Here is a 42,312-nt window from a genome sequence, read left to right on the forward strand (position 1 = left end):
TCCTTTTCATAAGCAACTGTTCAAAGTTAAGGGTTTTTCTCTACTTCAGAACAGTTCTATTTTCGGGGGAGCTGACAGTAGCTGCGGCGGCAATACAGCGCCCAGAACTATTTAAGGCAGTGGTGCCAGTGGTAGCACCTCTAGACATGCTGCGCATGGAGAAATTCACTGTCGGCTCGTTCCACGTGGATGAGTATGGCACTGTTAGCGATAGCTTAAGCTTTACCAGGCTAAAGAGCTACTCGCCTTTGCACAACATTAAAGAGGACGTAAATTATCCGGCTATGCTGATTATGACGTCTACGAACGATGATCGTGTTCCTCCTCTGCACTCCTATAAATTTGCTGCCAGGCTACAGAACCGCAAAGCGCAAACCAATCCTGTTCTGCTGCGTGCAGAGGCAAAAGCAGGCCACTACGGAGCCTCGGGCATCTACTCAGGCGTTCGGGAAGAGGCGGATTTATATGCCTTTATCATGCAGCTTCTGGCAGAGGAAAAGTAGCAGCAAGTATAGTTTCCCACTCTTCAAAAACTAGAATCCCCGGCTCCAAAGTTTTAAACTTCAGGAGCCGGGGATTTATACTTTATACCTGCAGCGCTTACTGCTGTTTCACCACAATGGTAGAAGAAGCCTGCGCAGCCGGCAGCACCAGCACCTCTGCCAAGTTAACACGGGCCGGGCGCGTTACTATAAAGCTGATGAGTTCTGCGATATCCTGTGGCTGCAGGGGCTCGTAACCTTGGTAAACTGTAGCGGCGCGTTCTGAATCGCCTTTAAAACGCACTTCTGAAAAATCGGTCTCTACCAGCCCTGGGTTTACTTCCGACACCTTTATACCTTGCTGCACCAGGTCGATGCGCATGGCTTTAGAGAGCGCGTCTACCGCATGTTTAGAAGCACAGTATACGTTGCCGTTCGGGTATACCTCTTTGCCTGCTATAGAACCGATATTTACAATGTGGCCCTTGCCCTGCTCCTGCATCAGCGGCAGCACAGCTTTGGTTACATACAGTAAGCCTTTCACGTTTATGTCGATCATGGCATCCCAATCTTCCAGAGATCCATCTTGAATTGGAGCCAGCCCGTGCGCGTTACCGGCATTATTTACCAGCACCTCTACGTTACGCCACGCATCCGGCAGCGAGGCTACCGCTTTCAGCACTGCTTCCTTATCACGCACATCAAAAACCAGCGGGTATACTTTGTGTTCGCCTAGATCCTGCTGCAGTTCCTGCAAGCGCTCGCTGCGGCGGCCTGTGGCCACAATACGGTATCCTTTGCTGGCTAGCTCCAGGGCAGTGGCAAGCCCAATACCTGAGGTGGCTCCGGTAACAAATGCGATCTTAGTCATCTTTTATTCAAAGAAAAGTATGAGTGATACGTTATGATGGGTCAGTTTATCGATAGACCTACTGTAGGTACTATTTTCCAAAAGCTTGTGCTGGTTCAGTAGGCCGTGCGAGAAACGCAGCTCCGGCGCAAACTTAAAGTATGGGTAAAAAATATCAATACCGATACCATACTCCAGTGCCAAGTCAAACTTTTCTACCTCCAGCATATTCTCATCTTTTGCACCACTATTGCCCTTGCCTAAGTCTATACCTGGCTTCACGCCTGCTACTATGTAAGGCCTGTAGTTAGACCGCCGCTTGGATTTATACTTGAGCAGCACCGGGAGTTCGATCATCACATTAGGAACTGTTTCCAGCATTACTTCCTCTGTCTCCACAGTTGGCAATACAACGTTCTTGAACTCGATTGTGCGGCCGTAAAAGCCAACACCAGGCACAAAACGAGCGTCCAAATACTCCGCTAATCGCACGTTTAGCACAAGGCCGGTATAAAAACCTATGTCCGTTTTGGCGTTGATAGCTTCATTGCTTCCACTCCTTATGCGATCGGCATACTCCTGAGAATGCGTTACATTATACTTAGTGAGCGGCACGGCCAGGTAAAAGCCGTAGTGCACGGGCTTTTCATCGTAACCGGGTTTGTTTAATGATTTTACTTTTTGCTGGGCCTGCGCCGAAACTCCTGCTAGAAGTAAAAGGAGCAGCAGGCCAAAAAGGGTTATTTTTTGCCTGTGTAAATTGAGCTTATGCCAAATGTGAGTGAATGCCATTTTGTACTTCTGAATCCGACTTTTTGGTAAATTTTAATAAACTCCTGCCCATCCGGGAATGCCTGTACCGACTCCGGCAGGTACGTATAGGCAACGTTGTCCTTAGAAACGAGTTTACCTACCACTGGTAGTATATTCTTAAAATAAAATTGATAAAGCTGCTTCATCGGGAAACTGCGCGGCTTGGAGAACTCCAGCACCACAGCCATTCCGCCGGGCTTCAGCACACGGTGCATTTCTGAGAGGCCTTTCTCCAGGTTCTCAAAGTTACGCACCCCAAAAGCCACTGTTATGGCATCAAAGGTGTTGTCTTTAAACGGAAGGTTTTCGGAGTCTCCGTAGTGCAGCTCTATTTTGTTGGTAAGGCCACGTTTGGCCAGCTTCTCTCGTCCTACGGCTAACATACCCTCCGAGATGTCTACTCCCGTAATTTTATCCGGGTTGAGGCGCAGCGTTTCAATGGCAAAGTCGGCGGTGCCGGTGGCAATATCCAGCACTTGTTTTGGTTTTTCGGGAGCCAGCAGGCTTACAGCTTTCTTTCTCCAGATAATATCAATGCCAGCACTCAGGAAGTGATTCAGGAAGTCATACTTGCCGGCAATGTTGTTAAACATTGTGGCCACCTGCGACTTCTTGTCTCCGTTCTGGTCTTTGTAAGGTACTACCGCCATGGGTTAGAATAAAATATGTGACAGGGCAAAAATACTGTACCTAAAACTATAATCCGCAGAATATGTTCCGAAATATAAAAAAAGCAGGCCGGACATGTGCCCGGCCTGCTTCTGAAGTATAGTTCTTTTGGCACTCAGGCCATATTATCTGTTTTACTGCACTTCCTGCCCCTGCTGAATCTCATCGCGCTTAAGCACTCTGAAAATCGTTCTGCGGTTCAGCTGCATGTTGTCTGCAGATGTGTTCGGTACAGCTGGTCTGCTCTCGCCGTAACTTACAGTTACCATACGTTTAGCAGAAATGCCTTTACCGGTCAGGTAATCGAAGGCGGCGTCAGCACGGTTCTGGCCAAGCGTCATGTTGTAAGAGTCGCTGGCGCGCGAGTCGGTGTGGCCTTCAATGCTGATGTTCAGGGTAGGGTTCGCCTTCATGATATCAGCAATTCTGTCCAGCTCCTGCATAGACTCAGGGCGCAGGTCATACTTGTCTGTAGCGAAGTAGATGTTCTCCATCTCAAAGTCGCCGATGGCAGCATCAGGTGCAAGACGGGCAACACGGGCAGCTGTAGTATCGTCCAGCGTTACATAGAAGTCTTTTCTGATAGTAGTTGTATCATCCAGCACAACTGGCACCTCAAACTCCTGCGTCTCTATAACCTTTCCGTCAAGCGACAGCTGCACCTGATAGTTACGGCCAGACAGCATGTTTACGCTATAAGTAGCAGAATCTGGCTTGCTGATGTCGCGGTAAGAGATCGGACGGTTATCTGCCTGCTGGCCGTTGAAGATCAGCTCAACACCTGGCAAAGTCATGGTGCTGTCGCCTTGCACAAGCACACGGCCTGCAACACTCGCGTTTCTGATGTAGTTGATAGTATAAATATCTTTCTCTCCGTAACCACCGATACGGTAAGACGACAGGTAAGCGTAGCTTCCGTCCGGAGCTAAACGGTAGTAAGTGTCATCATCCGGCGTGTTGATCGGAGAACCCAGGTTTTCCGGACGAGCCCAACGGCGCGCTACCGAATCATACTTAGAGGCGAAGATGTCGTAACCGCCCATGCTGTTGTGGCCACGAGAGGCAAAGTATAGCGTACCGTCTGCTGACAAGTATGGGCTGTCTTCGTCGAAGCGGCTGTTGATGGTTTTGCCAAGGCTCTTAGGGTTGCCCCAACTACCGTTCTTGTTGCGCTGCACCATGTAAATATCCAGGTCACCGTTTTCAGAGAAGTGGCTGGTAGAGTAGAATAAAGTAGAACCGTCTGGCGTGATGTAAGCATCAGACTCAAAATCACGGGTGTTTACTTTGTCGCTGATGCTCTTTGGCGCACCCCAGCTTCCGTCAGCCTGGCGCTCAGATACCATAATGTCGCCATTGTTTACTGATTGGTACAGCAACAGCTTTGTATCGTTGTCGAATAGTTGGATAGATGCATCATGACCGGCGCTGTTCAGGGCACCAGGCACAATACGCGGGCTCTCCCAAGAATCTTCGCCAGTACGGCTAGTTTCGAAAATATCCTCGAAATACTCCCCGTCTTCAGCTGCCTTACCGCCTGTAGCTTCCTCAGAGCGGGAAGTGAAAAGTAGGTAGTTATAGTCAGAAGAGATAACCGGGCTGTGCTCCGAGAAGGCAGTGTTTACATCACCGCCAAGGTTTTTCACAAACACGTCTTTCGGGTTAGCTACTTCACGCTGCGCGTTTTTGGCATACTGAATCAGTTGAGCAACCTCATCTTTACGCTCTACGTTGCGCTTGCTAATATTCTTCTGATAGTTCTGAAAATGCTCTATAGCGCTATCGAAGCGGTAGTTAATATGATCAGCACGACCCAGCCAGTACTCCAATTCCTTATCAAGGTTTGGCTTTAGCTCCTGCGCACGGTACAGGTAGTCAGCCGACTTCTCCTTATCGAAGGTCAGGTAGCTGATACCAGCGTTGTAAAGAGCTTTGGCATTATTCGGATCTGCGGCCAATACCTGGTCATAATATGGCAGGGCGGCGCGATAGTTTTCCTTCTTAAAAAACTTGTTGGCTGTTCGCATCTGTTTTCTGGTGCTTTGCGCCGAGGCAGAGGCTGCCATAAGGCAAACCAAGGCAAGCAGCAGAGAAACCCGCGAGAACGATTTGGCTAAATTATTCATGTGATAAAGGGTTTGTTATACTTTCCTAAATGTTGTGGTGATTATTAAAACCTGGATTAAAATGCAGCCCAACCGGACTGGCAAAGTTAATCCAGCATCTATACGAGATATATTAATTTTAGTATATGTAAAATCTAAATCTCTGGTATAAAACTCTTAACCTGTGCACGTTATAAATAAACGAAAAGAGTAAGCGGACGTTTTAAGGTGCCTGCCAGCAAAGCAAACCTAGATATAAAGTTATTCACACAAAATTGAATCAACAGCAAATATATGCATTATATTATATTTGCAAACGATATTTTCCCACAAATCAGACTAAATAAAGCCTGCTGAATACCATCAGATCAGGCCTTAGCACCCAGCAGTGCACAGCAAGTATAGCATCTTGAAATGTTCTGCCAGTTTACGCGTTATATAAACATGCAGCACAGGCATACTACCCACGGTGGAGAATTAATTTGCTACCTTTGTGGTTTATACATATGGCCCACTCTTTAAATAATAGAGGGGCAACTCAACGGTTAACTTCTGCCTGTATACTTATTTAAGCGGAAATTGATCTTCAACAGAACCGCAAACAGCTATAGCATGATTATTAAGGAAGCTAAATTTTTGATGAGTAACACAAAAGTGGAGGCCTGCCCCACCCCCGATAAGCCGGAGTACGCCTTTATCGGTCGCTCCAATGTCGGTAAATCATCGCTTATAAACATGCTTACTGAGCAGAAGAAGCTAGCCAAGACATCTGCACAGCCTGGCAAAACGCAGCTTATCAACCACTTCCTAATTAATAACGAATGGTACCTGGTAGACTTACCGGGCTACGGCTACGCCAAAGTGAGCAAAAGCTCGCGAGACGAGTGGCGCCGCATGATCAATTATTACCTGCAGAAGCGAGAGAACCTGACCTGCGTTTTTGTGCTGGTGGATAGCCGCCACGACCCTATGGCCCAGGACATGGACTTTATTAACCACCTCGGAACCATGGGAGTACCTTTTGTGATTGTATTTACGAAGCTCGACAAGCAATCGTCTCTAAAGACAGACTCAACCATAGCCGCGTGGCAGCGTAAACTGCGTGAAACATGGGAAGAGCTGCCGCAAATGTTCCGCACATCTGCCGAAAAGCAGACCGGCCGCGACGAAATCCTCGGCTTTATAGAGGAGGTGAACGCGCAAGTGCAAAACCAGCAATAAGCAAACCGACTAAGGTTAACATTTAATACTGTGGCAGCTGTACCCGTGATGTAGAAAATTTTAAATGTTTACCCTTATGAGAACCAGAATTTCATTTTTGTTTATTTTATTTGCCTTTGTAGCGCTGACAGCAAACGCCCAAAGCGACAAGGCAACAACTGAGGCACCGAAAGAAGATGGCGTATGGATGCCTGATAAGGCCATACCTGTAGCCGAATTTTACACGGGAGGCCAGGAAGCCATGTACCAGGCTATTTATAAGGAACTGGAGTACCCCATGCTGGCAAAGCGCAACCGTGTGCAGGGCGAGTGCATTATCAGCTTCACCCTGAACCCCGACGGCTCTACGTCTAACTTCAAGGTGCTGCGCAATGCAGGAGCCGGAACAGGTGAGGAAGCGCTTCGTGTGGCTAAGCTTATTAAGTTTAAGGCACCCGGCTTTGGAGTGGATGCCAGCATCCCAATCGTATTTAAATTATAAACGAAACAGACATATTACCTATGCCTATTGATTTAAGACAAGTTGCGGCAGTATCTGGCCAGAGCGGCCTTTACCGTGTAGTAAAACCTACCCGCACCGGCGTTATTTTGGAGAGCCTGGAAGAAAACCCTAAGACAATGGTAGCGCAGGCGCGCCACCGCATGTCACTGCTCGACGAGATCTCCATCTATACCACTGATGGAGAAGGCACTGTGCCGCTAGCAGAAGTGTTTGACCGCGTAAACCAAAAGTTTGGCGATAACCTGCCACTTGGCGACAAGCCAGAAAACGAGGACTACAAAGAGTTCATGGCCAGTGTGCTGCCAACCTATGATGAGGAACGCGTTTACGTGTCTGACATGAAGAAGCTAGCTACCTGGTATGCCATCGTTAAAAAGCACGTCGGTTTTACCGAAGCAGCCAAGTCTAAATCAGAGGCAGCAGAAAAGCCGGAGGCCGACAAAAAGGCTCCCGCTGAAAAGAAAGCTTCCAAGAAAAAATCTGAGGAACAAGCCTAGCTTTACAAAGCCCTCCTATACGGAGGGCTTTTTGTTTGCAGCTGGTTTATACTTGCAAGTATAAAGTATAACCATTAGCCGGGTTTTGTGTAAACTAAATTTGAGAAACACTCTATCACCTTATGCCACTTTCTCCTGCCATACTTACAGGCACCACTAACCACCTGCAGCGCATATTTGAGGTAGACAACCTGCCCTCTGCCAACCTGGAGGCGTTAGAGTACAAAATTGTACACATCGTACAGCAGCTACTCCGCAACGACTTCAGCCGTCTGCTGCACATCCTTTACCGCATTGATGTGGACGAGCAAAAGGTAAAGCAAGCCATGGTAGATGCCGACGAAGAAATTATCGCCACGCGCATAGCACGCCTTATTCTTAAAAGAGAGCTCCAGAAAGCCGAGATACGATTGCGATACAGCGGCAGGTAAGATTTTTTAACAAAAAAGGCAGAAAGCTTTACGCCTCCTGCCTTTGAAATCTGTTCTTAATTTAACTCCAGATAAAAGTTGGGTTAGTTTACTTCAACTTCAGCTTTCAGAAACTCCTCTGCCTTATCTACCATCTCAGGGGAGCCGATAAACAGTGGGCAACGCTGGTGCAACGCTGTTGGCACCATGTCCATGATACGCTGAGAGCCGTTTGTAGCCTTGCCGCCGGCCTGCTCCACAATAAAGGCCAGCGCATTGCACTCATACATCAGGCGCAGCTTTCCGTTCGGTGCCTTTGCCGTAGATGGGTAAATGTAAATACCGCCCTTCATCAGGTTGCGGTGAAAATCGCCAACCAAGGAGCCAATGTAGCGGGCAGAGTATTCGTTATCCCTGCAATAGTTAACATACTGCTTCACTCCCTCCGGAAAAGAATTATAGCTACCCTCGTTTACAGAGTAGATTTTACCAGTTGCTGGCGTGAAGATGTTAGGGTGAGAAAGGAAGAACTCGCCGAGCGTCATATCATACGTAAAGCCGTTCACGCCATTGCCTGTGGTATACACCAGCATGGTAGAAGAGCCGTAGATAATATAACCTGCACCTACTTGTTTGGTACCGGTCTGCAGGCAATCATCCATTGTCCCGTCGCTGCCTTGCTCAGATACGCGGCGATAAATAGAGAAAATTGTACCGATAGATACGTTTACGTCGATGTTAGAAGAGCCATCCAGCGGATCAATAGCGACAATATACTTGCCCTTTGTGTTGCCTGTTTGAATTGCCTCGTCTTCCTCCTCCGAAATAATGGTGCAAACCTCGCCTCCGTTGCGCAAGGCACGTATAAAACGGATGTTCGCGATCACGTCCAGCTTCTGCTGATCTTCGCCCTGTACGTTTTGCTGACCATAGGCACCGGTTACATCCAGCAGACCTGCACGGTTAATTTCGCGGTTTACAATTTTAGCCGCCAAGGCAATGTCGCGAAGCAATTGAGACAACTCACCCGTGGCGTACGGGAAGTCTTCTTGCTTTCTCATGATAAACCTGTCTAGCGTAGTACCAACAGGCAGTCCGAGTTTGTCAGTCATAAAGATGATTTTAACCTATAGCTTATAATTTACAAAAATATCATTTTTAGGCAATATTCCGAATGATGCCTAATTTTACATTGTATGAGTACAGAAAGGATCAAAATATACAAGTTTGGGGGCGCCTCCGTAAAAAGCGCCGCATCTTTCCGAAACCTTGCCCGCATTGTTAAGTCGCAAGGTGGCAAGCGTCAGCTGCTGGTGGTGGTATCGGCGATGGGTAAAACCACCAATGCCCTGGAGGCACTGCACGGTATGGCTTACCAGGGGCAAAACTTTATCTCTGAGTTTGAACAACTGAAAGAGTACCACCTGCAGGTGCTGCAGGAGCTGTTTGCAGAGCAGGATCACCCTGCCTTTCAGCGGCTGGAGCATTTGTTTGAGCAACTGCACAATCAGCTTCAGGAAATCACACCAAACAGCAATTTTGATAAGGTATACGATCAAACGGTAAGTTTTGGCGAACTTTTTTCGTCTACAATACTGCATTATTTTCTGGAGGATCAGGATTTAGCTAATTCCCTGATAGATAGCAGAAAATATATACAGACAGATACCAACTGGCGCGAAGGCAAGGTAGATTGGGCCTGGACGGAGCGCCTGATCCGGCGGGATGTGCCGGCTTTGCTGGAGCAGGGGCTGGTGGTAACGCAGGGTTTTTTGGGTGGCACCAACAACGGCCTCACCACCACATTGGGCCGCGAGGGCTCTGATTTTAGTGCCGCCATTTTTGCTTACTGCCTGAATGCCGGGGGCATGTACATCTGGAAAGATGTGGAAGGCCTGCTCAATGCCGACCCGAAGCACTTTCCGGATACCGTGCGCTACCCTGAGATTTCTTACCAGGAAACAGTGGAGATGGCTTACTACGGTGCCTCCGTCATACACCCGAAAACTATAAAACCGCTTGCTAATAAGCGGATTCCGCTTTACGTAAAGTCGTTCCTGAACCCGGAGGGCGAGGGCACCAAAATCTGCGACTGCCGTTTTGAGGTAGTTGCGCCGGCTTATATTATTAAGGAGAAGCAGTGCCTGGTATCGTTCGGGGTAAAGGATTTCACGTTTATCTCGGAGAAAAACCTGGGCACTATATTTAATGCACTTTCAGAACTGCGGATAAAGATACACCTGATGCAGAACTCTGCCATCTCCTTCTCCATCTGCACCGACTATAACCCTGAGCGCCTGCACCGCCTCATCCAAACGCTGCAGGACCAGTTCGTGATCCACTACAACACGGAACTGAAGCTCTATACCGTCAAGAATTACAATGCCGCAAGTATAAACCGCATTATGGAGGGCAAGCAGGTGCTGCTGGAGCAGCGCACACGCACCACTTTCCAGGTTGTGAGCCGCTAATTTATACTTGGCGGCTTTTTTATACTTGCCCGAAAAGCTAACTTTAACCATACCCAACAGAAACCTATTCATACTATGGAATTTATACTTGTAACGCCTCAGGCGCAGCCGCATGTAGCTCTAATTCAACTAAACAGACCAAAAGAATTGAACGCCCTTAACCTGCAGCTGATGGGCGAGCTGCGTGATGCGCTGAAGGACCTGGACGAAGATGATGCCGTGCGTGCCATCGTGATTACGGGCAATGAGCGTGCTTTTGCCGCCGGAGCCGATATAAAGCAGATGGCCGGCAAAACCGCTATCGATATGCTGAACATAGATCAGTTCTCTACCTGGGACCAGATCCGCAAAACAAAAAAACCTATTATTGCCGCTGTTTCCGGCTTTGCCCTGGGCGGTGGCTGCGAACTGGCCATGACCTGCGATATGATTATAGCATCTGAAACGGCGCAGTTTGGGCAGCCAGAGATAAAAATCGGTGTAATGCCAGGCGCAGGCGGCACACAGCGCCTCACCAAAGCCATCGGTAAAGCGAAAGCCATGGAAATGGTGCTAACCGGCAAGTTTATGAGCGCCGACGAGGCGGAGAAGCACGGCCTGGTAAACCGCGTGGTACCGGTAGAGCTATACTTAGACGAAGCCCTAAAACTAGCCTCGGATGTGGCACGCATGTCTCCGGTAGCGGCTAAATTGGCTAAGGAAGCCGTAAACCGTTCTTTTGAGACTAACCTGGACGAAGGCTTATACTTTGAACGCAAGAATTTCTACCTCTGCTTCGCCTCCGAAGACCAAACCGAAGGCATGAACGCCTTTGTGGAAAAACGCAAGCCAGATTTTAAAGGCAGATAAATGAGTTCTGAGTCTCGAGTTCTGAATTATGATTCTTTTACACTCGAGACTCAGAACTTTAATAGTAACTCCCCAACTCTCCAAGTTCTAAACTTTTTAACTCTCCAACTTTCTCCTATCTTTGCAGGAACTTTTACTAGTTAAGAAACATTCTTACCTGAGTGATGCAAAACCTGACCCGAGAAGAATTACGACAGCGCCTTTTAGCGTGTGGCCTTAAAGCCACACAGCAGCGCATTGTTGTGTTTGAGGCGGCCATGGAACTGCATGGGCACCACCCTACAGCCGAGGATGTATACCAGCGCCTGAAGCCTGCAAACCCAAGTATATCATTGGGAACAGTCTACAAAACGCTTGATACATTTGTAGAAACCGGTCTGATAAAGCGCGCTCTTTCGGAGGAAGGCGGTAAGCGCTACGATGCCAACACGCACGTGCACAACCACATCTTCTGCAGCAAAACCAAAGAAATCGTGGATTTTGAGGACGCAGAGCTGGAGCAGCTCTTGACCGAGTTTTTCAGCAAAAGGAAGCTGGAGAACTTTGAGATAAAAGGGGTTTCGGTGCAGCTGACGGGAAATAAAGTGGAGCCCGACAAACAAATAAGTATTACACGAGTTTCAAAATAGATTTTTCAAAAACCAAAACAAATAACACATGGCAGTATTAGTAGGTAAAAAAGCACCTTCTTTCAAAGCAACAGCCGTAGAGAACGGCGAATTCGTAGAGAACTTCTCTTTAGAGCAGTACCTGGGCAAGAAGCATGTACTTTTCTACTTCTATCCAATGGACTTCACTTTTGTTTGTCCAACTGAGATCATCGCCTTCCAGGACAGAATGGAAGAGTTTGAGCGCAAAGGTGTAGCCGTAGTAGGTTGCTCTACTGACACGCACTTCTCTCACTTTGCCTGGTTAAACACGCCGCGTGAGCAGGGTGGCATTGAGGGTGTAAACTACCCGCTTGTAGCTGATGCAGCTAAGACTATCGCCCAGAACTACGACGTGTTGGCTGGTCATTACGACTACAACGAAGAAGGCGAGGTTACTTTTGTAGGTGAGCCGGTAGCTTACCGTGGCCTGTTCCTGATCGACAAAGAAGGTGTAGTTCGTCACCAGGTTGTAAACGATCTTCCGCTTGGCCGCTCTATCGACGAGGCGCTGCGTATGGTTGATGCCCTGCAGTATTTCGAGACGAAAGGCGAAGTTTGCCCAGCCAACTGGTCTGAAGGCAAAGAGGCAATGAGCGCTACAAAAGAAGGCGTTTCTAACTACCTTGCAAAACACTAAGCTTTAACAGCTTTTTAAATAGCAGAAAAGCCCCGGCCTAGGTCGGGGCTTTTTTATTTGCGAAAGTAGGAGAGCAAAATCTCTGGCTGAGAGCACGGTTACTTACTCCTTCACCTGCGTAACTTTACCATTTTTTAGTATAAACCTCTACCTCACCAGTCTCTACCCCGTAAAGTTCGAAAACAGAGGGAACCTCCATTGTAGGCTTGTTTACGCTTATTTCTCCATTGCCACAGCCATGTAGAGAAATAACAGTACATTAAAATAAGTTATCGCTTTGTCATTTTTTCTGAAAGTTGTACTTACACAAACCTTACCAGCCACATGCCTGCAAAGGTAGCCAGCAACCCAAGCAGCACACTTGCGGAAATGTAAAGTATAGCCTGCCCATACTGCTCCGTCTGCAGCATGTAAGCCGACTCCAGCGAAAAAGCCGAGAAGGTAGTAAAGCCGCCCAGTATGCCTGTAGCCAGGAAAGGCCGCCACTCGGCTGGCAAGGTGCCTTTAGCAATCAGCGCGAAAATCAGCCCCATTAAAAAGCAGCCTGCCACGTTTACCCCTAAAGTACCAAACGGAAATGCTACGGCGGATCGCGTCTGGATGAACAGCGCCAGCAGGTAACGTGCCACACCGCCAATAAAACTTCCTGCGCCTACAGCTAAAAGTATCTTCATGTATGTAACTGGTTTTTGAAAGTATAAAAGTAGGCTGGTAGCTATACCTTCTGTAAAAGTATGGTTAAGATGCGCGGCACGCTTGAGCGGTCGTTGTTGTCGAAAAGCTCGTTCAGGCCTAATAACCTCAAACCGTGCTGTTTGGCTGCCCGCACAAAATCCGACACGTGGTGCGTGTAGCACTCCACCTCCTGCGTGCCTTGTGCAGTGTTGAAGCGGGCTTTGGTGCCGGTGTACTGCTTAAAAGGGTGCAGCTCGCCTACGTAAGCATACCCGCCGCGTTTTAGCACCGCAGCCGTTTGCTTAAAAGTATAATCCAGGTTGGCGATATGCTCCAGCACCAGGCTAAAGCTCACCAGGTCGTAGGGTTGTGTTGCAAAGCTCCATCTCTTCGTGATATCGGCTTGTATAAAATCAACTTTATTGGAGCCCACCTTAATTCTTGCCCGCTCCAGCATTTCCTCCGACAGGTCTACGGCTGTGATGTGCAAGGCCTTGCGCACCAGCCACTCCGTATTTTTGCCGGTGCCGCAGCCAATCTCCAGGCAAGCATCAAAATCTATACTTGCCAGCGTGTTGCGTAAGGCTACGGCCTCCAGGTCGCGGGTGCGGTTTTTATTGGTGTCGTACTGCGGGGCCCAGCTGTTGTAGGCTTGTTGTATGCTCATAGTTGCTTTATCATCCAGATGTTGCAGGCGTAGTGGCCGGAGTTGCCGAGGGCGTGCGGTAGCGGCCTGAAACCTGCTTTTTCATACATGGACACCGCTTTTGCCAGCTCAGGAAACGACTCCAAGTATAGCTGCTTATAACCCAGCTCGCGGGCTGCTTCTATACTTTGCTGCATCAGTTTGTTGCCAATTCCTTTGCCTCGTGCATCGGCTGCCAGATAAAACTTAACCAGCTCTGCGCAGCCTTCCGGTAGCCCCTCTGTTGGGTAAACGCCGCAGCCGCCAACTATTACGCCATCTTCTTCGGCCACAAAGTAGGCGCTGGCAGGTTGCCGGAACAGTTGATACAAGGCATCGGTGGTAGGGTCAGTATACACGGTACCGGGCTTGTCTATTTTAAATTCCCGGAAAACAGTTCGGATCAGGATAGCCAACGGCTCGTTGTCGGAAAGCTGAATTGAGCGAATGGTGAGCGGCATAAATTGTATGTTTTGATATGGTAAGCTACTAAAAATGCAGGTACGCCGTACTCTTCTAACCCAAATTAAACTTGCGCGCATACTTACCATCGCTGAAATCAGCCTCTCAGCAAAGGCAGACTGCAGCACCTGAACGAACCGCCAGTGCTTGGGGCCGCATCAAACGTTATCTCCACCACTTCTATTCCGGCCTTCCTGATCTCATCGTTGATTGGCTGGCACAAAGGATGGTCGCGGCTAATCAGCTTGTCCTGCGACAGGGAAAGTATGTTGGTGGCCAGCTCCTGCTGCTGTTCTTTGGTTACTTTTATCAGGTTGTAGTTGTCCAAAATTTCGTGCGGAAGCTGTTTGAATCCTTCTTCATAAATGAGTGCCAAATTCTCTCCTACAGGGTTGAACATGCAATCCAGGTGCAGCACGTTTTCGCCTTCTGCCAGCGTTCGCGCCGCTATCGGCACCACGTTAAATTCATTACCAAATTGCTCCTCCAGAAAAGCCACGCCCTCCTGGTTGGTGCGCTGCGATACGGCCACAAAGATGTTTCCTTTGTCTACCAGTATGTCGCCGCCCTCAATAAAACAGGTAGGTGAGTCCGGGATAATGATGTTGGCCTCATGGCCGGGAATGTTGTGCAGGTAACGGAAAATGCCAGCGCTCTCGTAGCGGCGGCTTCTTTTTACCATGTTGCAGAGCAGGAACTTCTCTCCTATCACCATGCCGATGTCGCGGGGCGTGAGTTGGTCGTACACAAACTTGCCTACGTAATCAGGCACCAGCACTTCAACGCCCGCCTCCGTCAGCACCTGCCTAAAGGTATCGAACTCCTCCTTGAGCTGCTCCTTTGTCGGCAGCCCCTGCTTCTGGTCCTCGTTTACGAGCTCCACATAAGCCGGCGCCTCGCTATAGTTCTCGTACCTCCCGATAATTACTTTCTGCAGCGTATCGGTCTCGCTATACTGCTTTATGCTTTTACTCAAATCTATACTTTCAAATGGTACTTTTAATGCTGCAAAAGTAAGGCTTGAAGTTGGGTTTGGCTAATTTATACTTTGGGGGGGGGGCGGGTAGAGGTAAGTACGTGGTAAAAAACATGAGGTGGAATTATAATAAAATAATATGCTTGTCAATCTTTAAATCTCCAAAATCTACGAATTCCATCTTCGTTAGAAGTTACTAAAGAATCTTTATCCGCTTTAATTACTCTTGTTCTAAAAAAAAGATCACCACTTTCAAGGTAAGTTAGCGTATCATTTTTGAATTCATATTTTAAGTATTCGAATGTGTCGACAAACAATATTGAATCCTGCTCAATACTAAAGCTCGCATTTTCAGATTCTCCTGCAGTCCACACACCTTTGATATCTTCTTTAGTGAACAAAGGCTGTTTACCCGAATGCGTTGGTTCAACTGCCGGGAAAGAAGTGCTCTCCTGAGGTTGGGCAACAGATCCATTCTCGCTCTCTTTTACATTACAGCTTATCATAAGCAACAAAAAGCAGATGGTATGTAACTTATTCATTCCTAAAATTTTATACGCTTTAATGAATTGCCGACCAAAATATTTATTCAATGTTCACTATCCATTTTTGCTTTTTTATGCCCGTTTGAAATATGGTTGTGAAAGCTTTTATCTAGTTCTTGTAACTTATGCAACTGAGCCGGAATAGTTTGTTGTGGATGTGGCCCACTGAATAGGAAATAGAAAAATGATTCTATTTCATTTGGTTGCCTTACTTTAAGGATTTCGTAAGTCAAGTTCACGTTTTCCAGGACAAGAGGCTTCAAGTTGTGCTGAAATTGGCTAATTGCGTCAGCTTCCCAATTTCCATTTATACTTATATTTATCGCTGTTTGGAGTCTCTCTTTCTTAGGTATTTTGTCAAGTGCATAGAACCTGGAAATATAATCAAACGATTTTTCGTACAATGGCCCAGGCGTTTCTCCTACATAATCAAATGTCCTTTTAAATGTCTCAAAGTCGCTTGGAAAAGAGTTGAAGTAAAGTAACTGATTAATTTGAGTGTCAGCACTTAATAGCCTATTAAATGATAATTCCAGCTTTTGAGCGTTAAAGCCTTGAAAAAGTAAAGCTATTGATAAAGATACTAAGAGAGATTTCATATGATATATTCTGCTAAAGGGTAAGGCCTACCAAATATAGCAGAAACCACTAACTTTCCCAGTAAACAGGGCTGGCACCCACAAAGTACACTTCCCTTACACACTATCCCTGTGCAATACCTTATATTTGCAGTAGAACCAGACCTCACAGCGTCTATCAATAAGTATACATTTTGAAGTTACTCTATACTATCGGCCTGAAGGCTTACAAAACTGCCATTACGCTGGCCGCTCCCTTTAACGAGAAGGCAAGGCTGATGCAGCAGGGGCGTGCGCGGCAGTTCGAAAGGCTACAGGAAGCACTGGCCGGCAACCAGGCGCCGCTGGTGTGGTTCCACTGTGCGTCGCTGGGCGAATTTGAGCAGGGCCGCCCCGTGATGGAGGCTTTCCGGGAGGCGTTTCCGAAGTATAAAATCCTGCTCACGTTCTTTTCTCCGTCGGGCTACGAAGTGCGCAAAAACTACACAGGCGCCGATTACATTTTTTACCTGCCTCTGGATAGTGCTGCCAATGCCCGCAGGTTCCTTAGCATAACCAAGCCAAAGCTGGCCGTTTTTGTAAAGTATGAGTTCTGGCACTATTACATGCAGGAGCTGGAGCGGCGGCAAATACCAACGCTTTCTGTGTCTGCCATTTTCCGGCCGGAGCAAGTATACTTTAAAAGCTATGGCGATTTTTACCGCAACATCCTGCGTCGCTTCACGCGCATTTATACTCAAAACAAACCTTCGCTGGAGCTGCTGCAAAGCATACATATCAGCAAGGCAAGTATAGCCGGCGACACCCGCTTTGACAGGGTGCTGCAAACGGCAGCCTCGGTTAAGACCATACCTGTAGTAGAGGCGTTTGCAGCAGGCCAACCTGTGTTTATGATCGGCAGCAGCTGGCCCGCCGACCTGGAGGTGCTGCTCCCGCTGATTCAGAAGTATAACCAACGTATAAAATTCATCATTGCGCCGCACGAGGTAAACGAGGCAAGTATAAACGCGGTGATGCAGGCTTTAGGCGAGGGAGCCGTGCGCTTCTCTAAAACTTCCGAAACAGACGCGGCAAAGTATAACGTTTTGGTGATTGATAACATCGGCATGCTTTCGTCGCTGTACAGCTATGGCACCTATGCCTATATTGGCGGGGCTTTTGGCAAGGGGCTGCACAACACCCTGGAGGCCGCCGTGTTTGGTTTGCCGCTGTTCTTTGGCCCCACCTACGACAAGTTTCAGGAGGCAAAGGACCTGGTGGCACGGGGCTGCGCCTTTCCGGTGAATAATGCGGAGGAACTGCTACAGGCTTTTGAGCACGTGCACGCAACACCGGGGCTGCGCCAAAGTATAACAAACAAAGAAAAAGAATACGTACAAGAGCAGGCTGGCGCCACTGCCAAAATTATGGCTGATGTAAAGCAGCTGCTGAAATAAACCGCATGAAGGGAGTAGTAGTAAAATCGACGGGATCGTGGTATTTGGTGCGCGACGAGGATGGCAAATTGCACCGGGCACGCCTGCGCGGTAAGTTCAAGATTAAGGGCCTGAAGGTTAGCAACCCGCTGGCCGTAGGCGACCGCGTAGAGTTTGAGGTAGAGACAACCGGCGAGGATACCGCCGTGATCCATAAAATTGAGGAGCGCGAGAACTACATCATCCGCCAGAGTACGCACAAAACCGCCTATTCCCACATCATTGCCGCCAACGTGGATTTGGCCCTTCTGATCGTTACGCTGGTGTCGCCGCGCACTTCCTTTGGCTTTATTGACCGCTTTTTGGTAACTGCCGAGGCTTACGACATTCCGGCTATGCTCATCTTCAATAAAACCGATTTGTACGATGAGGATATTATGGATTACCAGCGCCAAATCAGCCACATGTATGAAAAAGTAGGCTACCCGAGCCTGGCGGTGTCGGCGCACAACAACGAAGGCATTGAAGAAATAAAGGCGCTGCTGCACGGCAAAACCACCTTATTATCGGGCCACTCCGGTGTGGGAAAATCCTCGCTTATCAACCTCATCGTACCCGATCTGGAACTGAAAACCTCTGAGATATCCGACTTCTCTGACAAGGGCGTGCACACCACTACCTTCGCCGAGATGTTCGAGATTGACCCGATGACTTTTGTTATCGACACACCTGGTATAAAAGAACTAGGCATTGTAGATATTCCGGCGGCAGAACTGAGTCATTTTTTCCCGGAGATGCGCGAGCGCCTGAACCAATGCCGCTTTAACAACTGCACCCACTTTAATGAGCCTGGCTGCGCCGTAATAGAGGCCGTGCGCCACAACGATATCTCGCTTACCCGCTACGAAAGCTACCTGAGCATGCTGCACGGCGGCGATAACAGAAAGTAGGAAAGTTTGGGAGTTAGAAAGTTTGGGAGTTAGAGAGGTGTTGGAGTAATATGTAGCGGCTGCAGCACCGCGAGTTTTCAATTCGTGGTGCTGCATGAGGCCAGTTTTCAACTGGCGTGATCTGCGGACTGATCTACACAAACCAAAAAGTATGGCAAGTTGTGTACCTGCGCTATCTAATCCCTTCCCAACAATCAACAATTTATCAATCCAAAAATTTACCATTTAACTATTCCCCTCCTGCTGCGTTACAGGTTTTATACTTCTGAAAGTTAAGCAACTGGAACTATGAAACTTGAAAACGCAAATATCCTGATTACAGGCGGCACGCTGGGCATTGGCCATGCCACCGCAAAATTACTGATTGAAAGCGGTGCCAACGTGGCCATAACCGGACGAGACGAAAAACGCACGCACAAAGCAGCCCGCGACATAGGCGCACTGCCTATCACTGCCGATGTAGCCAACCCGGAAGATGTGAAACGCACCTTCAAAACATTCATGAACGAGTACGGCAAACTGGATGCGCTCATCAACAATGCGGGTATCGGTGTGTCTAAACGGGTGGAAGAGCTTACGGTAGAGGATTTTCAGCGCATCTACAGCGTAAATGTGTTTGGAGCCGCCATGATGGCTGGCCGCGCCGCTGAGATATTCAAGAAGCAGAACCACGGCAACATCATCAACATTGGCTCTACGGCAGCTCTGAAAGGGTATGAAGGCGGCTCCATTTATGCTTCCTCAAAAGCCGCCCTCCGAAGTATGACCCAAAGCTGGCAAGCCGAGCTGCGAAAGTATAACGTGCGGGTGATGCTGATAAACCCAAGTGAGGTGACCACCGCCTTCGGCCAGGAAGACCGCCAGGAGCGCGAAAGCCAGCCTAACAAACTGCGCGGCGAGGAGATAGCCTGGGCCATTAAAAGCGCCCTACAGATGGACAACCGCGGCTTTATTCCGGAGCATTCGGTTTGGGCCACTAATCCGTATTAATTTTTCAGGCAGAACATAAAAAAGACAGGCGCTTATGGAGCGCCTGTCTTTTTTATGTTTAATTGCGGTGGCAGTTTACTGCTCTGTTACCAGCACTTTTTCTATCAGGTGTATAACGCCGTTTTCGCTCATCACATCTGCCTGCGCTACTTTGGCTCCGTTTACCATCACGTCGTTACCTTTTTTTGTAACTGTTAATTGCTGGCCGTTAAGCGTTTTCAGGGTAGCGCCGTCGGTTAACTCGGCGGCTGTCAGTTTGCCCGCTACTACATGGTTGTTCAGTATAGCAGTTAGCCTTTGCTTGTTATCAGCTTGCATCAGGTCTTCCAGCACACCGTTTGGCAGCGCCTCAAAAGCAGTATTTTTTGGTGCAAACACGGTGTATGGTCCCGTAGCGTTCAGCGCTTTAACCATATCTGCCTGCTTTAAGGCACCTGCAAGCATGCTAAGGTCATTGTTCACGGAGATATTCTCCACAATATTCTGAGACGGCACCATCTCGTTGCCTCCTATTCTTGGGCCAGTCATATCTGCATCCACAGCGTCTCCGCCCAATTCGCCTTCGCCGGCTTGTTTTCCAGGTGTGTTCGGGTTGGTCATGCCAGTCACATCCTCTGCGCCCGGGTTTGTAGACGACTCTTGCTGTGTCTCGTTCGCGGCGTTTTCATCGGTTGTGCCGCAGCCTGCCAATGCTGTGCTGCAAAGTATCGCGAAGGTATAGGCCATTCTGGTTATTGCTTTCATAGTCATTAGTTATACTTGTGCGTGGGTTAGCTTTTGTTTTTAAGCGACTGTCCGTAATGCCAGGCTTATTGCTCTCTTAAACTATAATTTGTGTACTTTTGTTATCTCAATCAATGTTTAAGCTAAACCAAAACTATACATGAAAACCGCAGAAATCCATACTGGCAAAGGTGTAATGAAAGTTGAGTTTTATGAGAAAGACGCTCCTAAAACAGTAGAAAATTTTGTAAAGCTGGCTAAAGAAGGCTTTTACGACGGCCTTACGTTTCACCGGGTTATTCCTGATTTCGTGATTCAGGGCGGCTGCCCTAACTCGCGCGAGGGAGCCAAAGGCGTAGCAGGCACAGGTGGCCCAGGCTACAAAATCGATTGCGAACTATCCGGCGAGAATCAGTACCACGACCGTGGCGTGCTGAGCATGGCCCACGCAGGCCGCAACACCGGCGGATCGCAGTTTTTTGTGTGCCACAGCCGCAAAAACACAGCGCACCTCGACCGTAACCATACTTGCTTCGGCAAAGTAGTAGAAGGCCTGGATGTGATTGACCAGATCCGCGCTAACGACCGTATCGAGAAGATTGTAGTGAACGAGGAATAGCCAAACCTAAACCTCCCGCTTAAGTATAAAGCCGGCCTCTGCATTGCGGAGGCCGGCTTTATTTTTAACATATTTCAATCCATAAATTCAACCAGCAGCCGGAGCCATAGAATGATCTAAACTATAAATAGAAGTTTTTTTATTTAACCCCAATATCCTGCATAAATATGCTTATTTTTACCTAACATCCGTTCGGCACCGGAATTAACTAACAAGGTTTCAACTGCTTTGCTTTACTGATTCCGCGCCTTCTTACCGACTTAAACATATTAAAGAATAAGAGAGGCGGAAAAGCTTTACAGGCAATTCTGCTTGCTACCACGTATGAAGAAACTCGCTCTACACTGGCAAATCCTGATTGGCATGGCCCTAGGAATAGCCTGGGGAATGATGGCCAGCTCCTTTGGCCTCAACAGCTTTACCCAAGACTGGATCAGCCCTTTCGGTACCATTTTCATTAACCTGCTTAAGCTGATTGCCGTGCCGCTGGTGCTGGTGTCGCTGATAACAGGTGTTGCCAGCCTCAGTGATATTAGCCGCCTTTCACGCATCGGCTCTAAAACCATCGGCATTTATTTAGGCACCACTGTGCTGGCTGTGTTTTTGGGTTTGGTGCTGGTAAATGTGTTTGAGCCGGGCAAAGCCTTCTCCCCGGAGAAGCGCGAGGAGTTTAAAGAACAGTTTGCCTCCACCACCAACCAGCGGTCTTCTGATGCCGCCGCCGTAGAGCAGCAAGGCCCGCTGCAGCCGCTCATCGACATTGTGCCGAGTAACATCTTCCGGTCCATGACCGATAACGGAAGTATGCTGCAGGTTATCTTTTTTGCGCTACTCTTCGGTATTGCGCTCATCCTTATACCTCCCGACAAAGCCCAGCCTGTAAACGATTTTTTTGAGGGCGTGAACATGGCCATACTTAAAGTTGTGGATATCATTATGATGACCGCGCCTTATGGCGTATTTGCACTACTGGCGGGGCTGGTGGTAGAGTTTGCCGGCAACGACCCAGGTGCAGCTTTAGAGCTACTGCTGGTGCTGGGCTACTACTGCATTGTAGTAACAATTGGCCTTGCGCTGATGATATTTGTGGTATACCCTGCTTTGGTGGTGACAGTGGGTAAAACCAAGTATAGGAGCTTTTTAACGGGGATTTTCCCGGCGCAGATGCTGGCCTTCTCCACCTCCTCCAGCGCAGCCACCTTACCCGTAACTATGGAGTGTGCCGAGAAAAACCTGGGCATCAACAAAGAGATCACCAGCTTTGTGCTTCCGCTTGGCGCTACCATTAACATGGACGGAACCAGTCTTTACCAGGCTGTAGCGGCCGTGTTTATTGCCCAGGCATACGGCATTGAACTGGATATTATGGCGCAGCTCGGCATTGTGATGACAGCCACGCTGGCCTCTATAGGAGCTGCAGCTGTGCCTGGCGCTGGCATTGTAATGCTGGTAATTGTGCTGCAGCAGGCCGGAATTCCGATAGAAGGTATCGCGCTTATACTTGCCCCAGACCGTATCCTGGATATGCTGCGCACCACTGTGAACGTCACCGGCGACGCAACCGTGTCAATGATGGTGGCCCGAACCGAAGGCCAGCTGCACCCGCCTACAGAGATAACAGTAAAATAGCATATAAACCTGCCCCGAGTGCGAAGGCCCAGTAGCGGCTTTCGCGTTCCTGGGGCAACTCCTCCTTCAGCACATTCATTATCACCCCGCCGCCTATAAAGGCTACTAACATCACAAGCACGGTTTTGTGCAGCTCCACAACAAATCCTAAAACCCAGCCAAACAGCAAGGCTAGCGCCAATAACCATCGCCCATACTTTTTGTAAGTTCTCTGGTGATGCTCCTGCAAGCCAAAGTCGTTTACCAGGAAGTGCAGCGCCATTGCCACCGAATAAAGAGCCAGGTCACTTAAAGAGCCCTCCTCCCGCTGATAAAGAATGTAGCCGATAATGGCGTTATACATGGCAAAGGAGCTGATATGTAACCAGAATACACCGATCGGCCCCTCTGTTTCCCTGCCTTTTGCCTGCTCAGTTTTAGGCCCTTTGGCAGACACCACTGTGCGCTCCAGCCCGTAAAACACTCCTAACCCGATGAGCGCCATCAGGTATACATGGTGGCTTAGAAAGCTCTCGGCCCAGTTCTGCTCTGTTACATGCTCCTGTCCCTCACCCAACTCCGGGAACAGGTGCAGAAACACATACGCCACCGACACCCCACTAGCCCCCGAGAGCCAGATGCTGCGCGGCACACCTGCCAGGAACCGCAGCTTAGTACCGAAGAAATGTATAAACGCCAGCACCAGCACCGGCCACACCGAAACATAGTTATCCATACCCCTAAGCTACTTTGTTCGTGCTGGTTGGGTTTTATACTTCGCCTGCCTGATTAGTATGCAGATATTATTATATTGTGCTTCACTTACTACAATTCATAAAAATCACGTCCCTGTACTATGGAAAAACCATCTATCCAGCAAACTGCGCTCTCTGGCATCTGGGGCTTCTTTGCGCTCAGCTTTATCTTCTCGTGGCTTGTCTGGGGCGCTATGCTGGCATTGCCACTCCCCGGCGACCTGATGCTGCCGCTGCTTATACTGGGTGCTTTCGGACCTTCGTTTGCGGCTATTTACCTGGTGCACCGCTACGGCAACGCAGCCGCAAAACACGACTTCTGGAGCCGGGTTCTCAGCTTTAAGCGGATTGGTTGGGTGTGGTGTTTGGTGATTCTGCTCATTATGCCAGCCATTTACCTGCTGGGCTTTTACATTTATTCCTTTTTCGGAGGTGTGCAGCCGCCGGTGGCGAGCCTGTTCAGCGGCCTCGACTCAGCATCGGCTATACTTCTGTTTGCCTTTGTGATCATCATGGCCGGGCCTGTTTCGGAAGAGCTGGGCTGGCGCGGTTATGTGCTGGACCCGCTGCAGCAAAAGTATGGCGCAATAGCTGGCAGCTTTATACTTGGCATTGCCTGGATACTGTGGCACCTGCCGCTGTTCTTTATAGAGGGCACGTCGCAGCACGCCAAAGGCTTCGGCTACCAGTTCTGGTCCTGGTCTTTCCAATTGATCGCGCTCTCCTTCATCTTCACCTGGGTTTACAACAACACCAACCGAAGTATACTTGGCGCTATCTTGCTGCACCTGATGGCTAACCTGGCCTATCCTACCAACCTGGAGCCCACCGGCGAACTAATCTTTACTATTGTGCGGGTACTGGTGGTGCTGGCCATTGTGCTGGCGTGGAAGCGGAAGGGTGCGGTGAGGGAGGAGTTGGTGGTAATATAGTAATAAATCCTCGGAAAATTTGGTATATTATTACCACACATAGTGCAGATAGTGGGAGTAGGTACTACTACTATACACTAGTTAGGTACTATTTGAATTACAAATTTGTGCATAAGAATCAATGAACTATAAGCAGTTTCTTCTTGGGCTAATTATTATAGTTCTTACAGGCTGTTCAGGCTATACTAAAAAGGATGGAAAGGTTTATCTTAGAAGTTCTAATGAAGCAAGGATTGGTGTAAGATATTTGGAAGTAGAAAATGCTGATTACAGCTCATTTGAAGTTATCAACCATAGTACAAACTTAGACCTTGCTAAAGATAAGAAACACGTATTTGTAGGGACATCTATCTTAGCTGACGCTGAACCATCAACTTTTAAACAAATCAGAAAATACTACTGGAAAGATAAGGATCACGTCTATTTGTTACAGTTCGGAGTGAATGACAGCAAGATAAAGCAAGCTGATGTAAGAACCTTTGAAGTGATAGACAATCTTTGGGCAAAAGATAAAAACCATGTGTATCATAAATTTAAAAAATTAGATGGCGTAGCCCCGAATGAATTTGAAGTCATAGATGAAGACTGGGGTAAGGACGACAGCTTCTTCTACTGGAATGAATTAAGAATAGACTCACTAGATTACGCTTCTGCCAAGATTCTTAGCCCCTACTACATTAAGGACAAGAATAACATCTATTATAGGAATAGATTAGTTGAAGGTGCTAATGCTTCATCCTTTATTCCTGATGGTGTTGGCTCGTTTGGACATGATGACAGGAATATGTATGATAGGGAGAAGAACAAAGGCCCTATAACAGAGCAGTATAGAAAAACATACTTGCAGTAAAAAACAGTACCTAACCCTGCACATGCTTTAAGCTTCGGTTTCGAAAGCCCACCAACGCAGCCCAACACCGTTAAACAACTATGAACCTCACCACCTTCAAAACCAGCCTCTCCGCTTCCACTCCCCCACCAGAAGCTAATGTGTACCTGCAGGCGCTGTGGCACGAGGCGAAGGGCAATTGGGAGAAAGCGCACGTTCTTATTCAAAACCTGCCCGACCAGAACGCCGCTTGGATACATTCCTATCTGCACCGCAAAGAGGGTGACACATGGAACGCTGATTATTGGTACGGCAGGGCCGGCAGAGAGCGGCCGCAGCAAACACTAGAGGAAGAATGGCAAAGTATAAGTGCGGCGCTGCTGGAAGAAGAATAAGTATAAAGACAGAAACTCTACGCTCCTGCCTTTATACTTATAAGCTTATTTATACTTTAAAACTGATCATCGTCCTCATCATCTTCCTCCCCGAAGCTCGGCATGGTAAACATACCGCTGAGCAGGTCCTTGAACTGCAAGCCGGTGCTGAGGCGGCTTTTGCTGAGCTGGCTGTGTTCGGCGAGGCCATGCAGGGCAAACTCCATCATAAACAGCTTTTTATCACCTTTGGCGTTTGGCTGCTGCTTCTCTACCAGTTCGGCCAGTCCGGGTATACTTTGCAGCGCTTTTTTATACTCCTCTGCAGAGGCATCGCTCAAAATATCTATGGTGTTTCCATCGCCAAACCAATTGGTAATCTTTTTATAGGGATTCCCCTCCTTCGCTTTCTTGGCCTTGTCAGGGTCAGGAAAGTATTTCAGGAACTGCGTACGGATGGCCTTACCCATGAGCACCTGCGCCACATGGCCGGCTCCCTCCTGCTCGCCCTCATACACCAACTCCACCTTACCGGTAACCGATGGAATTGTATTCAAAAAATCCGACACCCGCACATAAGTTTGGTGCTCGCCGTTCAGTAAGGCTCGTCGTTCGGCTGCGCTTAATAGGTTTTCGAAGGCTGAGATTGTTAGTCGTGCAGATACACCACTTTTAGGGTCTACGTACTCGCTTTCGCGCGCCTCAAAAGCCACCTGCTCAATCAAATCGCCGATGATGTCGTTGGTCTGCACCAGTTCGCCCTGGCCTTGCTTTACGCGCGCTTCCTGCTGCGTAATTTTCTTGCCGGTTTCGATGGTTTTAGGATAATGCGTGATGATCTGGGAATCAATTCGGTCTTTGAGCGGCGTTACAATGGAACCACGGTTGGTATAATCTTCCGGGTTTGCCGTGAACACAAACTGGATATCCAGCGGCATACGCACCTTAAAACCGCGAATCTGTATGTCGCCTTCCTGCAGAATATTGAACAGCGCCACCTGTATGCGCGCCTGCAGATCGGGCAGCTCGTTTATCACGAAAATGCCCCGGTGCGAACGCGGTATCAGGCCAAAGTGGATCACGCGCTCATCAGAGTATGGCAGCTTTAGCGTGGCGGCTTTAATTGGGTCTGCATCACCTATCAGGTCAGCTACGGATACATCAGGCGTGGCCAGTTTCTCGGTATACCTGTCGGAGCGGTGCAACCAGGTTATTGGCGTATCGTCGCCATGCTCATGCACTATATCTTTGGCGTAACGCGAGAGCGGCTGTAGCGGATCGTCGTTTAGCTCGGAGCCTTGCACTACCGGAATATATTCATCCAGCAGGTCGATCATTTGGCGTGCAATGCGGGTTTTGGCCTGTCCGCGCAAGCCCAGCAGGTTGATGTGGTGCATCGAAAGTATGGCCCGCTGCATGTCTGGAATCACGGTCTCCTCGTAGCCCCAAATGCCCGGAAAAACCTCTTCCTTGTTCTGCAGCTTTTTGATCAGGTTGCGGCGCAGCTCCTGCTTTACCGTTTGTGGCTCGTAACCCGCAGCCTTTAGCTGGCCCAGGGTTTTTATCTGTTGTAGTTTATCGGCTGGTATAGTTGTGTAATTCATTCTTTATAGCTCAATGACTAAAAATATTATCTCTTACCAGAAGGTTTATAGTACCAAACCCTCTATATTTAATTCATGAAAACAATCTCCTATAGAAATATCCTGTTGGGCGTTCAAGCGGTTATCGTTATTGTAGCAGCTATCCTTAGGATCAACCATACCATTAGCTCGCTTGCCATGCAGTTGATTTTTATTGGTTCGCTACTTCTCTATTTTGTAGCAAGCAGGTTTAAGCCCAACAACAAAAATCTAGAGGCTTAAGAAGCTAACTTTCTAAAAGCTTTTCTTCCGGTTGCGGCCGTAGTCGCGAAACACTAGGTGGCCGAGGCCTTTGAGCGAGCTATAGTAGGCCTGCCCATTGTTTACCTTCGTAAACTCATCTACGAACTGCTGCAGGTATGGGTCTGAGGCAATCATAAACGTGGTGATCGGGATTTTGAGGCGGCGGCATTGCGCGGCAAGGTTCAGGGTTTTGTTCACCACCTTACGGTCCAGCCCAAAACTGTTTTTGTAGTAGCGCAGCCCCTCCTTCAGGCAGGTTGGTTTGCCGTCGGTAATCATAAAGATTTGCTTGTTCTGCGTCTTGCGTTTTCGCAGGATATCCATGGCCAATTCCAGGCCGGCAACGGTATTGGTGTGGTAAGGCCCTACTTCCAGGTACGGCAAATCCTTTACCTCTATCTGCCAGGCATCGTTGCCAAACACCAGTATATCCAGCGTGTCTTTCGGGTATTTCTGCTTGATAAGCTCAGCTAGCGCCATAGCCACCTTTTTGGCCGGTGTGATGCGGTCTTCGCCGTACAGGATCATAGAATGCGAGATGTCGATCATCAGCACCGTGGCGGCCTGCGTTTTGTGCTCTGTTTCGGTTACCTCCAGGTCCTGCTCAGTCAGGCGCAGGTCGCCGATGCCGTGGTTTATCTGGGCGTTTCGCAGCGATTCGGTCATCGAAATCTGCTCCAGCGCATCCCCGAATCGGTACTCGCGGCGGTCGGTGCTGGCTTCTTCGCCAATTCCGGTGTGCGGTGTAGCATGGCTGCCTTTGCCGCCTTTCTTCAGCTTCCCGAAAATCTCCTCCAGTGCGCTGCGCCGTATCCCCTGCTCACTCTTGGCTGTTAACTGGAAACTGCCTTTCTCCTGCGGATTCTCGTCGAGGTAGCCTTTCTTTTTCAGATCCTCAATAAAATCTCCGATGCCATACTCGTCTCCTGTCAGGTTGTACTGCTTGTCCAGGGAGCTCAGCCAGTTCAGCGCCTCGCCCGCATCGCCGGAGGTAATTGTTACCAGCTGCATAAAAATCTTCAGCAGCGACTCGAAACCCGGTTTGTCATCTTGCGGAGGAACGTAATCTGTAAATCTATATCCTAAAGCCATATTTTTTCTCGGTTTATACTTCAACAACGCAGCGCCGTCTAATGTTCTTGCATAAAGTTCTTATACGGGGCAGCACGGATTTATACTTGCAAAAGAGATTCTACCAAACGTTTCATGGCTTAGGATACGCTGCTGCAACTGTTTATACTTAGAGACACGCCGGCTACTTATACTTAGGTAAGCCCCAGAAAAGTAAAATCCTCGCCAGCTGAAATATTACGGCAGCGATATATAAAATCACAAAGGGCAGGCTGCTTTCGCGACCTGCCCTTTGTGCTTTTATAATTTACTGACTGCTGGTTATGCTATCCAGCGGAATTTATACTCTAACTCTGGTACTTTCATACGATCTGCCACACGCTTCAAACGAGCCGGAAGGGCCATCACATAATCACGGGCACGCTCGCCGGCTTCGTCCAGGCCAGTAAGCGATTCTATCTTCCACTCTTTAATAAGACCGTCCAGAATGTCTGTGTAGTCAGATGAAGTATACACTCCGATACGCTGCGCGGCATCTGTAAAGTGGCCGAACGTTTTGCCAAGCTCAACACCAAGCTCACGCATGTAGTGGGCAGGCATTACAATCTTCTTGCGCATCATGTCTTCAAAAGCCAACATCATTTCGTTGGTATCGGCCTCAAATATTTTGCCTACAAATGCTTTGTAAGCTTTGGCATGGCGCGCCTCGTCGGCAGCTACGTGGCCGCACAGTTTAGCCAGTTGGTTATCGCCTTGCTTTTTGGCGATCTGGGCTACGCGGCGGTGCGATATGTTAGTGGCTGTTTCCTGAAACGAAGTATAAACAAACGAGCGGTACGGATCATCGTCGGTTTGCAGGTCAAACCCATCGGCAATAAGATATTGCGTAGAGGCCTCCATCTCACGCATGTTGATACGCCCGGTCAGGTATAGGTAACGGTTCAGTGCATCGCCATGGCGATTTTCCTCAGCCGTCCAGGCGCGATTCCACTTCATCCAAGGGCCGTTCGGATCTTTCGGAAGCCCTTCAATAGTCATCAGCCAACTCTCGTAGGTCGGCAGCGCCTCCTCTGTAATCGTGTCGCCTACCAGTACGGCCAACAGGTCGTAGCTCAGGTCTCGGGCACGCTCACGCAGCTCTTTCACTTCATCAAAGAAATTATCCACGGTGGCATCCGGCAAAAGGTCTGCAGGCTGCCAGCTATCTTCTACTGTTTTAAGAAACTCGGAGATCTTTTCACCCACGAAGTCTTCCATCCATTTTATAACTTCTGCACGGGAGGCAAGTGCTGATGTAATCATGTTGCTGTTGTTTAATTGAGTGCCAAATATAGTTATTTAATATTGGTATTGGCCCGGACTTGCAACAAAATAGCTGCAAAAACACCTAATTCAGATGGTCTTAGGGCTCGAAATAGCCATTACGTAAAATAACCGGTTTATTTTTTAGCTTACGAAGAAAAAGAGATGAGGTAAATAAAACAGTCCTATTTACTGCCGGTTCTGGAGCCAGTTGTAAAGCTCCCGCAGGAAACCCAAGTTAATTTTATGCCTGTTTAACTGCCGCACAAAACGGTACAAAACAGGCAGACCAACCGTCTGTTTCAGTAGCTGCAGCAACTGCTCTGCCTCCGTATAATTGCCGGTAAGGTAGGCATGCCGCGCTTCATACTTCAGCCGCATGGCCAGCGCGGCGCGTTCCTGCTCCGTGTGCACCATTTCTGCAGCTCTCTTGCATACTTCAACAGTAGAAGCCAACAATAGGTTGCCTTTGCTGTACCACCCACTCGAAAGTGACTGCGTATGCAGCCGCCGCTGCGTGGTAACTTCGGGCAGAAAAGCATATTTATACTTGCGCGAAGAGCGCACCCAGAAATCGAAGTCTTCATAAGCCAGGGCTTCGTTGTAACCATCCAATTCCTCAAAAACCTTGCGGCGGATGAGCATGGTAGGCGGACAGATAAAGTAACGGCCCAGCACCTCGGCAAAAACATCTCCATCCGGTGCAGCTTTATACTTCTGGCTATGAAAGTATAAATGCGCTGCATCATCAGAGATATATTCGGCATCAGAATATACGACACCATACTCCGGCCCAAGCCGCTGAAACTGCTGCACCTGCTGTGTTACCCGCTCCGGCAGCAGCACATCGTCTGTGGCAAAATCAAGTATAAACTGGCCTTGGCTGGTGCGCCACCCCTTATTAAACGCCCTGGTGTTACCAATATTTCTGCCGGTGCTCATGAACCTCAGCTGCGGATACCGCTGCACGTACTCCTGAATAATGCTTACACTGTTATCGGTGCTGCAGTCGTCTACTACAATAATTTCCAGGTTAGGGTATGTCTGGGTTAACACTGAGTCTAGCGCCGGGCGCAGGAAACGCTCGTGGTTGTAGCACAGGCAGATGATGGAAACGAGTGGCGGCTGAGGCATGAGCGAAGATAAGGAATTATGCAAGCAAATGTTTTATACTGGTTTTGGCTGCTGCAGCGGTTGTTTATACTTTTAGCTTAGGTTTATCTGTATTTATACTTTGTGGCTGCTGTTCATCCACGGCTTTACAACCTGCTTGTTTCATTCTTGGCTTTGGCTCCCTCCAGGCGGGGGTAGGGGCCCTCTTTAAGGGAGGCCTCGTCTTCCCGCATCGCGCGGTGTATTGAAGCTGCCGGGGGTAGGGGCCCTCTTTCGCTCCGCTGCAGGCAGCCCTTTCGGGCACCGCATCAATACAAGGCGCTCAACGGAAAGACTGGGATCAGTTTTCAATAGCCACTGCTGACGGAGTTTGAACAGAATTCCCCGCCTTAGACTAGTGAGAACGAGAGTTCGAAACTAGCGAGCGTAGCTCTGAGGGGTTAGGGGTGGTTGGATGATGCAGCTGATGGAGTTTCTCCAAAGTCCTCCTTCGAAGGGAGCAGGGGGATGAAAACCTTCACAAGCAAATCTCTGAGTGGCTTCATACTTGTAGGGCAGGAGTGGTTGGGCCCGGCACTGCAAACCAACAATCAATACCTCTCGAAAAACGCTTTCACTTTCTCTACCACCCGCTGCTGCTCTGCTTCTGTCAGGCCCGGGAAAAGGGGCAAGCTGAGGCTGGTGCTGGCCAGTTCTTCGGCTACCGGAAAGTCTCCGGCTTTGTAGCCCAGAAAAGTATAGGCTGGCTGCAGATGCACCGGCACCGGATAGTGTATGGCCGTGCTTATGCCCTGCTGCTGCAGGTATTCCTGTAACTGGCTTCTATACTTTGTGCGGATGTTGAAGATATGATAAACGTGTTTGCAGTCTGGCGCTGTTTCCGGAAGAATAAGGTCACCGGTATGCTGCAGCTGCTGCAGGTATAGCTGCGCCAGCCGCTGACGTTCGGTGTTCATGTTGTTCAGGTGCTGCAGTTTTACCCGTAGCACTGCCGCCTGCAGCTCATCCAGCCGCGAGTTTATGCCTATCTGCTCCGAAGTATACTTTTGAGACTCACCGTAGTTTCTATACTTCCGGGCAAAGGCTTCGGCATTGGCATCAGAGGTTACCACGGCTCCGGCATCGCCTAAAGCCCCCAGGTTTTTGGTAGGGTAAAAGCTAAAGGCTGCGGCATCTCCAAAGCTTCCGGCTGGTTTGTTTTTATAGGTTGCGCCATGCGCCTGTGCGGCATCTTCCAGCAGTTTTATACTTTTGGATTGCACCAGCTGCTGCAGCACCTCCATCTGGCAAACCTGCCCGTAAAGGTGCACCGCAAGTATAGCTTTGGTCTTAGAGGTGATGTGCTTGGCTGCAGTTTCTGCGGTGAGGTTATAGGTATTCTTGTCAGGTTCTGCCAGCACAGGTTTTGCGCCCACCTGCAGCACTGCGTTTACTGTCGCGATAAATGTATGCACCGGCAGCACCACTTCATCTCCTGCTCCCACACTCAATGCTCTGAGGGCAATTACCAAGGCATCGTAGCCGTTGCCTACTCCCACTGCTGCTCCTGCCCCCAAATAAGCTGCAAAATCTTGCTCAAAAGCCTGCACCTGCGGCCCCAGCACATACTGTTTGCCGGCCACGGCCGCGAACAATGCCTGCTGCACCTGCGCCTCTAGGCCTGCCGGAAAATCTCTGAACTGAAAGTATGGGAGGGGATGCATGAAAGGAGTTAAAAAGTTAGAGAGTTTGGGTGTTAGAGGGTATGGAGCAAACCTTGTCAATAATCTCTTTAGATAAATTATGATTCAGCAATTATCAATCACCAATTAACAATCAAACTTACTACAGCGTTAGGTGCTGTGCCAGCTGCAAAAACCGATTGTAATCGCGGATGTAGTCTGACTCGCTGAAGTCTGTGGAGGTGAGGCAGAGGGCGGTGGCACCTTCCGAGAAGCGCAGCTCTGTCCAGCACATGGCTGGTATGTATAGCCCTTCCTGCGCATTTACCAACTTAAACTCCTGCTTTTCTCTCCCGATGTCGGTCAGCACTTCTATACTTCCGCTTAGCGCTATTAGCACCTCCTCGGTGGCCATGTTGGCGTGGTGCCCGCGCTCTACTCCTGCCGGCGTGCCTTGCGTCCAGAACACTCTTTTTATTTTAAAAGGGATATTCTCGGCAAACTGTGTGCTGGTGATGTAGCCTATTTGCTGGCTACCAACGCGGTGAAACGGAAGCAGGTATGGATTGGCTGGCAAAGTATAAAAGTTTGGTGCTGCTGCAAAGGTACGTCATTTAGGAGAGACCGCTATAATTTTTACCCTTCGCTGGCTTTGGTTATCTTGCATCTTTTGCGGCATTTATACTTAGCCCATGCTATACTTATTACTGAGCATTCTTTGCACAGCATCACTTCTGTTTATCTTTAAATTATACGAGCGCTACGGCGTGCATACGTTTCAGGCCATTGTGGTAAACTACGTGGTGTGCGTACTGGTGGGCTTGCTGTTTCCGGGTGGTACGGATGTGCTGCAGCCGCAGATATTCACTCGTGCCTGGGCATACTTCGCTATGGCTTTAGGTGTGATATTTATTGTTAACTTTTACCTGATTGCCATTACAGCACAGCGAGTTGGCGTAACAGTGGCCTCAGTGGCGGCTAAGATTTCTTTGGTTATACCCGTGCTCTTCAGCTTGCTGGTGCTGCAGACCACCGTGAAAGATTACACCTGGCTAAACTATGCTGGCATGGCCGCTGCTTTAGTCGCAATTGTGCTTTCTTCGCTGAGGCCGCGCGGGCAGGCAGACGGCGCAGGAGGTGCCAAAGTATCGGCGGCGCTGGCCATCTTGCTGCCCCTGGTTATTTTCCTCAACAGCGGCATTGCCGACTCCCTCATCAACTACACAAACCAGTACCACCTGCAGCCGCACGAAGCCAGCCAGTTTACCATGCTTACCTTCGCTACGTCGGCTGTGGCTGGCCTGGCAGTGTACGTTTACCAGTCGTTCCGCTATAAAACCAACTTCCGCCGCCGCAGTTTAATAGCCGGGTTTATACTTGGTGTACCTAATTATCTGTCTGTTTTTTTCCTGATACTTGCGCTGGGCTACTTTCACAACGACGGTGCTTTTTTTTACCCAATCAACAACATCGGCATTATCCTGGCCGGAGCGGCAGGCGCAGTTATTTTCTTCAAAGAAAAGCTGACCCCGCTAAACCTGCTGGGGCTGGTACTGGCTGTGCTTGCTCTTGTGCTTATCTCGTACCAGGAAATTATGGCCAACCTGTTTTAACCATGGAAGATACCTACAGAACCATAGAAGCGCCCGCCGAAGGCCTGTACAAAGAAAAAGGAAGCAAGTTTATTGCCTTGGCTTATCCGGTTTATTCCGAAGAGGAGGTGAAGGAGGTGCTGGCTGAGCTACGAAAAAAGTACTATGATGCCCGCCACCACTGTTATGCCTACATACTCGGGGCCGACCAAAGCCGCTACCGCGCCAACGACGATGGCGAACCCAACCACTCTGCCGGCGACCCTATACTTGGCCAGATTCGCTCTGCCGAACTTAGCAACGTGCTGGTGGTGGTGGTACGATACTTCGGGGGCACCAAGCTGGGCGTAAGCGGGCTTATCAACGCGTACAAAGTATCCGCTGCCGAGGCACTGGCCAATGCCACTGTTGTAGAAAAGCATGAAACAGTGCTGCTGCTGGCTCATTACGCTTACCCGCAGATGAACGACGTGATGAGCCTGGTGAAGGAGTATGACCTGCAGGTGCGCGACCAGCAGTTTGAACTTGACTGCCGCCTGACACTGGAAGTTCGCCGAAAACTTCAGGAGGAAATAACCGCCAAACTAGAGGAAATGGATGGCGTTGAAGTATCGCTTGTATCTGAATAAACCAGTTAACTTTTAAAACTCACGCTCTCGCTACGCTATGTTTAAACGCCCCAAGAACCTCCGTACCCGTAACAAAATTCTGGAACGCAAGGCAGGCATCAAGCCGGGCTCACTGGTTATTCCCGCCGAGGCTTTTGCGCCGCGCTTTTTCCTGATGTCGTTTAACGAGGAGATGTTTGAGGAGGTGGAGCTGCCTACTTACCAGGATCTGCTGCATCAGGTACAGTCCCGGCCGGACGCACGCCACTGGATCGATATTCGGGGATACGCTGACCAGGCGATGCTGGAGACGCTCATGCAGGATTTCGGGCTGCACGCACTGCAGATGGAGGATGTGATAAATGATTACCAACGCCCCAAGGTAGAAGAGTTTGGTGGCAATCGCCTATTTATAATTACCCGTATGCTGCGCTGGTCGCCGGATTTCAAGACGCTGGACGATGTGCAGCTCTCGTTGTTTACCGGTCCGAACTATGTGCTTAGCCTGCAAAGCGATTACGGCGATTGCCTGAACCCGCTACGAGACCGTATTCGCGCCGGCAAAGGCATTATTCGGCAGCGCCCGCCCATGTACATTGCTTATGCCATCCTGGACGTGGTGCTGGACTATTATTTCCCGGTAATGGCTGATATCGGCATCTACATTGAGGAGCTGGAACAGCACGTGCTGCTGCAGCCATCCAAAGCGACATTAGCCCAGGTGCTGGACCTTAAAAACGAGCTTGTAAAGCTGCGCCGCATTACCTGGCCCGCCCGCGACCTGATGAACGAACTACTGCGCATGGACGAAAACATTATTCCGGAGAACCTCAAAGTATACTTCCGCGATGCCTACGACCATGCCGTGCAGCTGATTGACTTAGTGGACAACCACCGCGAGATGGCCTCCAGCTTGGTAGAGCTTTACATGTCTACGGTAAGCAACCGCATGAACGAGATCATGAAAGTGCTCACCATTATCTCCAGTATCTTTATCCCGCTGAGTTTTATTGTGGGGTTGTATGGGATGAACTTCTCGCACCAGAACCCTGAAACAGGCCAGGTCTACCCGCATAGCATGCCGGAGCTTTATCAGCCCTACTCCTACCCTATCCTGCTTGGGTTAATGGCCATACTTATACTTTTGCAGCTATACTTCTTTTACAGAAAAGGCTGGTTCAGGAGTTTTTGAGTTCAGATAAACCCAGTTATACTTTATAAATGCTACTGCATACCAACTACTCCTCTCCTACAGTAAACCGCAGTTTCTTCAACTGATTGCCTAAGGTAAAGTATAAAGTGTAATCGTTGGAGGTTTCGTTGTAGTAGATGGTAACCGGATGGCTGTTCTCCAGGGAGCGGCCTCCTATCAGCTTGCCTTTGGCATCGTACAAGTATGTTTTGCGAGGGCCTGTTTCAGTAACGGCATATACATTTTTATCTCCTCCAAAACGGAAATACTGCACAATTTTAGGGGCTGAGGTTACATAGCGCTTCTCAAATAACTCGTTCAGGTCCTGGTCCAGTACCGTAACTTTGCCCTGCTCCTGCTGCACAATAATATACGAGCGGCCATTACTGCTCTCCGGCACCAGGTCAAACATAGCGCGTTTGCTAGGGCGCACCAGCTGCTCGCGGCCCAGCACCTTACCCAGCAGGTTAAAAGTCACCACATTGCCATACCTTGTTACAGCTGTTACCTCAGTACGCTTTAGGTCAGCCCCAACTTTAGCCACTGCGCCAGAAGTCAGCGGTACTTTCAGGTTTATCGGGAAGCCAGGGTATGTATCGCCGTTGCGGTTAAGGGCATAGATGTAGCCATTTTCCAGCGCCACCAGAATAACGTCGCGGCCACCTACGCGCAGGTGCTGCGGCTCTGCTGCCAGGCGGTAATCCATACGGCGCGGCAGCCAACCTTGCACAGCCGCACCAAGCATGTTGTACATGTACAAGTTGCCGAGGTTATCATCCACCAACACACGGTAATTGCCATCCTTCTCGTAATCGAAAACAGCCAGGTGCTGCAGGTCCAGCGTATCGGGCAGGTTAAACGGAAAATTCTCCAGCGGCTGCCCCTGGTTGTTTATGGCATGGATGCGGTTGGAAGTGATGAATAAGTAGCGCAGCTTCTTATCCGGGCCGTACTCTATCTGCTTAATATCGCTGCGGAGGGCGGAGCCGAGGCTGTCAGTCCAGCCGCGTTTGCCCAAGGCGGTAACGTTGAGCAGCACGTTGGAAGAATCCTGCACCACCAGCTCACGGCTGCGGTCTACCGCATTTTGCACCGGGAAGGGCCGTGTGTCCAGCCGGTTATCAAAGGTTAAGCTTATTTCCTCCTCAAACACATCCTGTCCGGTAATCTTGCTTTGGTCCGGCCTCCGGATAACGAGGCTGGTGTAGTAGCGCCCCTCCACCACAGAAAACTGCAGCGCCACCTGTGCGAAACGTTTAATCAAAGTGGCATTCTGCAGCAGGTTTTCCCGGTCTTCCTCCGTTGTGTAGCGGTTAAGTATATACCAGGCGTTAACGGTGTTCAGGTAAAGGCTGAAGTTTGCCTCCTGCAGCGTTTCATCCAGAAAAGCCTTTTGCGCCACAGACTTGCTCCAAACGTTCTCCTCAGAGATATCGTCCAGGAGAAGCCGCAAAGTAGCTATTTCTTCTGCAAGCAGCAGGTAATCGTCCACCTGCACCACGTAACTTTGCTCAAAGCCCTTAAATACGCGCCCCAGCAACTGCTCTGGCAGCTCCGGCACATTCAACAGTTGTATAGTATAACTCCCGTAGTTTTCGGTGTATGGTTTTTCCTTGCGAGCCTCGGCGAGTTGTGCGGCCAGGCTGTTTAGCAGGCGTTGTGTTTCGGCAGGGTTTGCTGTATGCGCAAACGTAACTTTTTCGGGGCTTTGGCTGATGCTGTTTGCCTCCAGGTACACCAGCGCAGCTTCATTGCTGAAGCTCTGGGCAAGGCTATCCACCGTGGCGGCATACGCGGATTTGTTGTTTTTCTGCGGCTGCCTTAAACGCGCTGTTTCCTCCAGGCCAAAGTGCAGCAGCATAGCGATCCGGTTTGGCAGGTAAGCCTTTAAACCGAGCAGCTGCGGCTTTTTAGGCTGCATCAGGCTGTGCAGCGAGTTGTTCAGCTTCTCAGGGGTAGAAAAGCCGTTCAGAAAGATCTTATTCCGCTCCAGCTTCAGCTCCAGCATGGCGTTTTGGCACAGCGTGGACAAGTAGCGCACCTGCGGCATCACATCCTCCTTCAGGAAAAGCCCCAACATATCTGGCAGCACACGGTAATTCACGAACACGTTGGCGTAAACTTCGGGCTGGCTCAGGTAATTAATGTTACTGAACTCCGCTGCAACAGATGTGGGTTTGCCACGGGTTATGCGGCGCACAATCTCCTCCACCAGCACGGGTGAGGCACTTAAGATGATGTTGTTGTGGTAAGTGAAGTAGGTGAAGCTGCTGCCGTTGCGCGTGTTGGTTATATCAGTAAGCAACTGCCCCTGGTAGTTGCGGGAAGTCTGCTCAAAAAGCTCGCTCTTGTTTAGGTTTTCGGTTAGGGTGCGTAAAAACCGGTGCTCGCCTACAGAACTTACAGGCACGTAAAACACATACATCACATCCGATTTGCCCTCTACATGCAAAGAGGTAAGTATACTTTTCTCGTCCAGAAAACGGTCGAGGCGCTGGTTGCCGGGGGCTATACTATCCAAGTAAGCCATGTTTTCCTGAAAGCGGCTGGCCAGTGGCAGCACCGAAAAGCTTTGCCACAGCTCTGTCTGGCGCAGGTGCTCCATCAGTTCCTGGTGGTTGTTTGTCTCCACCACCAGCGCCGCATTATCCGGCACAAGCGCCCACAGGTTTACTTTTTCCCGTGAGTCTTTCCAGCGGTTGAAGCCGTAGAAAATAAGGGAGGCAAGTATAACAAAGCCGATGAAGAAAAATACAATGCGTTTTGGCATGGCAGGCGCTATCAGGTTACAAAAATAGGGTATTTTTTTTAACTGTGCCGAGGCCTGAACTTTATGTGAGAATACCGTACTGCAGGAGCGTAACTCCTTTTTCAAACTTGCACGTATACAACATCCTAGCTTTATAAAAAACCCTAACATGTTTAGAATACTGATACCTGTTGACTTCACAGACAGCTCCGCAAACGCCTGCCGCTATGCCCTTTACCTGGGTGTTGCCGTGCCGCAGGCAGAAGTCCTGCTGCTCCACTGCTTCAACGATTACCTGCTGCAGCCCGAGATGGACGACCCGCTTATAGACACCGGAAGCGGCACGTTAAGCCCCGGCTCCGAAATAATCACCGACCGCGTGCTGCACCGCAATCAGCAGGACGAACAGGATAAACTGGAGAGCCTGTACCAGGAAATGCAGTCAGAAGCACGCACCCTCGGCCAGAACATCCACCTGAAGCACTCCTTTATGTTTGGGATGCCTGAGGATGTTATACCGGACGAGGTAAAGCGCTTTAAGCCTGACCTGCTACTCATGGGCACCCAAGGCGAAGACAACATGATCCGCTCTATTTTTGGCACTATTACCACCAAAATGATAGAAGAGACCAAGGTGCCGCTGCTAACTGTGCCGGAGGCTTATAAACAGCACAGCCTGCGCCGCGTTTTATACGCCACCGATTTTGACAAGACAGACGCACAGGCGCTGATTGTGCTGCAGCAACTTCTGCAGTCGTTCGACTCTGAGATTCTCTGCGCACACATCGGCACAGAAGACTCAGAGCGAGACGACAGCTTTAAAATGGAGCAGCTGCAGGCACGGCTATATTCCGAACTGCCAAACCACGGGCTACAGTTTGCGTTGCTGCAGGGAGATGATGTGGCCGATGCCTTGCAGGAGTTTGTGACGCGGGAGCAGGTAGACCTGATTGCCCTGAATAACCACCAACGCTCGCTGCTCAGCAGCATTTTTAAACCGAGCCTCAGTAAAAAGCTGGTGCGGGAGGCGCAGGTGCCTCTGTTGATCTTCCACAGCCCCGAAAAAGCTTAGGCCATACTTTGCGATGGCTGCTGCAGTTGCTCCAACAGCGCCTGGTAGTAGCGTTCTATGGCACCCTCGCTGGTGGCCATAAACAGAAAAGGCTCTATCAGCTCCAGCTCCATCAGCACCAGTTCTCCGTTAAGCTCTACGCCATCTACGCGTGCGTATAGGCAACCCTGCGCATACTTGTCTACCAGGTTGTGTGCGGCTTCTAGTAGCTGCGCCGGCGGCTCCGGCGTGTGCACTGTTCCTCCAAAGAAATGCTGCACCCTGAAGTCGCCGGCCTTTGCCGCTTTAAGCACCGTATGGCTGTAGGCTCCGTTAAAAAACAGAAAAGACCACTCGCCTTTCGTCTGGATTTCCGGCACGAAGGGCTGCGCCAGAAAACTCTCCTGCTGCAGCAGCTCGTTTATAGTTTCGGTTTTGGCCTCGGCCTCCTCTTGGGTAAGGGCAAAAGTGTTTTTGGCCCCTCCGCTCACGGCCGGCTTCACAATAATTTTATCAGACTGCAGTTGCGCAAATACCTCTGCCGTTTGCAGCTTTGTACCCTGCTCCAGCCACACCGAAGGCACCACGTTTTCGCCCTGCTCCTGCAGCTCCACCAGGTAGCGTTTGTCGGCATTCCAGCGCACTGTTTTTATCGGGTTAAGCACCCGCACCTGCAGTTTATCCAACTGATCGAGCCAAGTATAAAAAGCAGTGATTTTATCAAAGTAATCCCATGGCGACTTTAGCAGCACCACATCATACTTGCCCCAGTCCACAGCTGGGTCGTCCCAGATTTCGAGCGTAACTTGCAGGCCTTTTTTATTTAAAAAGCTGTGCAGTCGGGCATTTTCCTCCTCCGAAACACCTGTATATTTACCTGCGTCTTTATAAGTGACAAGCGCTATTTGCTGAGTATTCATTTTTTATCATCTTTGCCGCCAAATTATACTTTATCCCGGGCCTAAACAAACGGAGGGAAGCTGTTTTAGCTATAACTTTTGGGCGGTTGATTCTCGTATGTAGGTATAGTTTATCCGCTCCAGCTTACTAAAACGCATCGTTCATTATGTTTCTCCGCTCTTACAGCATCTGCCATAAGTACAGCCTTAAAGCCCGGCTGCTGCTTTTGCTGCTGCTAGTACATACTTTTGCCACCGCCTGCACCGATAGCTCCCCGGAAGAAGAGGCCGACGTGCCATTTGAGCGACGTACCGCTGAGCCAGACACTACCGCGGTGAGCACCACCCGCGCCCTTGCCACAATTGATCTTCTAGGAAACCCTTTTGTAGCCAACCGCCAGCAAAGCAACGATCTGACAACTTATTTCGATCGTATTGATTCTGATTTTACTGTAGATGCTGATGCCATCGAAAACCGGCACAAAGCAAGCGTAACAGATACGATCTTTACCATCCGGTTCGGCAGCTCTTTTATGGAATTTTATGCCCCTAGCCATTCCGGCGACCTGCACCTGCAAGTAGCAGACATCCGCAGTACGGATATAAAACTACGCAACAACCTGCAAGTGGGCATGGCCCAGGCCGAGCTGATAAAGCGACTGAAGAGTCAGGCCGAAGACATCAAAATAACACAAGCACCTAACGAAGTGGTTGCCTCTGCAAAAGAAGGCGCACCAGTTACGCTGCGTTTCTACCTCCAGAAAGGCAAAGTAAGCCGCATTCTGTATGAAGGGTATGTAGATTAGAAGCTATTATGTAGTACCTAAATGCCTTTCCTGCTGCGCCAGCACCTGGTTTATACTTTTCTGCAGCCTCAAATTCCCTGCACTCAAAGTACTCAAATTATTACCTTTGCCCTGAACCAAAGTATAGCACACCATGCGCATTGTGATTCAGCGGGTAACGGAGGCTGCCGTAAAAATTGAGGGCCGCACCAAAGGGCAAATCGGCTTAGGGCTCCTGCTGCTGGCCGGCTTCTGCCCTAACGATACAGCGGAAGATCTGAAATGGATGGCCGGAAAAGTAGCCGCGCTGCGCATATTCTCTGATGCGGAAGGAAAGATGAACCTGAGCATAAAAGATGTGAATGGCGAGGCGCTGGTGATTAGCCAGTTTACGCTCTATGCCAGCACCAAGAGAGGCAACCGACCTTCTTACACCAATGCCGCACCGCCTGCGGTAGCTATCCCTTTGTATGAGCAATTTGTGAAACTGCTGGAGGAGGCGCTGGAGAAACCAGTGCAGACAGGCGAGTTTGGGGCTGACATGAAAGTATCGCTGCTGAACGATGGCCCGGTAACAATAGTGATGGACACCGAACACAAAGACCTATTTTAAGTATGACCATAGCCGAAGCACAAGCCATTGTAGATAAATGGATACATGAAAACGGAGTCCGTTACTTTAACGAGCTCACCAACATGGCCATACTTACCGAGGAAGTTGGCGAGGTGGCCCGCATCATCTCCAGGCAATACGGGGAGCAGTCGTTTAAGAAAAGTGACGAGGGCAAGCAGCTGGGCGACGAGTTAGCCGATGTATTGTTCGTGCTGATTTGCCTGGCAAACCAGACCGGCGTTAACCTAACAGATGCCCTGCAAAAGAACCTCGAGAAGAAAACCAACCGCGACAGCGACCGGCATAAGCAAAACGAAAAGCTAAAGTAAACCTTGGGAGTTAGAGGGTTTGAGAGTTAGAGGGTTGTATTTTACGTGTGTGCTTCTTCCGTCTGTTTCAACTTGTGGTTATACTTAATTTGAGTTTACAATTTAGCTGGCCTTAAGAGGCTGTTTTGATTTGATTGAATAAAAAAGCAGGTGCCGGTTGTTCAGGTAAGAAAAGTTTGCAGACTTATG

General features: G+C 49.3%; 46 protein-coding genes. 25 read left to right on the plus strand and 21 right to left on the minus strand.

Annotated elements, in window-relative coordinates:
- The coding region (locus Q1B04_RS18940) for a prolyl oligopeptidase family serine peptidase (protein ID WP_299762128.1) at nt 1-503 on the plus strand (503 nt) is incomplete at its 5' end.
- 97 nt (nt 504-600) lie between these two features.
- Here Q1B04_RS18940 and Q1B04_RS18945 read toward each other — a convergent pair.
- The 4 genes from Q1B04_RS18945 to Q1B04_RS18960 all read right to left on the minus strand — a co-directional run bounded on the left by Q1B04_RS18945 (nt 601) and on the right by Q1B04_RS18960 (nt 4,940).
- Nucleotides 601-1,353: an SDR family NAD(P)-dependent oxidoreductase gene (locus tag Q1B04_RS18945; protein WP_299762131.1), complete on the minus strand. Its 753-nt coding sequence runs from the start codon at nt 1,351-1,353 to the stop codon at nt 601-603.
- 3 nt (nt 1,354-1,356) lie between these two features.
- Nucleotides 1,357-2,124 (minus strand): porin family protein, encoded by a 768-nt coding sequence (locus tag Q1B04_RS18950; protein ID WP_299762134.1) that lies wholly within the window; start codon nt 2,122-2,124, stop codon nt 1,357-1,359.
- Nucleotides 2,073-2,795, minus strand: coding sequence for a bifunctional demethylmenaquinone methyltransferase/2-methoxy-6-polyprenyl-1,4-benzoquinol methylase UbiE (gene ubiE / locus Q1B04_RS18955; protein ID WP_299762137.1), 723 nt, complete (start codon nt 2,793-2,795; stop codon nt 2,073-2,075). The genes Q1B04_RS18950 and ubiE overlap by 52 nt, the downstream gene beginning before the upstream one ends.
- Nucleotides 2,796-2,948: 153 nt before the next feature.
- Nucleotides 2,949-4,940: an OmpA family protein gene (locus Q1B04_RS18960; RefSeq protein ID WP_299762140.1), complete on the minus strand. Its 1,992-nt coding sequence runs from the start codon at nt 4,938-4,940 to the stop codon at nt 2,949-2,951.
- A 591-nt stretch (nt 4,941-5,531) separates the two neighbouring features.
- Between Q1B04_RS18960 and yihA the strand changes: the two genes are divergently transcribed.
- The 4 genes from yihA to Q1B04_RS18980 all read left to right on the plus strand — a co-directional run bounded on the left by yihA (nt 5,532) and on the right by Q1B04_RS18980 (nt 7,570).
- Nucleotides 5,532-6,140, plus strand: a complete 609-nt coding sequence (gene yihA / locus Q1B04_RS18965; RefSeq protein ID WP_299762143.1) for a ribosome biogenesis GTP-binding protein YihA/YsxC — start codon at nt 5,532-5,534, stop codon at nt 6,138-6,140.
- Nucleotides 6,141-6,216: 76 nt separating this feature from the next.
- The gene (locus Q1B04_RS18970) at nt 6,217-6,621 is read left to right on the plus strand and encodes an energy transducer TonB (RefSeq protein ID WP_299762146.1); all 405 of its coding nucleotides are present in this window, start codon (nt 6,217-6,219) and stop codon (nt 6,619-6,621) included.
- Nucleotides 6,622-6,641: 20 nt separating this feature from the next.
- Nucleotides 6,642-7,139, plus strand: coding sequence for a DUF5606 domain-containing protein (locus tag Q1B04_RS18975; RefSeq protein WP_299762149.1), 498 nt, complete (start codon nt 6,642-6,644; stop codon nt 7,137-7,139).
- A gap of 122 nt (nt 7,140-7,261) precedes the next feature.
- Nucleotides 7,262-7,570 carry a hypothetical protein gene (locus Q1B04_RS18980; RefSeq protein ID WP_299762152.1) on the plus strand — a complete coding sequence of 103 codons (309 nt, stop codon included), beginning with the start codon at nt 7,262-7,264 and terminating at the stop codon, nt 7,568-7,570.
- 83 nt (nt 7,571-7,653) lie between these two features.
- Here Q1B04_RS18980 and fbp read toward each other — a convergent pair whose 3' ends face one another.
- Nucleotides 7,654-8,661, minus strand: coding sequence for a class 1 fructose-bisphosphatase (gene fbp / locus Q1B04_RS18985; RefSeq protein ID WP_299762155.1), 1,008 nt, complete (start codon nt 8,659-8,661; stop codon nt 7,654-7,656).
- A gap of 84 nt (nt 8,662-8,745) precedes the next feature.
- Here fbp and Q1B04_RS18990 point away from each other — a divergent pair, with 84 nt between their 5' ends.
- From Q1B04_RS18990 to Q1B04_RS19005, 4 genes are all read left to right on the plus strand, one after another.
- Nucleotides 8,746-10,020, plus strand: coding sequence for an aspartate kinase (locus Q1B04_RS18990; RefSeq protein ID WP_299762158.1), 1,275 nt, complete (start codon nt 8,746-8,748; stop codon nt 10,018-10,020).
- A 75-nt stretch (nt 10,021-10,095) separates the two neighbouring features.
- Nucleotides 10,096-10,869 carry an enoyl-CoA hydratase-related protein gene (locus Q1B04_RS18995; protein ID WP_299762161.1) on the plus strand — a complete coding sequence of 258 codons (774 nt, stop codon included), beginning with the start codon at nt 10,096-10,098 and terminating at the stop codon, nt 10,867-10,869.
- A 164-nt stretch (nt 10,870-11,033) separates the two neighbouring features.
- Nucleotides 11,034-11,498, plus strand: coding sequence for a transcriptional repressor (locus Q1B04_RS19000; protein WP_299762164.1), 465 nt, complete (start codon nt 11,034-11,036; stop codon nt 11,496-11,498).
- A 28-nt stretch (nt 11,499-11,526) separates the two neighbouring features.
- Nucleotides 11,527-12,156, plus strand: a complete 630-nt coding sequence (locus Q1B04_RS19005) for a peroxiredoxin (protein ID WP_299762167.1) — start codon at nt 11,527-11,529, stop codon at nt 12,154-12,156.
- Nucleotides 12,157-12,458: 302 nt separating this feature from the next.
- Here the strand turns inward: Q1B04_RS19005 and crcB are convergent, their stop codons facing one another.
- From crcB to Q1B04_RS19035, 6 genes are all read right to left on the minus strand, one after another.
- Nucleotides 12,459-12,830 carry a fluoride efflux transporter CrcB gene (crcB, locus tag Q1B04_RS19010; protein WP_299762170.1) on the minus strand — a complete coding sequence of 124 codons (372 nt, stop codon included), beginning with the start codon at nt 12,828-12,830 and terminating at the stop codon, nt 12,459-12,461.
- A 41-nt stretch (nt 12,831-12,871) separates the two neighbouring features.
- Nucleotides 12,872-13,498, minus strand: coding sequence for a class I SAM-dependent methyltransferase (locus Q1B04_RS19015; protein ID WP_299762173.1), 627 nt, complete (start codon nt 13,496-13,498; stop codon nt 12,872-12,874).
- Complete coding sequence (locus Q1B04_RS19020) at nt 13,495-13,977, minus strand: GNAT family N-acetyltransferase (protein WP_299762176.1); 483 nt, start codon at nt 13,975-13,977, stop codon at nt 13,495-13,497. The genes Q1B04_RS19015 and Q1B04_RS19020 overlap by 4 nt, the downstream gene beginning before the upstream one ends.
- 98 nt (nt 13,978-14,075) lie before the next feature.
- A complete protein-coding gene (locus tag Q1B04_RS19025) occupies nt 14,076-14,954 on the minus strand; it encodes an arginine deiminase family protein (protein ID WP_299762179.1) in 879 nt (292 codons plus the stop codon).
- Between the two features lie 146 nt (nt 14,955-15,100).
- Nucleotides 15,101-15,496 carry a hypothetical protein gene (locus Q1B04_RS19030; protein WP_299762182.1) on the minus strand — a complete coding sequence of 132 codons (396 nt, stop codon included), beginning with the start codon at nt 15,494-15,496 and terminating at the stop codon, nt 15,101-15,103.
- A 47-nt stretch (nt 15,497-15,543) separates the two neighbouring features.
- Nucleotides 15,544-16,098, minus strand: a complete 555-nt coding sequence (locus Q1B04_RS19035; protein WP_299762185.1) for a hypothetical protein — start codon at nt 16,096-16,098, stop codon at nt 15,544-15,546.
- 173 nt (nt 16,099-16,271) lie between these two features.
- Here Q1B04_RS19035 and Q1B04_RS19040 point away from each other — a divergent pair, with 173 nt between their 5' ends.
- The 3 genes from Q1B04_RS19040 to Q1B04_RS19050 all read left to right on the plus strand — a co-directional run bounded on the left by Q1B04_RS19040 (nt 16,272) and on the right by Q1B04_RS19050 (nt 19,432).
- Nucleotides 16,272-17,513: a glycosyltransferase N-terminal domain-containing protein gene (locus Q1B04_RS19040; protein ID WP_299762188.1), complete on the plus strand. Its 1,242-nt coding sequence runs from the start codon at nt 16,272-16,274 to the stop codon at nt 17,511-17,513.
- A 5-nt stretch (nt 17,514-17,518) separates the two neighbouring features.
- A complete protein-coding gene (gene rsgA / locus Q1B04_RS19045) occupies nt 17,519-18,442 on the plus strand; it encodes a ribosome small subunit-dependent GTPase A (RefSeq protein ID WP_299762191.1) in 924 nt (307 codons plus the stop codon).
- A gap of 288 nt (nt 18,443-18,730) precedes the next feature.
- Nucleotides 18,731-19,432, plus strand: a complete 702-nt coding sequence (locus tag Q1B04_RS19050) for an SDR family oxidoreductase (protein ID WP_299762194.1) — start codon at nt 18,731-18,733, stop codon at nt 19,430-19,432.
- 75 nt (nt 19,433-19,507) lie between these two features.
- Here Q1B04_RS19050 and Q1B04_RS19055 read toward each other — a convergent pair whose 3' ends face one another.
- Nucleotides 19,508-20,176 carry a fasciclin domain-containing protein gene (locus Q1B04_RS19055; protein ID WP_299762196.1) on the minus strand — a complete coding sequence of 223 codons (669 nt, stop codon included), beginning with the start codon at nt 20,174-20,176 and terminating at the stop codon, nt 19,508-19,510.
- Between the two features lie 139 nt (nt 20,177-20,315).
- Here Q1B04_RS19055 and Q1B04_RS19060 point away from each other — a divergent pair, with 139 nt between their 5' ends.
- Both Q1B04_RS19060 and Q1B04_RS19065 read left to right on the plus strand, forming a co-directional pair.
- Nucleotides 20,316-20,774, plus strand: a complete 459-nt coding sequence (locus tag Q1B04_RS19060) for a peptidylprolyl isomerase (RefSeq protein WP_299762199.1) — start codon at nt 20,316-20,318, stop codon at nt 20,772-20,774.
- Between the two features lie 324 nt (nt 20,775-21,098).
- Nucleotides 21,099-22,403 carry a dicarboxylate/amino acid:cation symporter gene (locus Q1B04_RS19065; RefSeq protein ID WP_299762202.1) on the plus strand — a complete coding sequence of 435 codons (1,305 nt, stop codon included), beginning with the start codon at nt 21,099-21,101 and terminating at the stop codon, nt 22,401-22,403.
- Here the strand turns inward: Q1B04_RS19065 and Q1B04_RS19070 are convergent.
- Nucleotides 22,381-23,118 carry a hypothetical protein gene (locus Q1B04_RS19070; protein WP_299762205.1) on the minus strand — a complete coding sequence of 246 codons (738 nt, stop codon included), beginning with the start codon at nt 23,116-23,118 and terminating at the stop codon, nt 22,381-22,383. The two genes, Q1B04_RS19065 and Q1B04_RS19070, sit on opposite strands and share 23 nt — an antisense overlap.
- A gap of 120 nt (nt 23,119-23,238) precedes the next feature.
- Here Q1B04_RS19070 and Q1B04_RS19075 point away from each other — a divergent pair, with 120 nt between their 5' ends.
- From Q1B04_RS19075 to Q1B04_RS19085, 3 genes are all read left to right on the plus strand, one after another.
- On the plus strand, nt 23,239-24,069 hold the full coding sequence (locus Q1B04_RS19075) for a type II CAAX endopeptidase family protein (RefSeq protein ID WP_299762208.1): 831 nt from the start codon (nt 23,239-23,241) through the stop codon (nt 24,067-24,069).
- 121 nt (nt 24,070-24,190) lie between these two features.
- Nucleotides 24,191-24,919 carry a DKNYY domain-containing protein gene (locus Q1B04_RS19080; protein ID WP_299762211.1) on the plus strand — a complete coding sequence of 243 codons (729 nt, stop codon included), beginning with the start codon at nt 24,191-24,193 and terminating at the stop codon, nt 24,917-24,919.
- Between the two features lie 80 nt (nt 24,920-24,999).
- Nucleotides 25,000-25,293: a hypothetical protein gene (locus Q1B04_RS19085; RefSeq protein WP_299762214.1), complete on the plus strand. Its 294-nt coding sequence runs from the start codon at nt 25,000-25,002 to the stop codon at nt 25,291-25,293.
- Nucleotides 25,294-25,349: 56 nt separating this feature from the next.
- On the opposite strand, the gene Q1B04_RS19090 is transcribed toward Q1B04_RS19085, so the two are convergent.
- A complete protein-coding gene (locus tag Q1B04_RS19090) occupies nt 25,350-26,876 on the minus strand; it encodes a sigma 54-interacting transcriptional regulator (RefSeq protein ID WP_299762217.1) in 1,527 nt (508 codons plus the stop codon).
- 75 nt (nt 26,877-26,951) lie between these two features.
- Here Q1B04_RS19090 and Q1B04_RS19095 point away from each other — a divergent pair, with 75 nt between their 5' ends.
- Nucleotides 26,952-27,137 carry a hypothetical protein gene (locus Q1B04_RS19095; RefSeq protein WP_299762220.1) on the plus strand — a complete coding sequence of 62 codons (186 nt, stop codon included), beginning with the start codon at nt 26,952-26,954 and terminating at the stop codon, nt 27,135-27,137.
- 12 nt (nt 27,138-27,149) lie between these two features.
- Here the strand turns inward: Q1B04_RS19095 and Q1B04_RS19100 are convergent, their stop codons facing one another.
- From Q1B04_RS19100 to Q1B04_RS19120, 5 genes are all read right to left on the minus strand, one after another.
- On the minus strand, nt 27,150-28,250 hold the full coding sequence (locus Q1B04_RS19100; RefSeq protein WP_299762223.1) for a VWA domain-containing protein: 1,101 nt from the start codon (nt 28,248-28,250) through the stop codon (nt 27,150-27,152).
- A 300-nt stretch (nt 28,251-28,550) separates the two neighbouring features.
- Nucleotides 28,551-29,531 (minus strand): acyl-ACP desaturase, encoded by a 981-nt coding sequence (locus tag Q1B04_RS19105; protein ID WP_299762226.1) that lies wholly within the window; start codon nt 29,529-29,531, stop codon nt 28,551-28,553.
- A 189-nt stretch (nt 29,532-29,720) separates the two neighbouring features.
- The gene (locus Q1B04_RS19110) at nt 29,721-30,689 is read right to left on the minus strand and encodes a glycosyltransferase (RefSeq protein ID WP_299762229.1); all 969 of its coding nucleotides are present in this window, start codon (nt 30,687-30,689) and stop codon (nt 29,721-29,723) included.
- Between the two features lie 545 nt (nt 30,690-31,234).
- Nucleotides 31,235-32,347: a DegT/DnrJ/EryC1/StrS family aminotransferase gene (locus Q1B04_RS19115; RefSeq protein ID WP_299762232.1), complete on the minus strand. Its 1,113-nt coding sequence runs from the start codon at nt 32,345-32,347 to the stop codon at nt 31,235-31,237.
- Nucleotides 32,348-32,468: 121 nt separating this feature from the next.
- Nucleotides 32,469-32,882, minus strand: coding sequence for an FdtA/QdtA family cupin domain-containing protein (locus Q1B04_RS19120; RefSeq protein ID WP_299762235.1), 414 nt, complete (start codon nt 32,880-32,882; stop codon nt 32,469-32,471).
- Nucleotides 32,883-32,997: 115 nt separating this feature from the next.
- Between Q1B04_RS19120 and Q1B04_RS19125 the strand changes: the two genes are divergently transcribed.
- Genes Q1B04_RS19125 through corA form a run of 3 tightly spaced genes read left to right on the plus strand, consistent with a single transcriptional unit; the run spans nt 32,998 to nt 35,697 of the window.
- A complete protein-coding gene (locus Q1B04_RS19125; RefSeq protein WP_299762238.1) occupies nt 32,998-33,918 on the plus strand; it encodes a hypothetical protein in 921 nt (306 codons plus the stop codon).
- Between the two features lie 2 nt (nt 33,919-33,920).
- On the plus strand, nt 33,921-34,526 hold the full coding sequence (locus tag Q1B04_RS19130; RefSeq protein WP_299762241.1) for a YigZ family protein: 606 nt from the start codon (nt 33,921-33,923) through the stop codon (nt 34,524-34,526).
- A gap of 37 nt (nt 34,527-34,563) precedes the next feature.
- Entirely contained in the window at nt 34,564-35,697 is a 1,134-nt protein-coding gene (gene corA / locus Q1B04_RS19135; RefSeq protein ID WP_299762244.1) for a magnesium/cobalt transporter CorA, read from the plus strand.
- Nucleotides 35,698-35,743: 46 nt separating this feature from the next.
- On the opposite strand, the gene Q1B04_RS19140 is transcribed toward corA, so the two are convergent.
- Complete coding sequence (locus Q1B04_RS19140) at nt 35,744-38,467, minus strand: hypothetical protein (protein WP_299762247.1); 2,724 nt, start codon at nt 38,465-38,467, stop codon at nt 35,744-35,746.
- A gap of 148 nt (nt 38,468-38,615) precedes the next feature.
- Here Q1B04_RS19140 and Q1B04_RS19145 point away from each other — a divergent pair, with 148 nt between their 5' ends.
- Entirely contained in the window at nt 38,616-39,518 is a 903-nt protein-coding gene (locus tag Q1B04_RS19145; RefSeq protein WP_299762250.1) for a universal stress protein, read from the plus strand.
- Here the strand turns inward: Q1B04_RS19145 and Q1B04_RS19150 are convergent.
- The gene (locus Q1B04_RS19150) at nt 39,515-40,417 is read right to left on the minus strand and encodes a hypothetical protein (RefSeq protein ID WP_299762253.1); all 903 of its coding nucleotides are present in this window, start codon (nt 40,415-40,417) and stop codon (nt 39,515-39,517) included. The genes Q1B04_RS19145 and Q1B04_RS19150 overlap by 4 nt on opposite strands.
- Nucleotides 40,418-40,563: 146 nt before the next feature.
- Between Q1B04_RS19150 and Q1B04_RS19155 the strand changes: the two genes are divergently transcribed.
- The 3 genes from Q1B04_RS19155 to Q1B04_RS19165 all read left to right on the plus strand — a co-directional run bounded on the left by Q1B04_RS19155 (nt 40,564) and on the right by Q1B04_RS19165 (nt 42,123).
- Nucleotides 40,564-41,202, plus strand: a complete 639-nt coding sequence (locus Q1B04_RS19155) for a hypothetical protein (RefSeq protein WP_299762256.1) — start codon at nt 40,564-40,566, stop codon at nt 41,200-41,202.
- A 133-nt stretch (nt 41,203-41,335) separates the two neighbouring features.
- Nucleotides 41,336-41,794 carry a D-aminoacyl-tRNA deacylase gene (gene dtd / locus Q1B04_RS19160; protein WP_299762259.1) on the plus strand — a complete coding sequence of 153 codons (459 nt, stop codon included), beginning with the start codon at nt 41,336-41,338 and terminating at the stop codon, nt 41,792-41,794.
- Between the two features lie 2 nt (nt 41,795-41,796).
- Nucleotides 41,797-42,123, plus strand: coding sequence for a nucleotide pyrophosphohydrolase (locus Q1B04_RS19165; RefSeq protein WP_299762262.1), 327 nt, complete (start codon nt 41,797-41,799; stop codon nt 42,121-42,123).
- Nucleotides 42,124-42,312 lie beyond the last annotated feature (189 nt).

The organism is uncultured Pontibacter sp., assembly GCF_947495565.1.
Classification (GTDB): Bacteria; Bacteroidota; Bacteroidia; order Cytophagales; family Hymenobacteraceae; genus Pontibacter.

What these genes read in the sequence shown, in the direction of transcription:
- Q1B04_RS18980 (WP_299762152.1), top strand. Translation starts at nt 7,262, where the DNA reads ATGCCACTTTCTCCTGCCATACTTACAGGCACCACTAACCACCTGCAG.
- Q1B04_RS19125 (WP_299762238.1), top strand. Translation starts at nt 32,998, where the DNA reads ATGCTATACTTATTACTGAGCATTCTTTGCACAGCATCACTTCTGTTT.
- Q1B04_RS19145 (WP_299762250.1), top strand. Translation starts at nt 38,616, where the DNA reads ATGTTTAGAATACTGATACCTGTTGACTTCACAGACAGCTCCGCAAAC.
- Q1B04_RS18970 (WP_299762146.1), top strand. Translation starts at nt 6,217, where the DNA reads ATGAGAACCAGAATTTCATTTTTGTTTATTTTATTTGCCTTTGTAGCG.
- yihA (WP_299762143.1), top strand. Translation starts at nt 5,532, where the DNA reads ATGATTATTAAGGAAGCTAAATTTTTGATGAGTAACACAAAAGTGGAG.
- Q1B04_RS19130 (WP_299762241.1), top strand. Translation starts at nt 33,921, where the DNA reads ATGGAAGATACCTACAGAACCATAGAAGCGCCCGCCGAAGGCCTGTAC.
- Q1B04_RS19115 (WP_299762232.1), bottom strand. Translation starts at nt 32,347, where the DNA reads ATGCATCCCCTCCCATACTTTCAGTTCAGAGATTTTCCGGCAGGCCTA.
- ubiE (WP_299762137.1), bottom strand. Translation starts at nt 2,795, where the DNA reads ATGGCGGTAGTACCTTACAAAGACCAGAACGGAGACAAGAAGTCGCAG.
- Q1B04_RS19155 (WP_299762256.1), top strand. Translation starts at nt 40,564, where the DNA reads ATGTTTCTCCGCTCTTACAGCATCTGCCATAAGTACAGCCTTAAAGCC.
- Q1B04_RS19140 (WP_299762247.1), bottom strand. Translation starts at nt 38,467, where the DNA reads ATGCCAAAACGCATTGTATTTTTCTTCATCGGCTTTGTTATACTTGCC.
- Q1B04_RS19105 (WP_299762226.1), bottom strand. Translation starts at nt 29,531, where the DNA reads ATGATTACATCAGCACTTGCCTCCCGTGCAGAAGTTATAAAATGGATG.
- Q1B04_RS19030 (WP_299762182.1), bottom strand. Translation starts at nt 15,496, where the DNA reads ATGAATAAGTTACATACCATCTGCTTTTTGTTGCTTATGATAAGCTGT.
- Q1B04_RS18945 (WP_299762131.1), bottom strand. Translation starts at nt 1,353, where the DNA reads ATGACTAAGATCGCATTTGTTACCGGAGCCACCTCAGGTATTGGGCTT.
- Q1B04_RS19020 (WP_299762176.1), bottom strand. Translation starts at nt 13,977, where the DNA reads ATGCCGCTCACCATTCGCTCAATTCAGCTTTCCGACAACGAGCCGTTG.
- Q1B04_RS19075 (WP_299762208.1), top strand. Translation starts at nt 23,239, where the DNA reads ATGGAAAAACCATCTATCCAGCAAACTGCGCTCTCTGGCATCTGGGGC.
- Q1B04_RS19070 (WP_299762205.1), bottom strand. Translation starts at nt 23,118, where the DNA reads ATGGATAACTATGTTTCGGTGTGGCCGGTGCTGGTGCTGGCGTTTATA.
- Q1B04_RS18990 (WP_299762158.1), top strand. Translation starts at nt 8,746, where the DNA reads ATGAGTACAGAAAGGATCAAAATATACAAGTTTGGGGGCGCCTCCGTA.
- fbp (WP_299762155.1), bottom strand. Translation starts at nt 8,661, where the DNA reads ATGACTGACAAACTCGGACTGCCTGTTGGTACTACGCTAGACAGGTTT.
- Q1B04_RS18995 (WP_299762161.1), top strand. Translation starts at nt 10,096, where the DNA reads ATGGAATTTATACTTGTAACGCCTCAGGCGCAGCCGCATGTAGCTCTA.
- Q1B04_RS19055 (WP_299762196.1), bottom strand. Translation starts at nt 20,176, where the DNA reads ATGAAAGCAATAACCAGAATGGCCTATACCTTCGCGATACTTTGCAGC.
- Q1B04_RS19060 (WP_299762199.1), top strand. Translation starts at nt 20,316, where the DNA reads ATGAAAACCGCAGAAATCCATACTGGCAAAGGTGTAATGAAAGTTGAG.
- Q1B04_RS19035 (WP_299762185.1), bottom strand. Translation starts at nt 16,098, where the DNA reads ATGAAATCTCTCTTAGTATCTTTATCAATAGCTTTACTTTTTCAAGGC.
- Q1B04_RS19050 (WP_299762194.1), top strand. Translation starts at nt 18,731, where the DNA reads ATGAAACTTGAAAACGCAAATATCCTGATTACAGGCGGCACGCTGGGC.
- Q1B04_RS19165 (WP_299762262.1), top strand. Translation starts at nt 41,797, where the DNA reads ATGACCATAGCCGAAGCACAAGCCATTGTAGATAAATGGATACATGAA.
- Q1B04_RS19015 (WP_299762173.1), bottom strand. Translation starts at nt 13,498, where the DNA reads ATGAGCATACAACAAGCCTACAACAGCTGGGCCCCGCAGTACGACACC.
- Q1B04_RS19065 (WP_299762202.1), top strand. Translation starts at nt 21,099, where the DNA reads ATGAAGAAACTCGCTCTACACTGGCAAATCCTGATTGGCATGGCCCTA.
- Q1B04_RS19090 (WP_299762217.1), bottom strand. Translation starts at nt 26,876, where the DNA reads ATGAATTACACAACTATACCAGCCGATAAACTACAACAGATAAAAACC.
- Q1B04_RS19100 (WP_299762223.1), bottom strand. Translation starts at nt 28,250, where the DNA reads ATGGCTTTAGGATATAGATTTACAGATTACGTTCCTCCGCAAGATGAC.
- Q1B04_RS19080 (WP_299762211.1), top strand. Translation starts at nt 24,191, where the DNA reads ATGAACTATAAGCAGTTTCTTCTTGGGCTAATTATTATAGTTCTTACA.
- Q1B04_RS19000 (WP_299762164.1), top strand. Translation starts at nt 11,034, where the DNA reads ATGCAAAACCTGACCCGAGAAGAATTACGACAGCGCCTTTTAGCGTGT.
- Q1B04_RS18960 (WP_299762140.1), bottom strand. Translation starts at nt 4,940, where the DNA reads ATGAATAATTTAGCCAAATCGTTCTCGCGGGTTTCTCTGCTGCTTGCC.
- Q1B04_RS19005 (WP_299762167.1), top strand. Translation starts at nt 11,527, where the DNA reads ATGGCAGTATTAGTAGGTAAAAAAGCACCTTCTTTCAAAGCAACAGCC.
- Q1B04_RS19085 (WP_299762214.1), top strand. Translation starts at nt 25,000, where the DNA reads ATGAACCTCACCACCTTCAAAACCAGCCTCTCCGCTTCCACTCCCCCA.
- corA (WP_299762244.1), top strand. Translation starts at nt 34,564, where the DNA reads ATGTTTAAACGCCCCAAGAACCTCCGTACCCGTAACAAAATTCTGGAA.
- Q1B04_RS18950 (WP_299762134.1), bottom strand. Translation starts at nt 2,124, where the DNA reads ATGGCATTCACTCACATTTGGCATAAGCTCAATTTACACAGGCAAAAA.
- crcB (WP_299762170.1), bottom strand. Translation starts at nt 12,830, where the DNA reads ATGAAGATACTTTTAGCTGTAGGCGCAGGAAGTTTTATTGGCGGTGTG.
- dtd (WP_299762259.1), top strand. Translation starts at nt 41,336, where the DNA reads ATGCGCATTGTGATTCAGCGGGTAACGGAGGCTGCCGTAAAAATTGAG.
- Q1B04_RS19150 (WP_299762253.1), bottom strand. Translation starts at nt 40,417, where the DNA reads ATGAATACTCAGCAAATAGCGCTTGTCACTTATAAAGACGCAGGTAAA.
- Q1B04_RS18975 (WP_299762149.1), top strand. Translation starts at nt 6,642, where the DNA reads ATGCCTATTGATTTAAGACAAGTTGCGGCAGTATCTGGCCAGAGCGGC.
- Q1B04_RS19095 (WP_299762220.1), top strand. Translation starts at nt 26,952, where the DNA reads ATGAAAACAATCTCCTATAGAAATATCCTGTTGGGCGTTCAAGCGGTT.
- rsgA (WP_299762191.1), top strand. Translation starts at nt 17,519, where the DNA reads ATGAAGGGAGTAGTAGTAAAATCGACGGGATCGTGGTATTTGGTGCGC.